This is a genomic window from Carnobacterium divergens (assembly GCF_900258435.1).
GTDB classification, from domain to species: Bacteria; Bacillota; Bacilli; order Lactobacillales; family Carnobacteriaceae; genus Carnobacterium; species Carnobacterium divergens_A.
Genome location: NZ_LT992558.1, coordinates 129,706 through 177,580 on the forward strand (window position 1 = coordinate 129,706; position 47,875 = coordinate 177,580).

43 protein-coding genes and 1 pseudogene (1 of these 44 cut by a window edge) are annotated in these 47,875 nt (G+C 35.1%); 22 read left to right on the top strand and 22 right to left on the bottom strand.

Annotation, left to right across the window (positions count from 1 at the left end):
- Positions 1-75, bottom strand: the start of a protein-coding gene (locus CDIMF43_RS01165) for a MepB family protein (protein WP_109840963.1). It extends 432 nt beyond the left edge of the window; 75 of the gene's 507 nt are visible here — the first part of the coding sequence; its start codon is at positions 73-75; its stop codon lies off the left edge, out of view.
- 115 nt (positions 76-190) lie between these two features.
- On the opposite strand from CDIMF43_RS01165, the gene CDIMF43_RS01170 reads away from it, so the two are divergent.
- The gene (locus CDIMF43_RS01170) at positions 191-721 is read left to right on the top strand and encodes a ClbS/DfsB family four-helix bundle protein (RefSeq protein ID WP_074403517.1); all 531 of its coding nucleotides are present in this window, start codon (positions 191-193) and stop codon (positions 719-721) included.
- A 21-nt stretch (positions 722-742) separates the two neighbouring features.
- Here CDIMF43_RS01170 and CDIMF43_RS01175 read toward each other — a convergent pair whose 3' ends face one another.
- From CDIMF43_RS01175 to CDIMF43_RS01195, 5 genes are all read right to left on the bottom strand, one after another.
- Positions 743-1,501, bottom strand: a complete 759-nt coding sequence (locus CDIMF43_RS01175; RefSeq protein WP_109840964.1) for a zinc ribbon domain-containing protein — start codon at positions 1,499-1,501, stop codon at positions 743-745.
- Between the two features lie 124 nt (positions 1,502-1,625).
- Positions 1,626-2,651, bottom strand: a complete 1,026-nt coding sequence (locus CDIMF43_RS01180) for a LacI family DNA-binding transcriptional regulator (RefSeq protein ID WP_109840965.1) — start codon at positions 2,649-2,651, stop codon at positions 1,626-1,628.
- An 18-nt stretch (positions 2,652-2,669) separates the two neighbouring features.
- Positions 2,670-3,692, bottom strand: coding sequence for an aldose epimerase family protein (locus CDIMF43_RS01185; RefSeq protein WP_109840966.1), 1,023 nt, complete (start codon positions 3,690-3,692; stop codon positions 2,670-2,672).
- A complete protein-coding gene (gene pgmB, locus CDIMF43_RS01190) occupies positions 3,682-4,353 on the bottom strand; it encodes a beta-phosphoglucomutase (RefSeq protein WP_109840967.1) in 672 nt (223 codons plus the stop codon). Before pgmB ends, CDIMF43_RS01185 begins: the two co-directional genes overlap by 11 nt.
- Positions 4,354-4,400: 47 nt before the next feature.
- A complete protein-coding gene (locus tag CDIMF43_RS01195; RefSeq protein ID WP_109840968.1) occupies positions 4,401-6,677 on the bottom strand; it encodes a glycoside hydrolase family 65 protein in 2,277 nt (758 codons plus the stop codon).
- A gap of 234 nt (positions 6,678-6,911) precedes the next feature.
- On the opposite strand from CDIMF43_RS01195, the pseudogene CDIMF43_RS01200 reads away from it, so the two are divergent.
- The 3 genes and pseudogenes from CDIMF43_RS01200 to CDIMF43_RS01210 all read left to right on the top strand — a co-directional run.
- A pseudogene (locus tag CDIMF43_RS01200) lies at positions 6,912-8,549 on the top strand (PTS transporter subunit IIBC); the annotation flags it as partial.
- A gap of 8 nt (positions 8,550-8,557) precedes the next feature.
- Positions 8,558-9,385: an endonuclease/exonuclease/phosphatase family protein gene (locus CDIMF43_RS01205; protein ID WP_109840970.1), complete on the top strand. Its 828-nt coding sequence runs from the start codon at positions 8,558-8,560 to the stop codon at positions 9,383-9,385.
- Positions 9,386-9,490: 105 nt separating this feature from the next.
- On the top strand, positions 9,491-9,985 hold the full coding sequence (locus CDIMF43_RS01210; protein WP_162532893.1) for a YusW family protein: 495 nt from the start codon (positions 9,491-9,493) through the stop codon (positions 9,983-9,985).
- 71 nt (positions 9,986-10,056) lie between these two features.
- On the opposite strand, the gene CDIMF43_RS01215 is transcribed toward CDIMF43_RS01210, so the two are convergent.
- The 3 genes from CDIMF43_RS01215 to CDIMF43_RS01225 all read right to left on the bottom strand — a co-directional run bounded on the left by CDIMF43_RS01215 (position 10,057) and on the right by CDIMF43_RS01225 (position 13,830).
- Complete coding sequence (locus CDIMF43_RS01215; RefSeq protein ID WP_109840972.1) at positions 10,057-11,289, bottom strand: peptidase U32 family protein; 1,233 nt, start codon at positions 11,287-11,289, stop codon at positions 10,057-10,059.
- A 16-nt stretch (positions 11,290-11,305) separates the two neighbouring features.
- Positions 11,306-12,226: a peptidase U32 family protein gene (locus CDIMF43_RS01220; RefSeq protein WP_109840973.1), complete on the bottom strand. Its 921-nt coding sequence runs from the start codon at positions 12,224-12,226 to the stop codon at positions 11,306-11,308.
- A 293-nt stretch (positions 12,227-12,519) separates the two neighbouring features.
- Positions 12,520-13,830, bottom strand: coding sequence for a hemolysin family protein (locus tag CDIMF43_RS01225; protein ID WP_109840974.1), 1,311 nt, complete (start codon positions 13,828-13,830; stop codon positions 12,520-12,522).
- A 221-nt stretch (positions 13,831-14,051) separates the two neighbouring features.
- Between CDIMF43_RS01225 and CDIMF43_RS01230 the strand changes: the two genes are divergently transcribed.
- A complete protein-coding gene (locus tag CDIMF43_RS01230) occupies positions 14,052-15,197 on the top strand; it encodes a GGDEF domain-containing protein (protein ID WP_074403528.1) in 1,146 nt (381 codons plus the stop codon).
- Between the two features lie 56 nt (positions 15,198-15,253).
- Here the strand turns inward: CDIMF43_RS01230 and CDIMF43_RS01235 are convergent, their stop codons facing one another.
- Complete coding sequence (locus tag CDIMF43_RS01235) at positions 15,254-15,910, bottom strand: 3D domain-containing protein (protein WP_109840975.1); 657 nt, start codon at positions 15,908-15,910, stop codon at positions 15,254-15,256.
- Between the two features lie 569 nt (positions 15,911-16,479).
- Here CDIMF43_RS01235 and CDIMF43_RS01240 point away from each other — a divergent pair.
- The 3 genes from CDIMF43_RS01240 (at position 16,480) to CDIMF43_RS01250 (ending at position 18,480) form a co-directional block, all read left to right on the top strand.
- Positions 16,480-16,932 carry a YaiI/YqxD family protein gene (locus CDIMF43_RS01240; protein ID WP_074403530.1) on the top strand — a complete coding sequence of 151 codons (453 nt, stop codon included), beginning with the start codon at positions 16,480-16,482 and terminating at the stop codon, positions 16,930-16,932.
- 97 nt (positions 16,933-17,029) lie between these two features.
- Positions 17,030-18,106, top strand: a complete 1,077-nt coding sequence (locus tag CDIMF43_RS01245; protein WP_109840976.1) for a GGDEF domain-containing protein — start codon at positions 17,030-17,032, stop codon at positions 18,104-18,106.
- A complete protein-coding gene (locus tag CDIMF43_RS01250; RefSeq protein WP_109840977.1) occupies positions 18,103-18,480 on the top strand; it encodes a VOC family protein in 378 nt (125 codons plus the stop codon). The genes CDIMF43_RS01245 and CDIMF43_RS01250 overlap by 4 nt, the downstream gene beginning before the upstream one ends.
- Before the next feature lie 90 nt (positions 18,481-18,570).
- Here CDIMF43_RS01250 and CDIMF43_RS01255 read toward each other — a convergent pair whose 3' ends face one another.
- The 3 genes from CDIMF43_RS01255 to CDIMF43_RS01265 form a co-directional block, all read right to left on the bottom strand.
- Positions 18,571-19,836 carry a pectate lyase-like adhesive domain-containing protein gene (locus CDIMF43_RS01255; RefSeq protein ID WP_109840978.1) on the bottom strand — a complete coding sequence of 422 codons (1,266 nt, stop codon included), beginning with the start codon at positions 19,834-19,836 and terminating at the stop codon, positions 18,571-18,573.
- Positions 19,837-20,028: 192 nt separating this feature from the next.
- Entirely contained in the window at positions 20,029-20,271 is a 243-nt protein-coding gene (locus CDIMF43_RS01260; RefSeq protein WP_109840979.1) for a hypothetical protein, read from the bottom strand.
- 162 nt (positions 20,272-20,433) lie between these two features.
- A complete protein-coding gene (locus CDIMF43_RS01265) occupies positions 20,434-21,831 on the bottom strand; it encodes a deoxyguanosinetriphosphate triphosphohydrolase (RefSeq protein WP_074403563.1) in 1,398 nt (465 codons plus the stop codon).
- A gap of 313 nt (positions 21,832-22,144) precedes the next feature.
- On the opposite strand from CDIMF43_RS01265, the gene pgaC reads away from it, so the two are divergent.
- The 9 genes from pgaC to CDIMF43_RS01315 all read left to right on the top strand — a co-directional run bounded on the left by pgaC (position 22,145) and on the right by CDIMF43_RS01315 (position 31,755).
- Positions 22,145-23,362 carry a poly-beta-1,6-N-acetyl-D-glucosamine synthase gene (gene pgaC / locus CDIMF43_RS01270; protein WP_074403535.1) on the top strand — a complete coding sequence of 406 codons (1,218 nt, stop codon included), beginning with the start codon at positions 22,145-22,147 and terminating at the stop codon, positions 23,360-23,362.
- Complete coding sequence (locus CDIMF43_RS01275) at positions 23,359-23,811, top strand: hypothetical protein (protein ID WP_109840980.1); 453 nt, start codon at positions 23,359-23,361, stop codon at positions 23,809-23,811. The genes pgaC and CDIMF43_RS01275 overlap by 4 nt, the downstream gene beginning before the upstream one ends.
- 24 nt (positions 23,812-23,835) lie before the next feature.
- Positions 23,836-24,795 carry a collagen binding domain-containing protein gene (locus CDIMF43_RS01280; protein ID WP_109840981.1) on the top strand — a complete coding sequence of 320 codons (960 nt, stop codon included), beginning with the start codon at positions 23,836-23,838 and terminating at the stop codon, positions 24,793-24,795.
- 549 nt (positions 24,796-25,344) lie between these two features.
- On the top strand, positions 25,345-26,364 hold the full coding sequence (locus CDIMF43_RS01290) for an acyltransferase family protein (protein WP_074403539.1): 1,020 nt from the start codon (positions 25,345-25,347) through the stop codon (positions 26,362-26,364).
- Positions 26,365-26,608: 244 nt separating this feature from the next.
- Positions 26,609-27,226 carry a WxL domain-containing protein gene (locus CDIMF43_RS01295; RefSeq protein WP_074403540.1) on the top strand — a complete coding sequence of 206 codons (618 nt, stop codon included), beginning with the start codon at positions 26,609-26,611 and terminating at the stop codon, positions 27,224-27,226.
- Between the two features lie 74 nt (positions 27,227-27,300).
- Positions 27,301-28,410, top strand: a complete 1,110-nt coding sequence (locus tag CDIMF43_RS01300; RefSeq protein WP_074403541.1) for a DUF916 and DUF3324 domain-containing protein — start codon at positions 27,301-27,303, stop codon at positions 28,408-28,410.
- Between the two features lie 112 nt (positions 28,411-28,522).
- Positions 28,523-31,117, top strand: coding sequence for a SpaA isopeptide-forming pilin-related protein (locus CDIMF43_RS01305; protein WP_109840983.1), 2,595 nt, complete (start codon positions 28,523-28,525; stop codon positions 31,115-31,117).
- A gap of 17 nt (positions 31,118-31,134) precedes the next feature.
- On the top strand, positions 31,135-31,497 hold the full coding sequence (locus CDIMF43_RS01310; RefSeq protein WP_109840984.1) for an LPXTG cell wall anchor domain-containing protein: 363 nt from the start codon (positions 31,135-31,137) through the stop codon (positions 31,495-31,497).
- A 51-nt stretch (positions 31,498-31,548) separates the two neighbouring features.
- Positions 31,549-31,755 (top strand): hypothetical protein, encoded by a 207-nt coding sequence (locus CDIMF43_RS01315; RefSeq protein ID WP_074403544.1) that lies wholly within the window; start codon positions 31,549-31,551, stop codon positions 31,753-31,755.
- Positions 31,756-31,811: 56 nt separating this feature from the next.
- On the opposite strand, the gene hpt is transcribed toward CDIMF43_RS01315, so the two are convergent.
- The 8 genes from hpt to add form a co-directional block, all read right to left on the bottom strand.
- A complete protein-coding gene (gene hpt, locus CDIMF43_RS01320; RefSeq protein WP_034572978.1) occupies positions 31,812-32,348 on the bottom strand; it encodes a hypoxanthine phosphoribosyltransferase in 537 nt (178 codons plus the stop codon).
- An 84-nt stretch (positions 32,349-32,432) separates the two neighbouring features.
- Positions 32,433-33,551 carry an o-succinylbenzoate synthase gene (menC, locus tag CDIMF43_RS01325; protein ID WP_109840985.1) on the bottom strand — a complete coding sequence of 373 codons (1,119 nt, stop codon included), beginning with the start codon at positions 33,549-33,551 and terminating at the stop codon, positions 32,433-32,435.
- Positions 33,552-33,556: 5 nt separating this feature from the next.
- On the bottom strand, positions 33,557-34,369 hold the full coding sequence (gene menH / locus CDIMF43_RS01330) for a 2-succinyl-6-hydroxy-2,4-cyclohexadiene-1-carboxylate synthase (RefSeq protein ID WP_162532894.1): 813 nt from the start codon (positions 34,367-34,369) through the stop codon (positions 33,557-33,559).
- Entirely contained in the window at positions 34,359-36,104 is a 1,746-nt protein-coding gene (gene menD, locus CDIMF43_RS01335) for a 2-succinyl-5-enolpyruvyl-6-hydroxy-3-cyclohexene-1-carboxylic-acid synthase (protein ID WP_109840987.1), read from the bottom strand. The genes menH and menD overlap by 11 nt, the downstream gene beginning before the upstream one ends.
- Positions 36,097-37,488 (bottom strand): isochorismate synthase, encoded by a 1,392-nt coding sequence (locus CDIMF43_RS01340; RefSeq protein ID WP_109840988.1) that lies wholly within the window; start codon positions 37,486-37,488, stop codon positions 36,097-36,099. The genes menD and CDIMF43_RS01340 overlap by 8 nt, the downstream gene beginning before the upstream one ends.
- Before the next feature lie 175 nt (positions 37,489-37,663).
- Positions 37,664-39,349 (bottom strand): FAD-dependent oxidoreductase, encoded by a 1,686-nt coding sequence (locus tag CDIMF43_RS01345; protein WP_074403549.1) that lies wholly within the window; start codon positions 39,347-39,349, stop codon positions 37,664-37,666.
- An 82-nt stretch (positions 39,350-39,431) separates the two neighbouring features.
- Positions 39,432-39,995 (bottom strand): alkyl hydroperoxide reductase subunit C, encoded by a 564-nt coding sequence (gene ahpC / locus CDIMF43_RS01350; protein WP_034572964.1) that lies wholly within the window; start codon positions 39,993-39,995, stop codon positions 39,432-39,434.
- Between the two features lie 171 nt (positions 39,996-40,166).
- Positions 40,167-41,186, bottom strand: coding sequence for an adenosine deaminase (add, locus tag CDIMF43_RS01355; protein ID WP_233218273.1), 1,020 nt, complete (start codon positions 41,184-41,186; stop codon positions 40,167-40,169).
- A gap of 263 nt (positions 41,187-41,449) precedes the next feature.
- Between add and CDIMF43_RS01360 the strand changes: the two genes are divergently transcribed.
- Positions 41,450-42,202: a threonine/serine exporter family protein gene (locus tag CDIMF43_RS01360; RefSeq protein WP_074403551.1), complete on the top strand. Its 753-nt coding sequence runs from the start codon at positions 41,450-41,452 to the stop codon at positions 42,200-42,202.
- Positions 42,203-42,223: 21 nt separating this feature from the next.
- A complete protein-coding gene (locus CDIMF43_RS01365) occupies positions 42,224-42,673 on the top strand; it encodes a threonine/serine exporter family protein (RefSeq protein ID WP_074403552.1) in 450 nt (149 codons plus the stop codon).
- Between the two features lie 58 nt (positions 42,674-42,731).
- Here the strand turns inward: CDIMF43_RS01365 and CDIMF43_RS01370 are convergent, their stop codons facing one another.
- Positions 42,732-42,959: a hypothetical protein gene (locus CDIMF43_RS01370; RefSeq protein WP_109840990.1), complete on the bottom strand. Its 228-nt coding sequence runs from the start codon at positions 42,957-42,959 to the stop codon at positions 42,732-42,734.
- Positions 42,960-43,205: 246 nt separating this feature from the next.
- Here CDIMF43_RS01370 and CDIMF43_RS01375 point away from each other — a divergent pair, with 246 nt between their 5' ends.
- The 3 genes from CDIMF43_RS01375 to CDIMF43_RS13695 form a co-directional block, all read left to right on the top strand.
- Positions 43,206-44,309 carry an ABC transporter ATP-binding protein gene (locus CDIMF43_RS01375; protein WP_074403554.1) on the top strand — a complete coding sequence of 368 codons (1,104 nt, stop codon included), beginning with the start codon at positions 43,206-43,208 and terminating at the stop codon, positions 44,307-44,309.
- A 483-nt stretch (positions 44,310-44,792) separates the two neighbouring features.
- Entirely contained in the window at positions 44,793-45,938 is a 1,146-nt protein-coding gene (locus tag CDIMF43_RS01380; RefSeq protein ID WP_074403555.1) for a ParM/StbA family protein, read from the top strand.
- 114 nt (positions 45,939-46,052) lie between these two features.
- A partial coding sequence (locus CDIMF43_RS13695; RefSeq protein ID WP_199198134.1) for a hypothetical protein occupies positions 46,053-47,875 on the top strand: 1,823 nt, incomplete at its 3' end.

A 47,875-nucleotide genomic window follows, 5' to 3' on the forward strand; every position in this document is an offset into this window, starting at 1 on the left:
GTTTTTCACCATAAATTGATTTGGACGATAGAAAATCGAATCGATTTGCAACATACACTCTTTAAAGTAATCCAATTCCGCACTTCCTTTTTTTATCTATTATAACATTTTTTGATAAAATAAGAGTTGACTCTTACACAATGAGACGGTTTACAATAAACTTATAACCATTCTATATAGGAGGTACACCATGAAAAACTATGAAACGAAACAAGACTTACTTGATGAAATCAAAAAAAAACACGAAAAATACGATTCCGAATTCGACGCTATTCCCGAAGCTTTAAAAAACACCCGAATTGAAGAAGTTGACCGCACCCCTTCCGAAAATTTATCTTATCAAATTGGTTGGATTCAACTCCTTCTTAGCTGGGAAACAGCAGAGCAAAAAGGTCTCCACGTAACCACTCCGACTCCTGATTACAAATGGAATAATTTAGGCGGACTTTATCAATCTTTTTATGATAAATATGGGAACCTGCCCTTGACTGCGCAAAGAAAATTATTACAAGATTCATTAACCGAACTTTACACACTTATAGAATCCTTTTCTGATGATGAACTATTCTTACCTAATCAGCGTTCTTGGGCAACGACTAAAGCGATGTGGCCTGTTTGGAAATGGATTCATATCAACACAGTAGCTCCTTTTACAAACTTTAGAACAAAAATTCGTAAGTGGAAAAAAAGCGTTTTAATTGAAAAAACATTAGACAACTAACGGTCTAATGTTTTTCTGTTTTTAAAAGAATGATCCTAATAAGCTAGCAAAAATAATTCGAACAAAGAATAATAGAACCGCACCTGCTACTGCACCACTCGCTAAGGCTAGGTAAAAGGTATCCAAACGACTTTTATTTTCATTGAAAACAATCGTTACTAAAAAAGCAACAAAATAAATCATTAAATTAAAGATCGCTAAGTAGGTAATCATATCTAAAACGGAATAACCAATAATACTTAAAATAGCCATGATTGCTGTTACAATAATTGAACCATTCAATAAACTAAAGAAATACAATGAAAATGATTTCCACTCCATCTCATTTTTCATCACTAAATGATTAAACCCATAGGACACACCTGCTAATAACGCTAGTTGAATACCTGTTGCAATAAAGATTTTAAAGAACATTCCTAGCGTTTCCATCATGTTACTATCAGAAAAAAGCCCACTGTATGGAGAAGCTGAAACTAATCGTGCCATACAAAATGCGGTAAATAATGAAATCAATCCAACTGAAACTAGACCATACCACCATTGACCTGCATGGTCTTTTTTTAATGGTGTTTTCAAGGTTTGACGTAAATACGACCAGTAATGATGAGCATGTTCTTTAATCACTGCTGAATCAACATTTCCTGTATTAGACTCATCTGCTCCTTTTTCTGAAACGACCTCTTCTTGTAACAAATCTGTCCTCTCTTTGTCTTCACCACAATTTGGACAAACATTCTGCTCCTCAGCTAATTCGGTTTGACATTTTTCACATTGTTTCATCGATAAAAATCCCCCTTTTTTATTAGGCATAATTGCCCTTTTAATAGTTTGGCATAGATATTTATAAATATCAATAACAATAATTATCTATAATTCCAAAAAAAACACTCTTATTAAAAAAGTGTTATTTCGAAGCTACTGTTTCCCGTTCAATAATTTCATGAGGAATAATCATTTTTACAAACGGTGCTTCTTTTTCTTCAATTTTGTCAATTAATTTCAATGCAACCTGTTGTCCAAGTTGTGGTACATTGATATCAATCGAAGTTAATTTAGGGTACGCCATTTTGGCAAAAATCGAATTATTGAAACTAATAATTGAAACATCTGTTGGTACTTGATACCCTAGCATTAATAACCGTTGCATCACCGTTACGGCTAGCATATCGTCGCTCACTACTAAAGCCGTCGGTGCCGTTTTTTGCTGTTGGAATAAGTTTTCTAAGGGCTGTGTAACAGCCTCGTTATCTGAATCGGTCATTAAAATAGATTGTTGTGGATTAATGGCAATTCCCGCTTCTTGCAACGCATCCCGAAAACCAGCCATTCGTTCAATCGTAACTACTTGATCCAAATCATCCCCCACATACCCAATTTGAGTATGCCCTTTTTGAAGTAAATAATTTGTCGCATCTTTCCCAGACAGACGGTTGTCATTATCCACGTACAGTGTTTCATTTTCAAAGAGATACGGGCGACCAACCATTGCATAAATTAAATTTGCTTCATGTAAATATTCAATAATTTGATCTTCCCAAGTAGAATACAAAACAATAAAACCATCTACCGTTCCACGACGAGCCATCATTTGAATACTCTCTAATAATTCGCCAGTATCCTTTCCCGAAGCAAGAGACACCATGTAGTGTTTTTCGTTACACACTTTGCTAATTTCACGAATTACTTCTAAAAAGAATGGATTTTGAAATGCAACGCCGTCTGAAACCGGCATAATTACTCCAATCGTTTTAGTCGTCTTACTAGCTAAACTTTGAGCTGAAAAATTTGGCACATACCCCAAATCCGCCATTGCCTGACGAACTTTTATTTTTGTTTTTTCACTAATACTACTATGATCCTGAATTGTTCTAGATACAGTAGATGTAGCGACGCCAGCTTTTTTTGCAACGTCTTTGATTGTAACTGCCATTTTTTTAACTCCTTTTTCTTAGTCTTCCATTAAACCAAATCGATAAATCGTCAGGTGTTTTTTAGGAAAGCCTGGTTTCAACAAAATCGATTGAAAATTTGAATGATGAACAGCATCAGGCAACCCTTGTGGTTCAATTGCGATCCCTAAATGACTCGACATCCTTTGGTTGAAAACGGTGTAGTTCTCGTTCATGTTTGTGGTTGTAAATACCACAACACATTCTTCACTAGTGGTCATTTCCAGTTTTCGTTTGCTCATTGGATCAACCAGATATACATGAGGCTGATCTGTTTTTTGTTTTAGCTTAAACGCATCGTCATAGCCTTGAGGTTGTTTAAAAAATTGCCTAGCTAACTGTTTTGGAGATTGAAAATCAAAATTCGTCCCTTCAACGTTCATAAAACGGCCTGTTGGAATTTTTTCGTAATCCAACTCCGCTACTTGATCGCTCGCTATTTGCAACATATGAGTGGAAATTTTCTCTTTTCCATTTCCACTTAAATTAAAATAAGCGTGGTTAGTTGGATTAAATAAGGTTTCTTGATTGCTACTTCCTACAATCTCTACCTTTAATTCTTGTTTTTTTGTAATCGTATACGTAGCACGTAACTCCAGCTCTCCTGGGTAACCATCCGTTCCATCAGGTAACAGCAAACTTAACTGAACACCACATTCTTCTTCCGTTACAAAAGGAACGCTATGCCAAATTTGTTGGTGAAAACCTTCTATCCCACCATGAATATGGTGCGGAAATTGATTTTGTGTAAGCTGGTGTGCCTTCCATTTTCCATTTCGGATGCGCCCAGCAACCGGGCCAACAAGTGCACCAAAATAAGCTTGATCCGCGAGATAACCGTCAATATTTTCTAAATTCAACACAACATTTTCACTGAATCCATCTCGGTCTGGAACATTGATGGCCGTTAGACGACCACCGTAGTTCAACAACGTTACAGAAAAACCAGCTTCATTATCAAGCGTATACGATTCAATTTTACCTTTTGGATGAAGCAAAATGGTTTCTGTATTAACCTTCATTTCGGTAGTCCTGCCATGCTTGTTCTAATAAAGGATATGTCAACCAGTCTGTTCTAGGAACAACCTTCGTGGCTTCTTTTAATTGCACCGCATCTCCTACACCAATTGCCGCCATATTTGCTGCACAAATCGCCGTTACTCCTGCAATCGCATCCTCCACTCCTACACAGTCAGTCGGATCAACCGCTAGTTGTTTTGCACCTTGAATAAAAATGTCTGGAGCAGGTTTCCCTGCTTTTAAAGTTGTTGGATCAACGATTGTATCAAATAAATCGGCAATATTTAATTTAGCTAAAATAAACGGACCATTTTGACTTGCTGAAGCTAAACCTATTTTCAATTGCTTTTCTTTTAAATCAAGCAACAACTCTTGGATACCTGGTAAAAGATCATTTGGCGTCATTTCTTCAATCATTTTTTGGTAGACATCATTTTTTTTAGTAGCCAATTCATTTTTTTCAGCTTGAGTATATTTAGTTGTCAAATTCCCTTTTTCAAGAATTTTTTCAAGCGATTCTGTACGGCTAATTCCTTTTAACTCTTCATTAAAAGCTTCATCTACCACCACACCAATTTCTTCACCTAACCAGCGCCATGCTTTGTAATGATAATGGGCGGTATCTGTAATAACGCCATCTAAATCAAATAATACTGCTTTCATACTAGTTCATCCTATTCTATCATTTATTTTCCACAAATAAAATGCTTTTAGACTTGATAAGTTGGAACGGTTAACTTAGTCGCTAATTCAACCACTTTGTCGTATAAGTTTAATGTCAACGGCTCGCCGGATAGCAATGTCAAACTGGTTTCAGTTTGGTTCACTTCAATAAAGATTAAACGGCCACGATAATTGATATGGAAACGATAATAATCCCAATCCGCTGGAACAAACGGTTTAAAAGAAAGTGTGTCCGCAAATGTTCGCATGCCTGCAAAGCCTTCAACAATCGTTAACCAGCTTCCTGTCATCGAGGTAATGTGTAGACCATCTTCCGTATCATTATTGTAGTTATCTAGATCTAGGCGTGCAGTTCGCGCGTATAGTTCAACTGCCTTTTCAGACATTTCTAATTCTGCTGCTAAAATAGCATGAACAGATGGTGACAAGCTGGACTCATGAACCGTCATTGGCTCGTAAAAATCAAAATTCCGTTGTTTTTCAGCTTTAGTAAATTGGTTATTAAAGAAATAAATTCCTTGTAAAACATCTGCTTGCTTAATAAAACATGAACGTAAAATTTTATCCCACGACCAGTTTTGATTGATTGGCAAATCTGTTTTTGCTAATTGACTAACTGGCATTAATTCCTTATCTAAAAACGTATCGTGTTGAACAAAAACATCTCTTTCAGCATCATAAGGGTAGTACATTTTCTCAATGATATCTTGCCATTTTTGTTTTTCTTCTTTTGTTACATTCGTACGATTTACTGCTTCTTCATCTGCAGTTTGTAATTTTTCTAGTGTGTAAGCTAACGTCCAAGTGGCTAACTTATTTGTGTACCAATTGTTATTGATATTGTTTTCATATTCATTTGGCCCCGTCACACCATGAATCATATACTGTTTTTTAGTTGCTGAAAAATGAACGCGATCTGCCCAAAAACGACTGATTCCAACTAAAACATCCATGCCTTCATTCGCTACATAGCTATGGTCTCCTGTGTAATTAGTATAGTTATAAATGGCATAAGCAATCGCACCGTTACGATGAATTTCTTCGAATGTAATTTCCCATTCATTGTGGCATTCGATTCCTGTAAAAGTAACCATTGGATACAACGCACCTGCTAAGCCTTGTTGTTTTGCATTATGGTACGCACCAGGTAACTGTTCATGGCGGTATTTCAAGAGATTTTTACTAACGGATGGGTCTGCTAATGCTAAATACAACGGTACAGCATACGCTTCAGTATCCCAGTAAGTAGCACCGCCATATTTTTCACCAGTAAAGCCTTTAGGTCCAATATTTAAACGCATGTCTTCACCATAATAGGTAGAAAACAGTTGGAATAAGTTAAAACGAATCCCCTGTTGCTGTGCATCATCGCCGCCAATTTCAACGTCACTTAATTTCCATCTATCTCCCCAGATTTTTTCATGCGCTGTTTTTAGCTCTTCAAATGAGTGAGGGACGATATTCTCTTCCATTAACGTTTCCCCTGCTTTTAAAACAGCCTCTTGATCGTAGTCTCTTGATGTAGTGACAATAATGTTCTTTGTCAAACTAGCTTTTTGATTCGTTTCTAATTTTCCCGAAAAACATTCAGAAACCGTTAATTCTTCAATTTTTTCAGTCGTTTTTACTAAACCTTCAACCGTATTGCTCATTGTAGCAGCAACGGTAAATTGCTCAATTCCAAAATCATTTGGCTTTGTTTCTACTACTAAACGATTCGAAGCTGCTTCAACAGGTAACCAAAACATTTCATCGTAGTTGCTATCTTGATTTCGGACATCCCCATTTAATTGTGACTGAATCTCAACCTTAGCTGGTTCACCTAAATTTGTTACGATAACTTGAATGCTACATAACTCTTTAACTGCTAAGCTTAAAAAACGTTGAAATTCAAATTTAATACGTTTTCCATTTTTACTCACGATAAAACTTCGGCGTAACACACCTTTTTCCATATCTAATTCTAATAAAAAGTCTTCTATTTGATCGGTAAACAAATCCATTGCATTGCCGTCAATCAAAATATCCATTGCAATAATGTTAATTGAATTAATTACTTTCCCAAAATACTCTGGGTAGCCATTTTTCCACCAACCTACACGTGTTTTATCTGGATACCAAACGCCTGCAATGTAATTCCCTTCATGATGATCTCCTGAATAACGTTCTTCAAAGTTCCCACGCATCCCCATGTATCCGTTTCCTAAACTTGTCAAACTTTCTTGTAAACGACGGTTCTCTTTATCTAGTGTATTCGTTTTCACCTTCCAAGCATCAATATCAAATAAGCGTTCAATTGTCATGTTGATTCCTCCGTTGTCTTTGTATTTATTCTTTTGGTCTTACAACACCCTTATCATAAACGCAACCGGTTGCGTTTGTCAATTCCTTTTATTTTATTTATTAATCATTAAATAAATTTATCACTTGCTTTTTAATAACAATTCAGTTTATAATCAAAGCAACCGGTTGCACAAAAAACAAAAAAAGTTACTTATAAAAAATTTTCCATCTAAAAAGAAGGAGCGAACACTAAAATGAAAAAAATGTTCTCGTTTGAATTTTGGCAAAAATTTGGCAAAGCTTTAATGGTTGTTATTGCGGTTATGCCAGCCGCTGGTTTAATGATTAGTATTGGTAAGATTATTGCATTGGCAGGTGGCGATATTCATCTCGTACTCACAATTGGAAGCGTTGTAGAAAATTTAGGTTGGGCAGTCATTACAAACCTACACATTCTTTTTGCCGCAGCCATCGGAGGTTCCTGGGCAAAAGAAAAAGCAGGTGGTGCATTTGCAGCACTATTAGCATTTATTCTAATTAATATTACAACCGGTTCCATTTTTGGTGTAACAAGCGATATGTTGCTTGATCCAGATGCAACCACGCACACTCTTTTTGGCACTAAGATTTTAGTAAACGGATACTTTACTTCTGTACTAGGCTCTCCCGCTTTAAATATGGGGGTCTTTATCGGAATCATTTCAGGATTTGTCGGAGCGATTGTTTACAATAAGTATTACAACTATCGCAAATTACCAGATGCTCTAGCATTCTTTAATGGAAAGCGCTTCGTTCCTTTTGTCGTAATCATGTGGTCAGTAATCATCGCTATTATTTTAGCCATCGTTTGGCCAGTTATCCAAACAGGAATCAACCAGTTTGGGTTATGGATTGCAACTAGTAGTGAAACCGCTCCCGTGTTAGCGCCCTTCATCTATGGAACTCTTGAACGTTTATTACTTCCATTCGGACTACACCATATGTTAACAATTCCAATCAATTACACCGCACTTGGTGGAACTTATACCATTATGTCAGGCGTAAATGCAGGGAAAGAAGTTTTTGGTCAAGACCCTCTATGGCTTGCATGGGCAAGTGATTTAGTGAATTTTAAAAATGCTGGCGATAATTCTGCTTATCAACAGTTGTTAACAACTGTTACTCCTGCTCGTTTTAAAGTCGGACAAATGATTGGTTCTTCTGGAACCTTGATGGGTATTGCCTTTGCAATGTACCGTCGCGTTGATTTAGACAAACGTGCAAAATACAAAACTATTTTCTTATCTGCAGCAATCGCTGTCTTTTTAACTGGCGTTACCGAACCTTTAGAATTTATGTTTATGTTTGCAGCACCTGCATTATATGGTGTTTATGCAGTTATTCAAGGAGCTTCATTCGCTTTAGCCGACTTAATTCACTTACGTGTGCATTCTTTTGGTAATCTAGAATTCATCACTCGCTTGCCACTTTCAGTAAAAGCAGGGTTAACGGGGGATGTTATCAATTATGTGATTAGTTGTTTAGTATTCTTTGCCATTTCATATTTTGTTGCTTACTATTTAATTGGACGTTTCAAAATGGCAACTCCTGGACGTAATGGAAATTACATTGACGATAGCAACGAATCTACGGATGGTGAATCTCAACCAACTGTCTCTGAGGACCAACAAGTTCAAGGAATTATCAGTGCTTTGGGTGGGGTAGAAAATATTGTCGATGTAGATGCTTGTATGACGCGGCTTCGTGTCACTGTCAAAGATCCAACTTTAGTTGGGACAGAAGCAGAATGGACGATGTTAGGCGCATTGGGTTTAATTAAAAAAGACACTGGAATTCAAGCAGTGTACGGACCAAAAGCAGATGTTTTAAAATCAGACATTAATGATGTGCTAGGTAAATAATGATGAAATTGTTAACACTGAATACACACAGCTGGTTAGAAGAATGTACTCTTGAAAAATTAGAGCTACTTGTTGAAACGTTAATTCAGAAAAAATATGACATTATTGCCTTGCAGGAAGTAAACCAATCAATTAACGCTCTTCCCCTTGAAAAAAAGAGTCGTTTTCATCAAGTCGATAACCAAAAAACACTCCGTCAGGACAATTTTGCTGCCGTACTACAAGAACAATTAGCTAAAAAAGGGCTCCAATATGATTGGACTTGGGTAGCCAATCATATTGGGTATGATCGATTTGATGAAGGGGTTGCCTTACTAAGCTTAACACCAATTGAAGACACTACTTCTTTTACTATTTCTAACGAAACGGATTATACAAACTATCAAACTAGAAAAGTTATTGGCATCAAAACAACTTTAAACAATCAAACGGCTTGGTTTTATAGCGTTCACTTTGGCTGGTGGAGTGACAACGAAAATCCTTTCAAAGAACAATGGGCTACTTTGTTAACAGCCATGCCCGAGCCTAACACACGAACTTTCTTAATGGGAGATTTTAATAGTCCTGCTACAGTCAAAAATGAAGGCTATGACTTAATTTTACGTGAAAATTGGCTTGACACTTTTCAACAAGCTAAGGAAAAAGATAGCGGAATAACGGTTCCAGCGGCAATTGATGGTTGGAAAAGTGCCACTGATGCCTTACGAATTGATTATATATTTACAAATCAACCTATCGAAATTAGCTCTTCCTTGGTTATTTTTAACGGAATCAACCAACCTGTAGTGTCTGACCACTTCGGCGTTGAAGTTCAATTTAATTTTTAAAACAAAAAAGTCCGTCTTTCTAATTAAATGGGAAAGACGGACTTTTCTTTTACAATAGTCTATGGTTTAATTAAAGAACAACCTATTTTTAAAGGAGTTTGCATGATGAGAAATAAATTATGGCCCGCTTGGATTCTCGTTTTAATAATCTATGGTCAACAAGAACTTTCTGTCTTTAAAGAAGAACGAGCACAACCTATTGAAATAACCTCGACCACCACCAATGAAGCTTCTATAGAATCAAACGATAGTAGCAACTATTCAGAAAAACTTGAGGACACCACACAAAAAGCGACACTTCTAGCCGTTCAAAAAATGAAAATCGACTACCGATCCCATCACCAAAAGTTAAAACTGAGGTATCAAGTTCAAAACAATGAAGTGAAAGCTAAAATACAGCAAAATCATGAAAAAGCTAAAGGGATAAGAGCTCAAAATAAAATCGAAGATCTTTTCCAATCAACTGACTTTTCTACCGCAACAGCAGACTCGCTTCTTAAGACGATTCAAACTGCCTATCAATTACCTGACTACACCAACTATCAAATTGAGCTTACTTTACAAGATGGCACTCAGCTTGAATTTGAAAATGACGATTAATCGCAAAAAAAAGCATTCATTTAAAAAATGAATGCTTTTTTTATTAAATTAACGCTTAAATAACATTTTGTTTAGCGTTGTTTGCGAATCATATCATATCTTTTAACAGGCGTTGTCACTTTCGTTTTCACAATCATCATCGCATTCGGTGCGCGATCAATCGCTTCATCGTCTTCATTCCATAAAACCTCAATTTTTTGATGACTATGAGTAAAACCAGGACCGTAGAATTCAACGTCGTCCCCAACCCCAAAGTTATTCCGTTGTTGAATGGTCGCAATTTTAGTTTCAGGATCATAGGCTAAGACTTGTCCAATAAACCCATAAGCTGGAATTTTACGACGTTTGCCAAATAGTTGCTCCTCTTCGGTTGGAACACCGTAATAAAAACCAGTCGATAATTCTCTTTGCGCGACTTTCCATAATTCATCTTCCCACTCTTGCTTGAAGACATAGTTATCTGGGTCCGCGCAATACGTATCAATCGCTTGACGGTAAACATTAGAGACGGTCGAAACATAGTGAATTGATTTCATCCGTCCTTCAATTTTCAAACTATCTACGCCATTTTCTACTAATTCAGGAATATGATGAATCATTGACATATCCACTGCACTCATTGAAAACTCTTCTAAAGGTTGTCCACCTACCAACGATTCACGCTCACCTGAAATCGGCATATCAAATAAATCATATTTCCAGCGACAAGATTGCGAACATCCTCCGCGATTGGCATCTCGTTGTGACATGTGATTTGATAACACGCATCGTCCAGAATACGAAATACACATCGCACCGTGGATAAACGCTTCAATCTCAACCTTCGTTTTTGAACGAATTTCTTTTACTTCCTCCATACCAACTTCACGAGCTAAAACTACACGTTCTAGACCTTCTTCACGCCAAAATTCTAACGTTTGGTAGTTCGTTGCAGAAGCTTGAGTAGATAAATGAATCGGCAAACCAGGCGCTTCTGTCGCACAAATTTCAATCAACGCTGGATCTGAAACAATCACTGCACTAATGCCAATGTCTCGTAACGTTCTAAAAAACTCTCCAGCACCTTTCTCATCGCCTTCATGTGTCACCATATTCGCTGCAACATATACTTTTGCCTTGTATTTTTTGGCAAATTCAACCCCTTCACGCATCTCATCAAAGGTAAAATTACCTGCTCGACTTCTCAATCCATAAGCATCTCCACCAATATAAACGGCATCTGCTCCATAATAAATCGCTGTTTTTAACTTTTCAAGTGTACCCGCGGGGGCAAGAACTTCAGGTTTCTTTTCAATTATTCTCATTTTCATTAACTCCTTATTATTTCACTTCATTAGGATCTTTTACAAAAAATCCTTCATCTAATTCTCGGTCTACTGGATGGTGTGCAAGAAGTTGCTGATTTAATTCTTCCATTAATTCAGGTGTCCACTGCCCTTTTTCAAAAGCCTCTTTTGCCTTCACAAAAATTTTAGCAATTTCAACAAAAGCTTCACCTTTAGTAAAAATACCGTCAAGCTTCCATTGAGTCATCCCGATATCAACTAGTTTATCCAATTCAGGCAGTAAATTAATATCATTTGTAGCAAAAATATGGGTTCCATTTATATCTTCATAAATAGAATAGTGGGTATCTGTTTTTTTAGGTTCTGAAATAAACAAACCACGTTCTTTTGACGTATCTTCGTCTTTTTTTATAAAATTAAAGTAGTTTTCTACTAATGGTCGTTTAGATTGATGAATACACGTCGCGCCATAAACAAGCATCTCAGTCGGTACCGTTACTTGTGGAGCAATTATTTTCAATTCCTCATAGGTAACTTCTCTTGCCAAAACTGCGCCAACCGCGCCCCGTTTCACCCAAAAATTAATTTGTTTGGCACTCGTTACTAAGATTTGGGCATCATACACATATGGCAACTTAATGTCTTTTGTTTTTAAAATATGAATAATCCCAGGATCGCCTACTGCAATACGGTCTACCCCGATATCCGCTAAAAAGCTTAAATAATCTGGCACAAAATCAATGCGATCATTGTGCATAATCGCGTTCACTGCTACACAAACTTCCGTATTTCCCTTGTGAGCTAACTGAACTATCTCGCTTAACTCTTCTTTTTTAAATGAGGTCGGCAAACGTAATCCGTAAAAATCCTCTCCTACATATAACGTGTTGATTCCTGCCGCTATTAATCCCCTTGCTTGCTGGATTGATTCCACTGTTGCAATCAGTTCGATCATTTTTCTTCCTCCTTCAATTTAACTCTTTCTTCCTGAGAAGCCTTATTAAATTGTTTATTTCACGAATTTAAAAACCTTTATCAAGAACTGATATACTCGCTATTTATTGAGCAAACACCTTGTCTAAACATTCTTAAAAATTCACAAAGTTTTCTTATCCTCTAAAAGCCTACCACAGGATTCATTTTCTGCCAACTCTTCTAATTAAAAACTGCCTATTTTTTGTCGGTTCTGTGACAATTAAAATAAGTAGAACTCCTAATGAAGGAATCCTACTCATTTAAAACTACTACTTATTTCTCAAGTTCATCAAATTGTAACTCAATGGTTTTAACGGTATGATTTTCTAATTCCACTACTTTAAAATGCAATCCTTGATAAGTAAATTCATCACCTATCTCAACATCGTACTTTTGACTTAAAATCCAGCCTCCAATTGTGTTAACGGAACTTTCATCATCTATTTTTACTTTTGTGATTTTTTCAATCGTTTCAAGCAACACTTTTCCAGCCACAATATAATGAGAAGCAGTTATTTTTTGAATATCTGGAATTTCATCAATATCAAATTCATCTCGAATTTCGCCAACTAATTCTTCTAAAATATCCTCGGCAGTCACAAGACCTTCTGTTCCACCGTATTCATCAAGTAAAATCGCTAAGTGACGATGTTCTTTTTTCATTTTTTCAAGCAAATCACTGATTGGAACAGTCTCCATCACTTGAATAATCGGTTGAATCAGACTTTCAATCGTATCAGTAGGTTTGAGATTTTGTTTTACATACGCATGGAATAAATCTCTTGTATTTAAGACACCTACAATATCATCTTTTGAATCCTTAATTACAGGGTAACGCGTATACTGCTCTTTTAATGAAAATTCTGCCGCTTCTTCAATCGTCATTTCACAATTCATTACAACCATTTCTTGTCTAGTAATCATGACCTCATTAGCTAAACGATTGTCAAAATCAAAAACACGGTTTAAATAGTTCAGTTCAGATTGATTAATATCGCCATGTTTGTAACTTTCTGATGCGATTAAGCGTAATTCTTCCTCACTGTGAGATTCATCGCCTTCACCAGTAAATTCAAACCCTAACATTCTTGATACGGCTCCCGCTGAATGATTTAATCCCCAAATAAATGGATACATCAATTTATAGAAAAAATGCAACGGACGAACAACGAACAAGACGACTTGCTCGGTTTTTGAAATAGCAAATGATTTTGGCACTAATTCTCCTACCACTACATGTAAAAATGTAATAATTGAAAATGAGATAGCAAAAGCTACGACTTTCGTAACCGCACCTGGAACATTTAAGTATACGAAAATGGGATGAATCGCAGCTTCAACCGTTGACTCCCCAATCCAACCTAATGCCAAAGAAGTTAATGTGATTCCTAATTGACAAGCAGACAAATACGCATCTAAATGACTGTGTACTTTTTTTGCTAACGGGGCATTTTTAACACCATCCGTTACCATTTGATCCAAACGACTAGCTCTCATCTTTACCAAAGCAAACTCTGCTGCCACAAAAATTGCAGTTGCTGCAATCAACAGCACAATACCTAAAAATCGAATTGTTAATATCATATTGGGTATAAAACCCCACACCTCCATAAAATTATCTGTAGCTCTATTGTACTATATAAGTTCCTGTAAATAAAATTTAAATTCATTCTTAGTTTAAGTCCGTTTTTCCTTTTTTATTTTATTTTTACATTTCCAATTAAGTTTTACCCCTCTATCTATGGTATACTCAAATCCTTAGAGTGTATTTTTAATTAAATTAATTATTTAGAGGTGGAACTGTTATGTTGCTCATCGGCAATCAAATTATTATTAATTTGGCACTAATTGTCAGCACCGTTTTAACTTGTTATTTCGTAGCATTAAAGTTTTCTGGAAATAGTCGCATCTTCAATCAAATTGACCTCACCAATACGCCTTTCTGGGTTATTTTTTTATTTGGCTTTTTTATTGGGCTATCCAGTTTAATTCTATCAAATAATGAGATTGTGATTTTTAATAGCTTTAAAGTGGATATGCGTTATGTATTTATTTTTTTCTCTGTTATGTATGGTAGTATTCAGCTGGGAGAAATCACAACCTGTGTGGTTGTCTTTGGAAAAACCCTACAGTACCTTTTAAGTGGTACCGGTGGTTTATCTTTCTATCTAAATAACATTTTACTAACGTTTTTATTGCTCGCCGTTTGTATTTTAGCTAAAAAGCAGCATTATTCCTGGAAAAAATCACTTATTGTCTTTTTAAGTTTTTTCATTATTTTACGAATCTTCATTTTTTCTTTTGTCTATGCCCCTCTCTTGCAACCTCAAAAACTACTTAACCTCTTTTTCTATTTCCTAATTTTCAGTAGCATTTTCCTTATCACTTATGTCATTATCAATATGGCTGTTTCCGTTACTAATACTATGAATCATTATAAAGCACGAGCTTCGACAGATCATTTAACTGGCCTTTACAATCGTCGTATTTTTAGTGCAGATTTAAGCGATACTTATATTTTAAGTAAAAAGTCAAAGCAAGCTTTTGCACTTGGCATTCTCGATATTGATAACTTTAAAATGATCAATGATACCTATGGACATCAAACTGGTGATTCAGTACTGAAGTATTTAGCAAATCAGATGCATGAATTCACTGAAAGAAAAGATATTTACATTTATCGCATCGGGGGCGAAGAATTTGCGATTTTAACGAGCCTTTCAAAAAAAGAAACCACTCAAATCTTAGCAGAATTTCGTCAGCAATTAATTTCTCATCCTTTCGTTGAAAATGGACACCCACTTCCGATTACAGTTTCAATTGGCATGACAGAATTTAATCATCTGTCTGATATTGATTCCTATGAAAACAGTGATATTCTTTACGTTCGTGCAGACAAGGCTCTTTATGAAGCTAAACGAACTGGGAAAGACAAATTGATATGGTTTTAATTTATCAAAAAAAAGCCTGTTAGAATTTATAATTCTAACAGGCTTTTTCAATTGAATTATTTTACGATTGAAATCGTTGCTACTGAACGTCCTAAGCTTAACGCTTCAGATGGTGAGCCAACTAAAATATCAATTTTATTTCCTTTGATAGCGCCACCTGTATCACATACTTTAGCCATAAAGCTTTCGCCATTGCTTGTTGTAATTGATACGATTGTGTTTAACGGTAATACGCTTGGGTCAGCTGCGATAATACGGTAACCATCAGCAGTTGTTGTTTGTCCACCGCGTACATCCGTACCATTCGCCGTAACGCCTGATTGTGAACCATCAAATGCAGTATAATAACTTGCATTAAATGTTCCTGCCGCTACGCCAGTTGTTACTGGTGCTTGTGCTACAGTTGCCGCTGGAGCTGCCGCTTCTACTGAAGGAGTTGCAACTACAGGTGCTGAAGTAAGGCTTCCACCGTTTATGATTAATTCAGAACCAATTTGTAAGGTTAATGGGTTAATGTTGTTGTTATTAGTGATTAAAGTTTGAACAGATACTCCTGTTTTTTCGCTAACATGAGATAAAGTATCATTCTTTTCGATTTGCCAGTTGCCATTAGGAAGTTCTGCTGCGTCCGCTTGATCTGCCGTTACATATAAACCTGTTACTGCTAAGCTTAATGCTGCTACCGTCGTTACTACTGTTTTCTTGAAATTCATTGAATAAATTCCTCCATCTATTATCTAGTTTCTAGTGTTGTTATTTTTTCGAGAAACATTTGCGTTGCTCGACTCCAATAAGATTAACGTATTCCTTGGGGCTTAAGGTTAACAATCTATTACAACTCTATGACGACAGTTGATGAAAAGAGGAATTTCCAAACATAATCGTTATTAAACTGAATATTCTGATAATTTATATATTCATATTTTTTGCATACAAACCGACTTAAACCCCTTTATTAAAGCAATCTCTCTTTTAGTTTTATTTTATAACATTTCATTCGTTTTTTAACTAAACCTTTTTTTTCATGTAATATTTTGATGAAAAAAAGAGACTTATTTAAAAATAAAAATGAGAATCTCGTTTTACTTATGAAAATACTATCTAATATTACGTTTATGTTACACAAATTTCGTTTAAAAAAGCGTTTTCTACTGTTCGATTAACGTTTAGGATGAAAAATCCAACAAATTTGTCAGATATTTTTGTGTAACTTAGAATAAATAGCCCCTCTCTTTTTTTTCAGTTATAATAGAAGGAAACGAAATGGAAGGAGGGATTCACTGTGACTATTTTTATCGATGCTGATGCTTGCCCTGTTAAATCAATTATTATTGATGAAGGAACGAAGCAACAGTTTAAAATTACAATCGTCACGAGTATCTCACATTTTTCAACCCTTCAACATCCACCTAATGTTCATACAATTTATGTAGATAACGGAGCCGAAGCGGCGGATTACCGAATTATGCAACTAGCTAAAAAAGGCGATTTACTCATTACGCAAGACTATGGCTTAGCTTCATTAGCGTTGGCCAAAGGATGTATCGTGCTCCACCATACGGGTTTTCAATATACTATGGAAAACATCGATCAATTATTGCAATCTCGTTATCTCAGCGCGATGGTTCGTAAAAGTGGTAAACGAACAAAAGGTCCGAAACCTTTTACAAAAGAAGATGCAGCCAATTTCAAGGAACAGTTTTTAATTGCTTTAGCAACACTCTCAGCTAACTAACTAGTCCCATGATTCACTAAAATACTAGGCAACCCACTTTAAAATGAAGCAGTTTTATTGTATGATTAGTTTAATTATTATATGAGGAGTCAATTAAATGTTTACTATTTTTAAAGTTATCATCTCAGACTTTTCAATCTTAATAACTGCTTCTTATCTTTTTTCAAAGTTAACTAAAAAAAGCGTTAATTCTGAACTCAATTTTTTCAAGAAATTTAGATTTGGAATCTATAGCGGTATTACCGGAATTCTATTGTTAATTTTTTCAATCTTCTATAATAATGAATTTATGATTGACTTACGTTTAGTTCCAATTGTAATATCTAGCTTTTGGGTAGGAGGAGTTTCTCCTTTTGTAGCGAGTGTCATTATTGGATCAGGTCGTTATTTTTATGATTTTTCTGATAAGGGGCTTCGTTTTTTTATTTTGTATCTCTTCATTGGCATTAGTCAGATTTTTATTAGCAAGCTCTTTAAAGAGTATCCTCCAGCGAAACGACTCTTCTTAATTTTTGCTACTATTCAAGTTCCTGTTATTTTAAATTTTCTTTCTTACTCAGGAAATTCTTTACCTAATTGGTTGCTTATTTTTGCTTCGGTTAGCTATAACACCGTCGGAGTTATTCTAAACAATCAATTTTTAAAAGATATGGAGGATCGAAAAGTATCCTATCAAAAGTTAGAAAAAGCTTCTACTATGGACTATCTAACTAAAATTCCAAATCGATTTTCTTTTGATAATCAATTAAAAAAAGATTTAGCTGACCAAGAATCAATCCTTTTATTTCTTTTAGATATTAACAACTTTAAAAAAATCAACGATTTTTATGGACATGCGATTGGGGATGCGGTTTTAATCCATTTTTCAGCAATTTTAAACGAGCATCCACAAATCCATGGTCGAATTTACCGACTAGGTGGCGATGAGTTTGCAATTTTGCTTCCTAAACGTGACCTTCATGCTTCAATTGAAGATTTTCGTTCCCTCATCAAGTCTTTAATCAGGGAAAATCCCTATATTGAAGAAGCTTACGAATTAATTCCCCTATCTACTTCTGTTGGAATCGGGATATCTGATGTTGAAAGCAATAGCGGTCTGTTGTATATTTCCGCAGATAAAGACTTGTATCAAGACAAAGCGCAACAAAAAAAAGACTTAGGAGGTTCACTATGATTACAACTCTCGGACAAATCATGCTTTACGTTGAAGATCAAAAAGCCGTTGCCCAATTTTGGATAGAAAAAATTGGATTTGTTATCTTGGCCGAAGAACAAGTAGATAATGGCTTTTATTGGATTGAAATTGCACCTACAAAAGAAGCTACCACAAGCATAGTGCTACACAATAAGGCTATGATTGCAAAAATGCAACCTGAACTAAACTTAGCTACTCCCTCTCTATTATTTGATTCAGCTAATCTTGATGAAACCTATCGGATTTTTAAAGAAAAGGGTGTTACGGTGGGCGATTTGGTTACGATGCCTGGTCGTCGCGTGTTTAATTTTTCTGATAACGAAGGAAACTATTTTGCGATTCAAGAAAAGTGAAAAAAGCTATTAAACATAAGAAAAAGGAATTTTTCTTTGTTTAATAGCTTTTTCGTTAGCTTCTCAGCATTCATTCTATTCCTGTTTTAATTAGTTTGTTGCTGATAATAATTCAAATTTACTGTAATCTTGCATTTTTAAGTTTGCAACAAAATCAGCATTGTTTGAATCTACAGAAGCCGTTGCGCCTTTATTAACAACAATAGATGAACCTTTGATATTCCAAGTCGTTTGCACGGCACCTTGACGGTCATAAACACGTACTCTACTTGGTTTTTCAATTGCTACAGTTGTTTTCAATGATGTTTTTGTAAACAACGGCGCTGCAAGATTGGTATTTTCAATCACAACTGATTTAGAACGATCTATGTTGAACGCTGTATCCGCTGCACTTGAAATGACACCTGTTTTCGCTGCACCTACAACATTAAATGTTGCACCTCGAGAAAGATTCACTTGTGATCCACCTTTTGGTAACGTCAACGTTTGTTTTGTAGCACTTGTTGATTGGAAATCGACAACTGCTTTTGAACCTGCATTAATTTCTGCTACTTCGCCTTTAAGAGATTTTGTCATTGTTGCTACAGGACCTTCTGCTACAATTTTAACTGAAGCATTGTCTTCAACCATTATTTTATTGATGTAACCGCCAAATACAGGGTGAAGTTTATTTTTTACTTCTAAATCAACAACTGCACCATTTTTTACAATTGCTTGTCCATCTGCGACTTTAAATTTGAAGGCAGCACGATCATGAACACTGTTTGATGCTACGCCTGTTACTTTAGAGTTTTCAGCAAAAACTACATTTTTTACCCAACCAATTTCATCTTCTGTATCAAATGTATTTTCCCCTTCAAATGTCAAGGTTCCTTTGTCTAATTGAACAAATGTTTCTCCATTAAAAACATTGTCTTTTGACACGAAATCCCAACCAAGACACCCTTTAAAGAATGTTCCTAGTGAGCGTTTTGTTACACTAACATCTGCTCCTGTTAACGTAAATGTTGCTGAATTTTTTGAAGAAATTGCTGCTGAAATGTAATACTTGTTTAAGTTGATAGTCACCCCTGGATTTGAGTACATATGAACATCACGCATTGGAACACCCGTAATCGCTCCTGTAAATTCAATATTATCGGCAACTTCAATTGCTGTAACTGAAGCGTCTTTTAAAGCTGCTTTTAGTTCAGCAAAATTGGTTACCACTGTTGCGCCTTCAACTTTAACCACTTCTTCAGTTGCTACACCCTCTGCTTGTGCTCCTTGTTGTGCTAATACTGCACTTGCAGTTGTTGCTAGCATTGCAATCAATGCTAGTTTTGTAAATCCTTTTCTCAAACGAATCTTTTTCAATTGTATTCTCCCCTTTTTTATATATTAAAGTACTTTGAAACCATAATATAACACGTATTGCCTAACTTGAATTTTAAATATTTGGTGATTTTTGACAAAAAAAATAAAGCTCCTTTTTACCGATTCACAGTACTTCGGCACTAAGACTTTATAGACACACTTGCTATTCACTTTAGTCACTCTAGATCAGTTCTATTCAATCATTAAATATACAATGAAACTACACAACGCAACTAGAGCAAAGACAATCACGATTAGGTGTTGATAAAATTTCCTTGTTTCCACTTGATAGGATTCATATGTATATTGTGCTACCACTTGTTGCTTGTCACTCATTTCTTCGATTTCAGATTTACTTGGAAGGGTTGCAGAAAACGCCGTTTCAGATACTGCAAAAAAAAGAATACTTGCAAATACAATCAGCCATTTTTTCATTTTTTATCATTCCCATCCATCAGTTTTTTTACTTTCTTTTATTAAAACATTCTAATTTTGTTGTTTCAATAAAAAAGGAAAATTTTTCTTTTTCTGATAATCCTTCTTACTTAGGAAAAATAAAAAAACTTCAATCAACACAAGTTGATTGAAGCGCTTAAACTAGTTTAAGCCATGCAATTTTTGATACAAATCTTTTGCATAGCTATCGGTCATTCCGCAAATAAAATCAGTAATCAATAACAGACGCAAATACAGTTTCGTCGTATCGTCTTGTCCCTCTGCATTTTTATAGTAGCAACCAATATAGTTGTCTGAAACCAATGCCATTAAACGTTTGCTTTTCATCGTTTCAAGATGACTATTTTGACTATCGTAATATATGGCTGCTGGAACGAACATATCTAATAATGAGCTAATAATTTCACTTCCAGCTAATTCTGTTTCTAGTACACCTTTATCTTGATAAAGATATTTTCTTGATAACTGTTGTAAAATTTGAACAAGTTGTTTCGCTTCAGACGCATCAATCAACGAATCATTAAACGTTCCTTCCATAATTTCAAAATAATGGTCGTAGAAAACTTCCAACGAACGGTTAATCAATTGACCTCTTAAACTTGATGCAATCCATTGTTGCCCAGTAAAACTATCATCGTGATCTTTATAGCGTTCGCTTCGTTTGATTAGTTCTTGGTGAACCGTCGCTGTTACACGATTAGGTTCTTCAACAGCTTCAAATTCTTCTAACATTTGAGCAACGGTTACAATCCCTTTTTTCATACCATCCTCTAAATCTGCATTTAAATACGCAATATCATCTGCTACTTCTAACAAATAAGTCAATGGATGTCTTTTATTTCTTGCTCCTGTTGATTTCGTCACATCTTCAAACAGTTCTTGATCTGCATAAAAATAACCCATTTTTTTACTTCGTATTTCATTTTTAGAAATTTCTAATGATGAAACCGGATATTTCATAATACTATTTAAAGTTGCATAGGTTAAATTCATCCCATAATCATCGAATTGATAGTGCAATTTAGAAACCACACGTAAAACTTGCGCATTCCCTTCAAAATTGAAAAAATCCTGCTGCATTTGAGGTTCTAAAATATCTGAAATAAAATGGTCGCCGTAAGCGAGTTGGTCCATATTTAATTGAAACCACTCACGAATGGATTCTTCACCAAAATGACCAAACGGTGGATTCCCCATATCATGTAGTAAACCCGCACAAGATAAGACTTCTGGTATCTTTTCAGCATGCTCTTTGGTAAGTTCTGGGTCTAACCCTGTTTCTAGCAAATGGTACGCCACCATGCTTCCCATCGATTTAGCAATTGTTGACACTTCAATTGAATGAGTCAATCGAGTCCGAATAAAATCACTTTTTTCTAACGGAAAAACTTGTGTTTTATCTTGCAAACGTCTAAAGGACGCACTCATGACAATACGTTGATAATCATTTTCAAACGCACTACGCACATCTTTTGATTTTGCATAATTAACGGTTGTTTTTCTGCGACGTTCATCATCTAATAGTTGATCCCAATTCATTTTCACTTGATTCACTCCTTTTTTCATTCTCTTGAATTATATCATAATTTTCGCAAAAAAAAGAATGCTTCTATAATATGGGACTATATACAAGCTGAATTTTTTATTCCCTCACGCTAAAAAGCGATTTTATTCAATCTTAATTTTCCAGATAACTGGAAAAATTAGATAACAAACATTTTTATAAATCGTGTTATACTAATTTTCTAGAAGTTTCAAAACTATTAATACTTATAGGTGTTTCAAAAAAAAGTACTTGTCTTTATTGTCAATTAGACAGTTTTGCTTAGTGCTATTATCGAAAGGTGATTTGATGATTTACCTATTATTTTTTTATCCTATTTTTATGAGTTTAATTTGGATTGTTTTTTCGCTTCTTTTTTCAATCAAAAAAGAACTTATCTTTAAAAAAAGTCCTAGTATACAACCATTTATTTCAATTTTGATTCCTTGTTACAACGAAGAGCAACATATTGATCAAACAATCAAGCAGTTATTAAGTACGATCGATTACCCCAATTACGAAATTATTACAATTAATGACGGTTCGTCAGATAACACATTAAAACATTTAATAAATTTGACGAATCAGTACCAAAAAGTACGCGTTTGTAACGTTGAAACCAATTTAGGCAAAGCCCACGCGTTGATTCAAGGAGCTATTTTCAGTAAAGCTGAATTTCTTCTTTGTTTAGATGCAGATGCAACAGTTGATAAAAAGGCACTTCATGCAATGATTCGCAATTTTTTAGGGAAATCCAACCAAGATGTTGGTGCTGTTACTGGAAATCCCATTGTAAAAAATAGAAAAACATTTATTGCAAAAATTCAAACAGTGGAATTTCTTTCGATTATTGGGCTAATCAAACGAGCACAATCCATTTTTGGGACTTTGAATACGGTTTCTGGTGTCTGTGTAATGTATAGAAAAGGTGCACTCCTAGATGTTGGATGGTGGGATCAAGAATGTATCACCGAGGATATTTCAGTTACTTGGCGTTTACAGCGAAATCATTGGCGCATTCTATTTGAACCAGATGCAGTTTGTTGGATGCTCGTCCCTGAAAAATTAAACAGTTTATTTAAGCAACGACTTCGCTGGTCTCAAGGTGGGATTGAAGTGCTACTAAAAAATTCCGATATTTTTCTAGGGCATCAATTTAATTTTGGCTTAGTTGTATTATATCTCGAGCAACTGTCAAGTATCGTTTGGTCCGTTTTATGGTACAGTCTTTTACCTATTATTATAGCAAAAGGTTTGATCTTTCGAGATATTCAAATGATTACTCTTATTTTGACAGTAATTATTACAGCATTCTCAATTTTTCAATATCTCTTGTCTATTTTTATTAATCTAAAGTATGATTTTAAACTGTTAGGAACCTCTTTTTTTGCTATTTGGTACATTTTATTTTATTGGGTTATCAATCCATTGACATTATTGATTGCGATTCCTTATGGGATTCGGACACATTTAAAAGGCGGTCAAGCTGTTTGGGAAAGTCCCGATCGAGGAGGAGAAAAAGAATGAAATTGCGCAGAATAACTAGTTTTTCAGTTCAAGTAGTGAGTTCCATTACACTTTATTGGCTTATTTTTAAACTTTGTCAGACTCCCTTTGCCGTTTTTAATTACTATTTCATTGGGAAAAATAACTATCTAACACAAGTGCCAATGATTAAACTGGAAGATCTATTGTTTTCAGTTTCTATTTTACACCTTATTTTCACCATTATAAAATTCATTTTCTTTCTTGGATGTTATTTCCCATTAATGAATTTTATAAAACGAACATTTCTTAATCCAACAAAAAAAACGGTGGTATCTACAACAAGTAACGCAGATATGGGGGCATTCTTTGCGCGATCACAAGCTTATTTTAATACCATGAAACAACAAAAACGTTATACAGTTCCTCAAAAGGATGAATTTCCTAATGAGAAAATGCAATTATTGACTGAGAAAAAACGAGTGGCTTGATAACTACTTAGGGGGAGTTTTATTATGAAAAAAAAGAGTTTTATTCTATTGATGTTAAGTGTTTGTTTTATCCTATCCTTTGCGATTATTCAACATTATGTAAAGGCAATTGATCGTGATGCAGTTGAAAAAAATTATCAGAACTACCAATTTTCTAAATTTATTGACGATATCAGCTTTAAAGATAGTGAAATTAGTAAAGATTATCGTTTGTCAGACATGGTTCAATTACAATATACCTGGAGTCTGACAGATCAGAAAAAAGGGGAAGACTTAGTTTATACGATTCCAAAAGAAATGTACATTGTCAACGACCTGAATTTCAGCTTGCTTACAAGGGACGGAGCAAAAATTGGCGAAATTTATCTCTTTAGTGAAACAAATCAGTTAAAAATTAAATTTACCGATCCTGACAACGTGATAAAAACCAAAAATAAAATGAATGGCGTTTTCTATTTTACCGTTAAGCTATCTCCTGAATCTTGGAATAAAGCCAGTGAAAAATCCGTTGAATTTCCAATGGGAGAACACGCAAAAAAATTAACAATCAAAATCAAAAAAGAAGACACCCCTCTTAAAAATGAATTAATAAACGGTTGGGGAATGTACAATAAACAGGAAAAAGTAGTCGATTGGAATCTTCGCATCAATTATGCTGAAAAAGTAATGCCGGATGCATCTATTGCGATTCACATTGGTACTAAAAATGAAATTGATGCGGATAGTTTTCAATTATTTGAAATTAAAGACAATGATTTGGTTGTTACATCCAAAGAAATCAAACAATCTGTTGTAGATGATACACTTATTTTATCCATTAAAGATGTAACGAAACCTTATCTGATTGCTTTTAAAGCCAACAATCGACACAATCAAGCCACACTATCTGCAACACTTTCAAATTATGCTAATACGCTTGCTGCAACTGGTGAATTAACGGCTTTTTATACGACTGGTGCTAGCATTTTAAAGGATGCTCCATGAGTACATCTAACATTATCAAACATTTTTTACTGTACGATGTTTATATTTTTATTTCCTATGTCTTAACAAAAATAGTTTTCAAGGAATTTTATACGGAGTTCCCAAAAAATAACATCTTTTTTTCGTTGTTTTTTGGGATGCTTTTTACGAGTATTTTTTGTATTGCTACTAATAAATTGAATCCCATTCGGGTAAAATTAACTCCAGTTTTATTACTAGTTTATTTTTCTTTTCTACTATATAACAGTTTCTTTAGAGCGGATGAATTTCTTAATAAACCTCTTCAGCTCACTGAATGGATAATTGAAGCTCTTTTTTTTATTCCACTTGGCAGTTTTTTTTATCGTGGTAAATTTGTGCCAACTTTTGTTAAGATGCTTTTTTTAACTGTCATTATGCTGGTTGGTTGGGTTCTTCAATTTAAATTTTCAACGTTGCAATCTTTTTTCTTGATTCTCCTTGCACGTTTGCTCGGCATGGTAATTGGATTTATTAGTACTAAATTAATTTCTTTCATAACGAAACCTACTATTTGATTGGAGCTTACTGATGATACCTTCTATTCGACAACATCGCAACCGTAATCTCGATTTATTACGTATCCTTTCAATGTTTATGATTGTCTTGTTGCACTCACAAACTTTCGGCATCTTCCACTATGGTTTGCCATCAGGGATTCATTTATTCACACTGTATTTATTCCGAAATTTAGCCATTGTTGCTTCAAACTGTTACGTCTTAATCAGTGGCTATTTTCTAATAAAAAAAGGGTTTAATCGTAAAAAAGTAGCCTACTTTGCATTTGAAGTGAGTCTCTATTCTGCTATTATTTATTTAATTATGGTTATTTTTACCCCACTTACTTTCTCAATCCTTGATTTTCTTCATTGGGTATTCGTTTTATTTTGGGGAAATTATTGGTTTGCAACCTTGTACCTTGTATTGTATCTACTCTCACCTTTTTTAAATTTATTTTTAAAACAACTGTCACAAAGACAATTTCAACAAGTATTAATTGGATATTTTGTCATTTTTTCAATTTGGGCTACTTTTTCCCAGCTACCTATTTTAGGCATGAATGAAGGCTATAGCATTTTAACTTTTATCTTACTTTATTTGATAGGTGCTTACTTTCAACTTTATCCATTGCCTTTTAAATGGCAATCCGGCTGGTATTTATTTTATTATTTTAATAGTGCATTAGGCTTAACTCTGTATTTCTTTTTAGTGAACTACGAAGATTGGATGATTTATTACCATTCCCCTTTTGTATTACTTGCCACCATATCCCTGTTCCTTTTCTTTAAAGAAACACACTTTAAGAAAACCTGGGGAAGCGCCTTAATCCCTTTTATCTTTGGGATTTACTTAATTCATGAGCATCCCTTAATCAGGACTCTTTTATGGGAAGAATGGATTCCTGTCTATCAGATTAGTCAATATCCGTTAATGAATCTTATTTTATTAGGTGTTAGTGGACTTATTTTTATCAGCTGCTTACTACTATCATTGCCTCTTCATAAACTTAGTACATTCCTCTTTGACAACTTAAAACGCAAGTTAAACTAGCCCAAAAACTCAGTGCTGAATGCATTGAGTTTTTTTGTCCTCTTCTTTTGTGCATCCTCGATTCCAATTCTGCTTATAATCTCAAAATAAAATTAAATAGAAATTGTTTTTTTTTATTCACATTTAGGCTCTTTGTCTTTCTTAAAGATAAATAATATCGGTTTTTCTATGATAATCTTATTATTGTAATACTATTATCATACTTATGAGATAGAATACAAAAAAATATTAGGGGGATTTAAAGATGAAAAAATTAGTAATTGCAAGTCTATCATTAGGAGTTTTAGGATTAGTAGGTGCACCATTTGCATCAGCTGCAGATTTAGAAACAAAAGGAACAACTGGTCAAGTTGAATTTACTGAAGGTAAACTTACAATCGATGATGGCAAAGGCTCTTTTGGTGGTGGCTTACCATCGAATTTAGATTTTGGTAAACATGCAATCCAAAATGAAGTAAATGAAGAATGGACTGCTACAACAGATGGAACAACTGTTACTACTGGTTCATTAAATGTTTCAGATAAACGTGGTTCTTCAGCAGGTTGGACTGTTAAAGCTAAACAAAATGCACAATTTAGCATTAATTCTGTAGAATTAAAAGCTGCTGCTTTAACCATTAAAACTGGCGAAGCTACTAACGTAGGTGGTGTTTTACCAACCGTTGGTGCTATTAGTATGGATAAAGAATTACCTATCAATGCCGATGTGGACTTCTTTGGAGCTAAAGTAAACACTGGTGCTGGAGATTCGCACTTAGCATTAAATGAATTTAGATTAGCTGTACCTGCTGCTTCTGAAAAAAGAATGGGTGTTTACACAACTTCTATCACTTGGACTTTATCAGATACACCAGCAATCTAATTAAAAATTAAGCAATATAGATAGTCAGTTATTTTGGCTATCTATATTCGCTTTTGAAAGGATGCCCTATAAAAATGAAAAAAAGGTTACTTATTTTTTTTGCTTGTTTTCTAGGATCGCTATTCCCTATCTTGAATGTACAAGCGGATGAAACTAGCGACCCAAATAAATTAGCAAATTTCACAACTGAAGCTACCTTACCAGAAAATCAGTTCAATAAAGAAGTGACTTACTATGATTTAATGGTTGAACCAGGTTCTAAACAAGACTTAACTGTCCTCATTAAAAATACATCTAATGAGAAAATGACAATCAGTCCTTCTATTAATCGTGCACATACCAATCTTGTTGGCGTTGTTACTTATTCAGCTAAGAGCAAAGAGAAGGCTCCAAATTTAAAATACAATATTGAAGACATTGTAACAATTGATCAAACTACAATTGAAATTGAACCGAATGAAAGCTACAGCCTTCCTATCCATATCAACACACCAAATGAAAAATTTGATGGCGTATTGGCAGGAGGTTTATATTTATTTAAAGAAGATAAAACCAAAAATAAAGGTAATGTTAAAAATTACTTTGCTAGAGAAATTGCGATTTTACTGAGATCTGATCCTAGTAGTACTGAGCTATCAGGTAATTTAAAAGTAATTAAAGCAAGTGCTGGACAAGAAAATTATCGGAATGTAACTCAAGTGCTATTCGAAAATGATCAGCCTGCTTTTCTAAGCAACTTCTCAATTAATGCGAAAGTTTCTAAAAAAGGAACTTCTGAAACTTTATATGAAGTTAGCACTAACGGTTTATCGATGGCACCTAATAGTTCCTTTAATTTTCAAATACCCTTAAACGGGGCTTCCTATGAAGCAGGAAATTACACTGTTAAAGGAACATATAGCCATAATGATCAAAAAGAAAATTTTGAAAAAGAGTTTACTGTCTCTAAAGAAGAAGAAAAAAAATACAACAAAAATGATGTAACCATTGATCGTAGTAGCATTTTTGATAGTAAACTTGTCATTGCGCTATTTGTTTTATTGGTTGGTCTTATGATTGTTATTCTATTAATTCTTTTTATCTATCTAAAAAATAAAAAGAAAAGAAAACGAGAAGCACAACGTAGACGAATCGCTCAGCAAAGACGAAAAAGAAAGAAAAAAAAACCATCTGATATTGTGTAATCGTTTCTAAATGATGAATACACTTAAGGAACCCTACTTTGTTCATTTCAAGTAGTGATTCTCTAGTAATACACTATTATAGATACTACACTTTCAGAAAGGAGATTTTATTTTGAAAAAAATATTTTTAAATATCTTATTGTACATGACTTTACTTTCGACAGCTGCTCCTCTGAGTACTATTGTACAAGCTGAGTCACCAAGTCCTACAGAACCTGTGACTGCACAAGAGCCCCTTGTCAAAAATCCACTTACAGAGTTAGACACACCCACTGAAAATACAGAGAATCCAATCGAACAAAAAGAAAGCTCAATTGTGTCTGAACAACGACTAGAAGAAACACATTCTACACCCAATAAACTGCCTTTGGAAAATAAGTTAGATACCATTATTCCTTCACTAAATGTCGGAAATTCTAATTTATTAAATCCATCAGCTAAATTGGAAAATTATGCTATAAATCAGTATTATGATTCAGTTACTATGGAACGTATTGATGGAGATACAACTACTCCTATAAAAAATGGCGATAAAATTGATTATTATGATCAATTTAACATTTCATTTAATTGGTCTGTTCCAAATTCAGCTAATTTAGTGGATGGTGATGTCATAACATCAGCTCTACCTCCTGAGCTAAACCCGCTCAGAACAGGTCCACTAAATGTTACAAATGACAAAGGTATTGTTGTTGGTTCGTGGAAAATAATAGTCGCTCCAACGGGAGAAAAAACATTAGAATTCACAGTTAACCCAGCATTTGTATCCTTAACAAATCGATCTGGTACTATTAACTTTACAGCTCAGTTAGATTTTAGCCAAGTGCAAAATAAAAATCAGTGGATTCAATTAGCTTTTGATACAAAAGCTCAAGAAGTAATTAATTTAGATGTAAAAAAAGCGGCTTCCATTGACCCTAACGAACGTTTATATAAATTTGGGCAAGTAGATACTTCTAATCCTGAAATCGTTATTTGGAGTATTCGAGTAAATTATTCAGGTGTCAAAAGTAACCGCACAACAATAGTGGATTTACCCGTTGATCAAGAGTATATGCCGGATCGTATTTGGGCAAGTTGGGGAGAATACAATAAAGACACTGGAGAATATACTCAAATTGAACCTGTTCCAAATTCTTCAATTTATGGACGTGTCGGCGGAGGTTTCGAGATTGAATTTGGAGATATCGGAGAGGGAACAAATAGACCTTCAGGTATTATTAATGTTGCTATGAAAGCTAATGATGGCGGAACTGCAGGGAGGTACTTCAACCGTATTCTTTCCTATTCTTCAGGTATGCAAATCCGAGATTTAACTGTCTCCACACCAAAGTCTGGTGGTGGCGGTGATGGTGATGGAAATTCAGTTCTTACGGTACGTTTGGTTGACTCTACAGATCCTTCCATCAACCTTGATGGCGGAAAGTTTTCCGTATTCGAGGATGGTAAAAGTTTAGGTGTCCACAATGCTGTTGCTGGAGCCTTTAAAATAACTGCAAAACCTGGAAGTAAATATTCTATTCTACAATCGCAGGCCGGTACAAGAAGTGGTTATGTAGTTTATGACCTAGACGAATCTCTTAAAGCTGTTACAATAACAGGAGATACCGAAGTGGTTTTTTCTAATACACCTCTCAAAGGTAGCATTAAGCTAACAAAAGTTGATGCCGATGATTCATCTATTGTATTGCCTGGAGCCAAATTCGAGATAATTGACCCTATGACTAACGAAGTACTAATAGAAAACTTGGTTACCGATGAAAACGGGGAAATTATTGTTAGTAATTTAGATCCTAGGAATTATTTATTTTCTGAAACAGAACCGCCTCCTGGTTATGAATTGAATCCTTTATATCTACCTCTATCTCTTACAAATCAACACGTTAGCAGACCTGGTACTGAACAATTTTTTAATTTTATGAATTCTGGAAATTTTTCCAATAAAAAAGCTGCTAAAGAGATTTCCTTAATCAAAAAAGACAAAGAAAATCCAAGTACCCTCCTTCCAGATGCACATTTTGATCTTTATAAGGAAGGTGAATCTGCACCTATTAAGACAGATTTAATTACAGATGCTAGCGGTATAATTAACGTTGCTCTAGATTATGGTGACTACTATTTCCAAGAAACAATCCCGCCTACTGGGTACGTTTTAGATGAAACGAAACAGCGCTTTACAGTGAGTTCTGCTGAGCAAACACCACTTGTTGTTTTTAATGAAAAACAACGAGTAACCATGATTGATAGTCAATTCCCAAGTGACCTAAACTTCGGAACACATTCAATTCAAAATAGTTCAGATGAAAAATGGCTTGCTACAGTAGATGGAAACCAAACCAGTAAAACCACTACTGGAACTTTAAAAGTTGACGATAACCGTACAACAACAAGTGGATGGAAATTGAAAGCCAAACAATTGGAACAGTTCAAAAATGGCGTCGCTGAATTAACAGGTGCCCACTTACTAGTAACAGCAGGTACTGTGAATAGTACTGCAAAAGTTATTCCATCTAATGGAATTCAAGGAACTACTGCAACTTTAATTCCAAATGAAGAAAAAACCATTTTTGGTGCAAAAGCAAATGAAGGAACAGGAATTTCGACGTTAGAACTATCTAAATTTGAATTAAGTGTCCCTAAAACTGCCACTAAAAAAGTTGCGAAATACTCTAGTTCAATTGTTTGGACATTATCAGATACACCTTAGTGAGAAAGGAGAACTAAATGAAAAATAAGAAACTAATCTTCATTGTGTCGCTACTTTCAATTTGTATAGGTCTTAGTATTCCAACACAAGTTCTGGCAGATGATACAGTTCATGAAACAAGTGGAACCGTTGAGTTCTACTATTCAGATTCATCCTCCGTAGTACCGCCAATCAAAGAAAAACCTCAAGATCCTATTGAGAAACCAGTACCACCAATCAAAGAACCGAACCTTAACAAACTTCCTCAAACAGGTGAGGAAAAATTAGCTCTTTACTTTAAGATTGGTGTACTAAGTGCTATTGTTGGTCTACTTGTTTTATATAAAACAAAAAAAAAATTAAATGTAGTGATTTTCAATAGATACTATCCTAAACCTTAGTAAAGTAGCCAATCATTTTTAGCTACGTTAAAAGAATGTAGGAGGTAGCTGATGACTATTGAACAGTATTGGAACGATGTTACCATTTATTATGTTGTATTTCAAACTCATAGCGACTTTGAAATCAGTAAAACGTTAGTTTTTCCAACAGAATGGTCACACGAAAAAGTCAAAGTTAGCATTTCGAATTGCTTCAATAATGTAAAAAAAATTTTAGTTATTGAAGAAGATGCAGAAGGGCTGGCTTTGAAACTATAGTTATTTCAAAAAAAGGGAATGTTGACTGACAGTCAACATTCCCTTTTTCAATTTAATTATTCGTAAACTTCGCGTTTTACAATTCCGATATAAGGTAAATTACGATATTTTTCAGCATAATCAATCCCGTACCCTACAACAAATTCATTCGGTACTGGAAATCCGACATAATCTGCAGTAATATCCACAACTCGACCTTCTGGTTTATCAAGTAATGTCACTAATTTTACAGAATTTGCTTTGCGGTACTTAAATAGATTAACTAAATATTCAAGCGTACGCCCGCTATCAATAATGTCTTCCACTATTAAAATATCGCGTCCTTCAGCATTCGTGCTTAAATCTTTTATAATCTTTACCTCGCCTGTAGAAACAGTTGCATTTCCATAGCTGGAAACATCCATAAAATCTAATTCCACATCAATATCCATTTCCTTCACTAAATCAGTAATAAAGAAAATTGCACCTTTTAAAATTCCAACGACCAAAGGATTTTTCCCTTCATAGTCTTTTGATAATTGTTTTCCTAATTCAGCGGCTTTTGCTCGTAGTTCTTGCTCCGAGTAAAGAATCTCTTGAATATCTTTATGCATTTGATTGGTAAACTCCTTTAAGTTTTCTCAATTTGGTTAAAACAGTACGTCTTGCATTTTAGCAGTTTCCACGGAAAGAAACAATCACTTATCACTTAAAAATAATGTTTCTTTTTGAATTAAAAACTTATCTACTTGTTCAAAATTGATAGCCACACCTATTCCAAATCCCTGTGGTACTGACATTGTTCCTTCCTTAAATGAAAAATCAGTCGTAACAATATCTGATTCAAAATAACGACTCGTCTGTGAAATATCTCCCGGAAAACGAAATTCTGTACGAGATGCCAAAGCTAAGTTATGCGCTCTTCCGACACCTGCCTCTAACATCCCCCCGCACCAGACTAATACATCTTCTTGTTCACAATACGAAATAATCTCTAATGCTTCCGTTAAACCACCGACTCTTGAAAATTTCAAATTAATCGCCCTACAACTGCCTAAATTTACTGCCAATTGTACATCAGACAATGAGCGAATATTTTCATCAAGACAAATCCTCGTTTGAACTTGATTCTGCAACCAAGCGTGATCTAAGAAATCTCGGACGCCAAAAGGTTGTTCAATCATGGCTAACTGATAGCGGTCCAATTCCTTTATCAATTTAATATCGGACCTCGTATATGCTGAATTGGCATCTGCCATTAATGTTAAATTTGGGTATCTTTCGCGAATAGCTTGAATGGGTTCTTTATCGAATCCTGGTTTAATTTTCAATTTCACTCGCGTATAGCCTGCATCTACATATTTTGAAACAAGTTCTAACAGTGTGTCTGTATTTTCTTGAATTCCAATACTTACGCCGACATCAATTATTTGACGACTTCCTCCAAGTAAACTTGCTAAAGAACGGTGTTTACATTTTCCATATAAATCCCAAATAGCTGATTCAATGGCTGCCTTTGCCATTTCATTTCCTCTAATGCTTGAAAACCGTTCTTTTATTTCACATGGATGTTGAATGTCCTCACCTTTTAACAACGGAAGCAAATGATGTTTTAAAATCAGATAAGCGGTCTCACTCGTTTCTTCTGTATAATCAGGTACTGCAAAAGCTTCCAGCTCTCCGTAACCTTTTTGACCATTCTCCTCAACTACTTCCACCAAATAAAGTGGCTTTTCCTTCATCACTCCATAACTCGTAACAAATGGTGTCACTAAAGGCATAGCTAACTGATACAGGTTTACTTGGCTAAGTTTCATAGGTCTCACCTTCTATTGTCTAAGTTTTTTAATGCTCCAGAAAATTCTGCTGGCGCTTCTAGATGAATGGCATGACCTACTTCAGAAAAGGTAATAATGGATCCCTTTTTTAAGTGGGGGTTTATTTGAGCTGCAAGTTGACAAAATTTAGTATCTAGTGCTCCTACAAAAAGAAAAACAGGACAACTGATAGTAGATAATTGATTCCAATAACTAGGCTGACTTCCTGTTCCCATACCAAGCAAACTTTTTTGCAGCCCTTCTTCATCTTGACTAAGGCGTTCTTTGCGAATCGCTTCTTGTGTAGCAATAGGCAATTTTTTTTGAGATGAAAATAAGGCGAGATTTTCCCAATCATTTACAAATGAGACAAGACCTTTTCCCATGACTTTATCGGCTAATGCTTGATCTTGAAGTTGACGTAGTTGTTGCTCTTCTTGCGTTTTCAATCCCGGTGAACTACTTTCTAAAACCAATTTCTCTACTCTTTCTGGATAATATACCGTAAAGGCTAATGCCAATCGTCCTCCCATTGAATAACCGAGTAGTGCTACTTTTGGAATCCCTAGTTGATCTAATAAGTCTGCTAAATCCTTACATTGCTCCTCAATTGCATAGCGAGAAAGGTCCGCTTGACTCGTTGTATTGCCATGACCCAATAAATCAAGCGTCAAAACCGAGTCTTCTTCTAAGACTGGCAGGATTTGACGAAAAGTGTTCTTCGTCCCTGTAAATCCATGTAGCAACAACCAGGTTGTCTTTGACTGTCCTTGGGAAAGAACATAGTCATAGCTCAGCCCTCTTAGCTTAATTTTCATAACCATGATCCTTTAAGGCTTTTGCCACTGCTTGATAAAGCTCACGATGGCTTGCTACATTTTCATAACGATTGGTTTTGATTTCAATAATATCTAATCCTTTATGAAAACTAGCTAAATCCATTGCTTCATGAAATTCTTCTTGTGTTTTAGGCGCTTGGTAATGACCTTGGTACAATTCTGCAATCGTTTCAAAATTCAAAGCTAGTTCCGTTCCAAAAAGTGTCTCAAAATGTTTTGGTAACGTTGCTTGCGGTAAAAATGAAAAAATGCCGCCACCGCTATTATTGACTAGAATAATCGTTACATTTAAGCCATATTTTTGAGCCATTGCCAAACCATTCATATCATGATAAAAAGATAAGTCTCCAATTACCAAATACATAGGCTGAATCACGGTTCCACTACCTAAGGCACTCGAGATGACTCCGTCAATTCCATTAGCTCCACGATTAGCTAATAATTTGATTGATTTATTTGTTTTGTTAAAGAAGGTATCCACATCTCGAATTGGCATACTGTTTCCAATAAACAATCCTGATTTTGTTGGTAAATATTCTCTAACCCAGCGAATCAATTGTCCCTCATTTGCTTCTGTTAAGGTGGTCAAATACTCGTTCACAACCGTTTCTGTTGCCTTATTAACATGTTGCCAACTTTGCAACCAATCTGAACTAGTTGCTTTTTTAAAGTCTTTTGCTAAAGCATCTACTAAAAAGCGTTCATCACAGTGAATGATATCCGTTGCTTGCTTCGTTGGATCTTTCCACTCATTACCAGAATCCACCAAGTAATACAAACTATCTTCAAATTGTTCAATCCATTTCATTAAAGATTTAGAAACGGGCATTGCTCCAAAGCGAATAATGACTTCTGGAATCAACTCCGTCACTAAATCTTGCTCTCTTAAAAAGGTGTCGTATTGGTCAATAACCGTGTTGTCAGTATCGCCATATGTTCTTAATCCTGACAACGGATCTGCTAAAATGGGCCATTTGATTTGCTTGGCAAACGCCGCAAGTGGTTCGGCAAATTCTTTCTTACTATTTGGTCCTACAATAATCATTCCCTTTTTACCTTCACAACTAGCAATAATTTGTTGAATAAGTTCTGGTTGAATCACTTGATGCGCGTAATAAATATGGGTATGACGAATTGCCTTTTCTTGTGTGAATGGAGAAGGGTCTAAAATTGGAACAAGTGGTTCTCTTAATGGAAAGTTCAAATGAACGGGACCACGTGGCGCTGTCATCGCAATATCAACTGCTTTGCTCCCTTGCCATTTTGCATAGCGTAGCATTTCGACTGAGTTTTCTGGGAGTGCCATATCCGTAAAATATTTCACATGAGTACTGTATAAGTGAACCTGATCCATTGCTTGAGGAGCGCCGACATTTCGTAGTTCGTGAGGTCGGTCCGCAGTTAATACTAATAAAGGAATCCCTGACAATTTTGCTTCTGCTACTGCTGGCATATAATTAGCTGCTGCTGTCCCTGATGTACACAATAAAACGACGGGGCGTTTCCCTGCTTTAGCAATCCCTAACGCAAAAAAACCTGCTGAACGTTCATCGACGTCAACATAAATTTTTAAAGCTGGATGCTCTGCCATCAAAATAGCCAACGGAGTAGAACGTGAACCGGGGCTAATTATGGCTTCTTTGACGCCTGCTTGAATCAATTCTTCAATAAATGTCGCTAAATAATCGGTCATTGCTACTTGGTAGTTACTCATGATCTAATCCTCCTAAAGCTCTTAACATCGGTTGAAATTTTATTCTTGTTTCAATTAATTCTTCTGCTGATTTTGAACCGGCTACTAAGCCACAACCTGCAAATAATATACTTTGCTTTTCCATTAGTAAGGCTGAACGAATCGCTACAGCAAATTCTCCCTCGTCATCTTGGTTTAGCCAACCAATTGGTGCTCCATAAAACCCACGATGATAAGGCTCCTTTTCACGAATAACTGCTAACGCCTCGTTTCTTGGCAAACCACCTAATGCTGGTGTTGGATGCATGGCCTTAACTGCCATTAGAAATGGAACAGTCGCCTGTCTTTTTCCTTCAACTGTCACAAATAAATGCTGAATATCTCGATTTTTTAAAAGTGTTGGATTTCCAGAAACATTCAAATCCATCGTCAATGTTCGTAGCGTTTCAGAAATCATTTCAACAACTAAATGGTGTTCATGTGTATTTTTATGATCCTTCAATAATGCCTCTCCAATGACTTGATCTTCTGCTTTCGTTTTCCCTCTTGGGGCAGATCCAGCTACACATGCTGAATAATAATGCTGATTCTCTGCTGCAAGTAATTGTTCTGGCGTTGCACCAATAAAAGCTTTCTCTTTATTTTCTAAAACAAAAAAATAACTATTTTGTTGCGTCATCATCAGCCGCTCTAAAACATCTTCAACGTCTACAACTGAATCGTGTTCAACCAATAATTGCCTTGATAATACCACTTTTTGTAACGTCGTGGATTGTTTAATCAATTTAACTGTTTCGTCAACGGCTTGTATCCATTCTGTTGTTGCTAATTCAGTTTTGTTAGTAACAACTGCTTTGGCTGCTTTAGGTACTATTTGTTCTTCAAGAAGTTCTTCCCATTTCCCAAAAAATTCGTTAGCCTTCTGATGTAAGTCTGTTTGAGAATCTACGTAAAAATTAATAGTTAAGAAGGTTTCTTCTGAAAGTACAGTTACTAAATACGTTGGCAAATAAAAAAATGCCGATTGAAAATCTTGCCATTCTTTAGATTCTCCACGTTCAGGGTCGAAGTCAAAGCCACCAAATAAAAGGGCACCCGTTGCGCGCCTTTTTTGATTCGTTGCCGTTTGTTTTTTTAATTGCTGATTAAATTCGTGGACATCTTGATAACTCGTTATTCCTTTATTTGAGCAAAATTGATTTGTACTTCCTAATCCCACTAGCGTTACCTTTTTTGAAGGATTTTGCCAAAAAAAGCGTTTTGTTGAATATACTCCTTTTCCTTGTTTAAAAATCATCAATGGGTTCAACGACTCTATTTTTGTTACCCAGCTGACTAAAACTTTTTCTTGTTTGGTTAATAATTCTTCTACTTGCGCTACTAGACCCACTGGTAATTCTACCATTTTGATTCGCTCCTTAATTCTCTTAATCACTTCTTAGTATAACAAAAACCAAACAAAAATACAGATTCATTGATTGAATAATAGGGAAATTTAATCGTTTTATTGGCTGCTTCTGCTTATTAAAAACGAAACCCCAAATTCAATGAAAATGAACTTGGGGTTTTGATTGTTTATTCTATTGAGCTGATTCTAATGCCGTTACGATTTCTTCTAAGGTTTTAGCTCCGAAAATCACTTGCTGATGATCCATAATCATCGCTGGAACGCTCATAATTTTCTTCTCTTTTTTCAAATCAGGGAATAATGCTGTATCAATCATTTCTGCTTCTACCTTATGATTAAGAGAGGCAATGCGTTGACAAGCTGCTACTACATCTGGGCAATAATGACAGGTTAAAGAGACACAAATTTCAATTTTTGAAGCAGGTAATTTTTGAATCCGTTGAACTAATGCATCTTCAATCGGTTGGCCTGCACTTCCCACATTGTATATGGCTAAGACTAATGAATTTAATTCATGTCCACTTGGAACGCCACTGAATTTAATTCCTGTGTATTCTCCTTGATCATTCAATAAGACAGCTGTAGGCGTTCTTGTTAAATTGATTTTCTTTTCAAACGCATCGTCTTGGCCCAACATGCGGTTTTCAAATTGAATGTGTTCACTTAACGGCTCAATTTGCTGTAAAAAGGCTTGCAATTCAATTGATTTTGCATCATTTTGGTCAAATAGATTCACTAAGGTTACATTCGTTGTCAGTTTACTAAAAATACCCTTTAACTGCTCTTTCATCGTTTCTGGGAACCACTCATTTGAAGCAGTAGTTTTTGGCTTTTCAGCTTTTTTAACAGACCCTTCTTTATGTTCTTTCACTTCTTTTTTCAACATTTTCTCACTAACGGCTGGCAATCCAAGACGTTCTTTTTCATTTGTAACGTATTTTTCAGCAACTGTTGCTGCAATTCCACCATCTGCTACAGCTGTAACGATTTGTCTCAATTCTTTAACACGTAAATCACCTGCTGCATAAACACCCGTCACACTCGTCTCCATTAGCTCATTCGTAGGAATAAACCCTTGCGGCGTTAACTCAATTTTGCCTTCAAAGATTTCGGTACTTGGCTGATTCCCAGCGAATACAAACATCCCAAATGCGCCATCTTCTGCAGAAGCTTCATAAGTAAACGTTTCCCCCGTTTCATTGTTTAAGAAAACAGCTTTTTTCATGAAGTCATCACCTGTTACTTCTTTGACTTCGGTATTATAAATAATTTTAATATTTGGATTGTTTTTTGCTTGATCTGCAGTCATTTTAGCACAGGTGAAATCTGGCTCTCGGATGATCATTGTCACACTTTTTCCATAACGTGTTAAAAAGACCGCTTCTTCTGCCGCAGCATAACCTCCACCAATCACAAAAATATCTAAGCCACTGAAAAATTCCCCATCACAAGTTGAACAGTACGCAATTCCTCGGCCTGTAAATTCTGTTTCACCAGGAAAGCCAATTTTACGTGCTGATGCGCCTGTTGCGATAATAACTGCTCTGGTTTTATAAGTTGTCGTAGCTGTTTTGATAATCTTAACTTCTTGTTCCAATTCAACTTCACTAATTTCACCCGTCGCAAATTCCACGCCAAAATCTTGTGCTTGTAAGTACATTTCTTCCGTCAATCCTGCACCAGTTGATTTTCGAACCCCTGGATAATTCACAATTTCAGAAGTCGTTGTCACTTGTCCACCAATTTTTTCCTTTTCAATAATTAGGGTATCCAACATTGCTCGACCTGCATAAATGCCCGCTGACAAACCTGCGGGGCCACCACCAATAATAATCAAATCATATATCTGTTCTGTCATCGTTTCAAAACTCCTTTTTATTTGTCTTCTAAAAAAAGCTCCATTCCATCCATTATGGAACAGAGCTTTTATTTATTTCATGTTAAATTTTACCAACTAAGTCTAGGCTTGGTGCAATTGTATCTGCTCCTGGCTTCCAGTTTGCAGGACAAACTTGATCGCCATGTTCTTCCACGAATTGAGCAGCTTCTAGTTTTCTAACTAGCTCATCGGCATTACGACCAATTCCCATATCATGGATTTCGTAAGCTTTGATTTCGCCTCTTGGATTTACGACGAATGAACCACGGTATGCTTGACCAGCTTCTTCATCCATCACGCCAAAGAAACGTGAGATTTTTCCAGTTGGATCAGCAATCATTGGGTATTGAATTTTTCCAATTGTATCCGTCGCATCCGCCCATGCTTTATGTACAAAGTGGCTGTCGGTTGAAACTGAATAAACTTCGCAATCAATCGCTTGTAATGCTGCATAGTGATCTTGAACGTCTCCTAATTCAGTTGGACAAACAAATGAGAAATCTGCTGGGTAAAAGAAGAAAATACTCCATTTTCCTAAAACATCATCGGTTGTTACTTTAATAAATTCACCATTTTGGTACGCATCTGCTTCAAATTCCATTAATTTAGTATTGATTAAATTCATTATTTCCACTCCTTTTTAGTAGTTCGTTTTACTAGTTTAATTGTAACAAACGATAATTATTCCGTCAAACGAATTATTACAATCTGGCACTTATATTCTCATTATCCATACAAAAAAGACCAAAAATAGCTTCATTTTTGATCTTTTGAATAGTAGACTCAATCCTTATTCTTAATGGACTAACTGGTAAGACTCTAAAACTTGTTTTTTTAATATTTTTTTCGTTGTTTCATCTGCAAAACTAGCTTGAATGCCATTAAGTGTTAATTCTTCCATTCCTCTATAGCCAATTTGATACAAACGGTCTAATGTCATAAATTCTTTTGTTAAATTAGTATTAGAAACAGATCGATTGTCTGTACTAACAGCCAATTTCAATCCAGCTTTTTGAAATTCTTCAAAGGGGTAGTTTTCCCATTTGCCTACCGTTTTTGTTTGCAAGTTACTGTTTGGACAAATTTCAACGGTAATCCCTTTTGAAATACAATAAGTTAAAATCTCTGGATCATCTTTTAGAGCAATCCCATGGCCAATTCGAGTAGCTCCTAAATCGACTGAATCTTGCACATTTGTTGCACAACCACATTCACCTGCATGAAGGGTTATGGGCAAATCATACTCTACTGCTAACTTAATTATTTTTTTATACTCTTTTGGCGGATAATTGGCTTCATCACCTGCTAAATCAATCCCTACAATTCCTTGACCTAAAAATTCTTTCGTCAATTCAACAATCTCTAGGTTGTCTTTTTCCTGATGACCTCGCATCATACATAGAATTCCGTTACTTTTAACACCAAAATCTCGTTCGCCTTTTTTTAATCCTTCTACTACCGATTGGATGACGCGCTCTGCGGATAACCCTTTACGCGTTGAAAGCATGGGTGCAAAGCGAACTTCTATATAGGTCACATTTTCTTTTGCAACGTCCCCAATCAGTTCATACGCAACTTCTTCAAGAGCTGACTCAACTTGTAAACAATCTAAAACCGTCTCAAATTTCCCAATATATTCCAATAAACTTTGACAATCTTCACCCGCTTCTACTAAGGTGCGTAACGCTTCTTCATTTTCAGGAAGTTCATAGCCCTGCTCATTAGCAATGTTGCGAAGTGTTTTTTTACTTACAGATCCATCTAAGTGACAATGTAATTCTACTTTTGGCAAATTTTCAACTGTTTTTTGTTCCAATCGTGTCATCTCCTTTTTAAAGTAACGAAATAGTTAATTGATGATAACGGATTTTCATAAGAAAAGAAAGCTTTTTTGTCAAAAATGAACGTTTTTTCATAAAAAAACTAAACTGAAATCCCTTACCACAAAAAAACGTTCGTATTTAAATCAAATGCCACCGTTAATTTGGACTGTAAAAAAGCTAGCCATCCTGCACTTTTTAAGATACTATTAGTGAGTACAAATGCTTAAGAATTGATTTATTTAAAGGAGGTTGTCCCTTGTCAAAAGCCTATACAGACTTATTATTAGATACTTGTCTTCTAGCAGGTAAAATTATGATGGAGAGTGGCGCTGAGATGTATCGGGTAGAAGATACGATGAATCGAATCGCGACTGTTGAAAGTGGTAAAAAAGGGATTAGTTTTGTAACTCCAACGGGCATTTTTATGGCAATAGAAGGGGGAAGCTCTGTTAAACTACAACAAATTCCCAGCCGTTCAATCAATCTCGAACGTGTATCCAAAGTAAATGATTTGTCTCGGGAATTTTCCGCGCAAAAAATTGACCTCACAACGCTTTCTACACGTCTTAAAAAAGTAGAATCTGAAAATGACTTTTTTCCTATTTGGTTGCAAATTATCGCAGCGGCTGTAGTTAGCGGAACCTTAATGATTCTTTTTGGTGGTGCTTGGCCTGATTTTATTCAGTCCTGTGTTATTGGAGCGATTGGATTTGCTGTTTATTTCTACAGCAATGAATTTTTAAAAATTAAGTTTCTAGCTGAATTTTTTGCCTCCTTTATAATTGGCTTGCTTGCAATTATCACGGTTTCCATTGGATGGGGCGTCAGTGTCGATGGCATGATTATCGGAAGCGTTATGCCTTTAGTTCCGGGAGTTCCAATTACCAATTCCGTTCGAGATTTATTAGCAGGACACTTATTGTCTGGTATGGCACGTGGCACGGAGGCTTTAATTACTGCTTGTATGATTGGCATCGGAATTGCCGTTGTTTTCCAAATGTTCTATTAGATAGAAAGGAGCACTATCAATATGTTTGACTTAGCCATTCAGTTAACTTTTAGTTTCTTAACAACAGCGGCATTTGCCATTATTACAAATGTTCCAAAACGATCTCTAGTAAGTTGTGGTTTAACAGGTATGCTAGGCTGGATTGTTTATTGGGGAACTGGTCAGTTTGGTGTTAGTAACGTGTTAGCAACCTTTTTAGGTGCCTTTACAGTAGCTATTTTTAGCCATTTCTTCTCTAGAATTAAAAAAATGCCTGTGACAATTTTTAATATTCCAGGAATTGTTCCACTTGTACCTGGGGCCTTGGCTTATCAAGCCGTCCGCAATCTTGTATTAGGCGATTATGTAGTTGCTGTATCTATTAGCGTGAAAGTCTTATTAGTTGCTGGTGCTATTGCATCTGGTTTAGTTATTTCTGAAGTATTTAACCATAATATTCGTAATTTCCGTGAAAAGAAAGAACACTTTTAATTTTCAAAACACAGTCTAAGAAGATTTCTCTTAGACTGTGTTTTATTAGTCCTATAGTTTATTTTTTCAAAATCAAAGCGGAGTATAATTCGTCTACATAGGTCACATCTATACTATGATCAAATTTCCTCAAGATAAGGCTTTTTATTTCTGATTCTGATAATGCTATTGGCAACACTACTGTTTGATGAATTTCTTTTTGCATGATTTCTCCGTTCTTCAAATGAATACGCGCCATAAATCCGATATTATAAATTACACCATCATCCCAATTTTTTTCGATCATCTTATTATTCCGCTCCTTTTCGAATGTGGGCTTATCCTTATTAATAGTAGCATATTAAAATGAAACTTTTAGTGAATTTTTTTCTTGAAAAAAAGAAATTTTTAATCTCACCTCAAATAGCACACTTCGTTTGTGCAGCTTTTACGAAACTTTTAGTGAATTTTTGTGCATTACGCCATATCAAATGAAACCGTTTTCTAATATACTGAACCTATCAACAAAATAAATAGAATGCGGGATGATATCATGGTAGAAATCGCTTTAAATAACATTTATAAAAAATATGACAATGCTGAAAATTTTTCAGTTACAGATTTTAATTTATCTATTCAAGATCGCGAATTTATTGTCTTCGTTGGTCCTTCTGGTTGTGGAAAATCAACGACATTAAGAATGATCGCTGGGTTAGAAGATATTAGTGAAGGTGAACTTTTCATTGGCGATACTTTAATGAATGATGTAGCGCCTAAAGATCGTGACATCGCAATGGTTTTCCAAAACTATGCTCTTTATCCACACATGACTGTCTATGATAATATGGCATTTGGTTTGAAATTACGTAAATACGATAAAGCTGAAATTAAAAAAAGAGTAGAAGAAGCAGGAGAAATTCTTGGTTTAACAGAATACTTACAACGAAAACCAGCGGCTTTGTCTGGTGGACAACGTCAACGTGTGGCGTTAGGGCGCGCAATTGTTCGTGATGCTAAAGTTTTCTTAATGGATGAACCTTTATCCAACTTAGATGCCAAGCTAAGGGTGGCCATGCGTGCTGAAATTGCAAAATTACACCGTCGTTTGGAAACAACTACTATCTACGTAACCCATGACCAAACAGAAGCAATGACTATGGCTGATCGAATTGTCATCATGAAAGATGGTTTTGTTCAACAAATCGGTTCTCCTAAAGAAGTCTACGATACACCGAAAAATGTCTTTGTAGCTGGCTTTATTGGTTCTCCTGCCATGAATTTCTTTGATGTCACTTTAACAGGAAATGTGATTTCTAATGGATTAGGACTAAAATTAGTCATTCCAGAAGGAAAACGCAAATTACTAGAAGGAAAAGGATATGAAGGCAAAAAATTAATCTTTGGTATTCGTCCAGAAGACATTCACAGTGAACAAATCACACTAGATTCAAATCCAGAAAGTGTTGTTCATGCTGAAGTTGTCGTTTCAGAATTATTAGGTGCTGAAACAATGCTCTATACTCGTATTGATAACACCGAATTTATTTCTAAAGTAGACGCAAGAGATTTCCATAATCCTGGCGAATTCGTTGACCTAGCCTTTAATTTAAATAAAGGTCATTTCTTTGATCCTGAAACAGAAGATGTGATTCGTTAATCAAAAACAATCATTCCATTATGAAAATAATGTTTTTGATAAATAAATAAACCCCTTTTTCGACATCCTTAATTTATTTTAAGGATGTTTTTTTGTACTCTTCTTCTTTTAGCAAGTCTAGCTTTTGAATGTTTCGCAATAATTCACATTTCTGTAAAATTATAGGCCTCGCATCTAACTATCACCAACCTTAAATCTTGTTCTTTTATTTAGATAGAACAATAATGAAACCCTTGTATAATTAAGGAAAACTAACAAATATTAAGGCGATATATTTTATTTCAAGTTATTTTTTATTTTTTTCCATTTCCAAGGCGAAAATACACAAAAAAAAACGCCTGAAATTTTCCATAAACCGGTTGACTTAACTCCTTTAAAATGGGACTATTATAGGTAGTGAAGTTTTATATTACAAGTGATTTAATGCAACTAATCGATAGTATAAACTAGCCTGATAAATTTGAAAAAATAAAGGAGATCAATATGAAAATTATTGTAGTAGATCCAGGTAAAAATGAAGTAAAAAGCTTTTGTTTTTCAAACAATGGCACTCTAGAATATGTAAATTCATTTCCTTCAAAATCTAATGAAATTATCGAAGAACGTTTCTTAGAAGAAGACAGTTCTTTACGTCAATACCGTATGGAACTAAACGGCCATAGCTATATGGTTGGTGAGGGTGTTGATACCACTTATAACACTGAATTAACAAAAAATTCGTTACATCACAAACTATGCATTTATGCAACCGTAGCTGACTTTTTAACTGAGGAAGATCACGATGAAGAAGTTTTACTTGTTTTAGGCTATCCTTCAACAGATTTCCAAAACAACTTCCGTCGCGAAGATTATCAACGTCTGATTTATGGCGATAAAGACGGTCATATTGAATTTGTACAAAACGGGAAAGAGGTTTCTTTCCAATTAACAAATGTCATCGTCTTACCAGAAGGACAAGCTATGTTACCAAGAATGACTGAAGTGGAAGATTATTATTCTCTCTACGTATTAGATATTGGTGGACAAAATGTCAACTTCCGTGAATTCGACAACAAAGGTAACGCAAAAACAGCTTTCTCAATCGATGCAGCTGGAGTGAATTATTTAGAAACCACTCTTGAAGCCGAATTAAGAAGAGCCATCGAAAATCCAAACGTGAACTTCCGTGGTATTGATTACAATGAAGCGATCTTAACTGGTAAAATTTTCGACATCGGTGCCATTGAAGGATTCTCTGATTCTACTGCGTTCATTAACAGTGTTGTGCAAAACTTCATTAAAAAAGAAATCGTTAGTGAATTAGCATCTCGCGGATACAACATCAATGTTCATGGACAACATATCATCTTTACTGGTGGTGGAAGCTTACTGTTACAACCCTATTTAGAAAACTTATTACAAGGAAACAAGTCAAACTTGATTTTCTCTAAGTCTGCAAAATGGGATAATTGTTTATCTTACACAATTAAAGCCTTCCAAGAACAATTCACAACAAATGAACAATTCACAAGTTTCATCAAACCTTTATACACTGAATTAATGAAAAACGGCTATGCAAACTTCTATAAAGGTCTAACACCATCTGCAACACCAGACGATGACACAATGGACTTCAATCGCGTTCTATAAACGATAACGATTAAACCAAGTTAGAGATACAGCCGGTTTGGTTGTATCTTTAATTTTAGTCTAAACACTTAGGGAAAAATAAAAAAGATAAAACTACAAAAAAGGAGTACACCTATGAAACTTCATGATTTTTTAGATAAAAAAAATGCGTTGATGGATGCTTTATCTTCAGATGAAGTCAGTTCTAACCCAACAACTGATTCTAAAAATGATGATCCGTTTAAAAGCGAATTAGTTTTTAATCAAATCAAATCAGAAGAATTATCTACTGATACGATTGATCAACGTAACGCTACCGTTTTACCAAACAAAGCTGTTTTTCAAAAAAACACTCGCTCAACTAACCCCATTCCATTTAAAACTATCGACAACAGCCGTACGGCTGAAAAAAATACTGAGCTTGAAGCCAATTACCAAAAACGTTTGGCTGAATTAGAAGCTGATTTTGAAAAAAAACAAACGAACTTAGAGGCTGACTATCAAGAAAAAGCAAACCGTCTTGAAACAAAACAACAATTAGTTGCTAGTGAATTAGAAAACAATTTTACTCAACAGCTTGAACAATTAAAAGAACAGCAGTTAGCTGAACAAAAAGCAATTGAAGCACAATACAACCAAAAAGTGGCTGAAATCGAACGTCTTTCAGAAGAAAAACAAAAAGACATTGAAACAAAGTATCATGAGAAAATGCAAATGCTTGAAGGTATTTATACAGATCAACAGGAATTAAACGAACAAAAATATCTAGCAAAAGAAATCGCTATTGAAAAAGCTCGCAAAGAAGAAGAAGAAACATTCAATAAAAAATATAAAACCAAACTAGCTGAACTCGAAAAACAAGCACAAGCTAAAAAAGAGCTTGATGAACAAAAATATCAAGAACAGCTGACACAATTAACTAAAAAACATGAAGACCAAGAACAAGAGTATGAACGTAAATACTTAGAAAAAATTGAAAAGCTTGATTTATTCTATCAAGAAAGACAAAACACATTAGAGTTTGATCTTAAAGCACGTGAAAAAGAAATTATTCAACAAGCTGAAAAAATTGCTGAAGAAAAAATTGATTTAGCTGGTCGCGAAGCGCAACAATTACTAAACGACATCAAAGAAAAAGCTGAAAATCAAACTAAACAAATTGAACTTCAAAATCAAGAACTTGAATTACAAAATAAAAAGCTGATTGAAGATGCCAAAAAAATGGCTAGCAATATTATCAACAGTGCAAATGGAGAAGCTAAGAAGAAAACTGAAAAAGCTGCTGAACAAGCTGAAACAGCTTTAAAAAGTGCTCGTAGCGATGCTCAAATCTTAATTGAAAACACCGAAAATGAAGCTGCAAACATGTTAAAACTGGCTAAAGCAAACGCCTTTGCTTTGAAGGAAGAGACTGAAAAAACAATTGTATTAGAAAAAGCACAACATGAAAATGCAATTGCTGATGAACGTTACCAACTTAAAGCGGAACGGGAATCATTCCTAGCTTATAAGGAAGAATTCCAGGAGCATAAAGCAGCAATTGAGAAGAGCTTAGCTCATAAAGAACATATTTTAGCGACAAAAACACAAGAAGATATTGCTTATTTAGAAGATAAAGCAATTGAATTAGATAACAAGTTAGATGCTCGTATACACCATGACGAAAAACAATACAAATTAATCCATTACGCAACCATGTTACTAAGCCTTGTTACCTTAATTTTCTTTATTCTTTCCGTTTACTCTCAAACTTCATATCCACAAATTGGATTATCTTTTATCTCAGTAGTAATCAGTATGTACCTGTTCTGTACTGCATATTTGAACCATAAACATATTGATGAAATTTCTGATGAAGATGATGACGATGATGATGACGAATTTGACGACGACGATGATTTCGATGATGATGACGAATTTGACGACGACGATGACTTCGATGATGATGACGAATTTGA

Coding starts and splice junctions, on each gene's coding strand:
- CDIMF43_RS01245 (WP_109840976.1), top strand. CDS start 17,030: ATGTTTACTATTTTTAAAGTTATCATCTCAGACTTTTCAATCTTAATA.
- CDIMF43_RS01340 (WP_109840988.1), bottom strand. CDS start 37,488: ATGGTAGAATTACCAGTGGGTCTAGTAGCGCAAGTAGAAGAATTATTA.
- CDIMF43_RS01180 (WP_109840965.1), bottom strand. CDS start 2,651: ATGGCAGTTACAATCAAAGACGTTGCAAAAAAAGCTGGCGTCGCTACA.
- CDIMF43_RS01210 (WP_162532893.1), top strand. CDS start 9,491: ATGAGAAATAAATTATGGCCCGCTTGGATTCTCGTTTTAATAATCTAT.
- pgmB (WP_109840967.1), bottom strand. CDS start 4,353: ATGAAAGCAGTATTATTTGATTTAGATGGCGTTATTACAGATACCGCC.
- CDIMF43_RS01300 (WP_074403541.1), top strand. CDS start 27,301: ATGAAAAAAAGGTTACTTATTTTTTTTGCTTGTTTTCTAGGATCGCTA.
- menH (WP_162532894.1), bottom strand. CDS start 34,369: ATGAAAATTAAGCTAAGAGGGCTGAGCTATGACTATGTTCTTTCCCAA.
- CDIMF43_RS01315 (WP_074403544.1), top strand. CDS start 31,549: ATGACTATTGAACAGTATTGGAACGATGTTACCATTTATTATGTTGTA.
- CDIMF43_RS01250 (WP_109840977.1), top strand. CDS start 18,103: ATGATTACAACTCTCGGACAAATCATGCTTTACGTTGAAGATCAAAAA.
- CDIMF43_RS01230 (WP_074403528.1), top strand. CDS start 14,052: ATGTTGCTCATCGGCAATCAAATTATTATTAATTTGGCACTAATTGTC.
- CDIMF43_RS01380 (WP_074403555.1), top strand. CDS start 44,793: ATGAAAATTATTGTAGTAGATCCAGGTAAAAATGAAGTAAAAAGCTTT.
- CDIMF43_RS01275 (WP_109840980.1), top strand. CDS start 23,359: ATGAAATTGCGCAGAATAACTAGTTTTTCAGTTCAAGTAGTGAGTTCC.
- CDIMF43_RS01365 (WP_074403552.1), top strand. CDS start 42,224: ATGTTTGACTTAGCCATTCAGTTAACTTTTAGTTTCTTAACAACAGCG.
- CDIMF43_RS01375 (WP_074403554.1), top strand. CDS start 43,206: ATGGTAGAAATCGCTTTAAATAACATTTATAAAAAATATGACAATGCT.
- CDIMF43_RS01175 (WP_109840964.1), bottom strand. CDS start 1,501: ATGAAACAATGTGAAAAATGTCAAACCGAATTAGCTGAGGAGCAGAAT.
- ahpC (WP_034572964.1), bottom strand. CDS start 39,995: ATGAATTTAATCAATACTAAATTAATGGAATTTGAAGCAGATGCGTAC.
- CDIMF43_RS01215 (WP_109840972.1), bottom strand. CDS start 11,289: ATGAGAATAATTGAAAAGAAACCTGAAGTTCTTGCCCCCGCGGGTACA.
- CDIMF43_RS01225 (WP_109840974.1), bottom strand. CDS start 13,830: ATGATATTAACAATTCGATTTTTAGGTATTGTGCTGTTGATTGCAGCA.
- CDIMF43_RS01370 (WP_109840990.1), bottom strand. CDS start 42,959: ATGATCGAAAAAAATTGGGATGATGGTGTAATTTATAATATCGGATTT.
- CDIMF43_RS01195 (WP_109840968.1), bottom strand. CDS start 6,677: ATGACAATTGAACGCTTATTTGATATTGATGCTTGGAAGGTGAAAACG.
- menD (WP_109840987.1), bottom strand. CDS start 36,104: ATGAGTAACTACCAAGTAGCAATGACCGATTATTTAGCGACATTTATT.
- CDIMF43_RS01205 (WP_109840970.1), top strand. CDS start 8,558: ATGATGAAATTGTTAACACTGAATACACACAGCTGGTTAGAAGAATGT.
- CDIMF43_RS01345 (WP_074403549.1), bottom strand. CDS start 39,349: ATGACAGAACAGATATATGATTTGATTATTATTGGTGGTGGCCCCGCA.
- CDIMF43_RS01290 (WP_074403539.1), top strand. CDS start 25,345: ATGATACCTTCTATTCGACAACATCGCAACCGTAATCTCGATTTATTA.
- CDIMF43_RS01265 (WP_074403563.1), bottom strand. CDS start 21,831: ATGAATTGGGATCAACTATTAGATGATGAACGTCGCAGAAAAACAACC.
- CDIMF43_RS01295 (WP_074403540.1), top strand. CDS start 26,609: ATGAAAAAATTAGTAATTGCAAGTCTATCATTAGGAGTTTTAGGATTA.
- CDIMF43_RS01280 (WP_109840981.1), top strand. CDS start 23,836: ATGAAAAAAAAGAGTTTTATTCTATTGATGTTAAGTGTTTGTTTTATC.
- CDIMF43_RS01310 (WP_109840984.1), top strand. CDS start 31,135: ATGAAAAATAAGAAACTAATCTTCATTGTGTCGCTACTTTCAATTTGT.
- pgaC (WP_074403535.1), top strand. CDS start 22,145: ATGATTTACCTATTATTTTTTTATCCTATTTTTATGAGTTTAATTTGG.
- menC (WP_109840985.1), bottom strand. CDS start 33,551: ATGAAACTTAGCCAAGTAAACCTGTATCAGTTAGCTATGCCTTTAGTG.
- CDIMF43_RS01220 (WP_109840973.1), bottom strand. CDS start 12,226: ATGATCGAACTGATTGCAACAGTGGAATCAATCCAGCAAGCAAGGGGA.
- hpt (WP_034572978.1), bottom strand. CDS start 32,348: ATGCATAAAGATATTCAAGAGATTCTTTACTCGGAGCAAGAACTACGA.
- CDIMF43_RS01235 (WP_109840975.1), bottom strand. CDS start 15,910: ATGAATTTCAAGAAAACAGTAGTAACGACGGTAGCAGCATTAAGCTTA.
- CDIMF43_RS01185 (WP_109840966.1), bottom strand. CDS start 3,692: ATGAAGGTTAATACAGAAACCATTTTGCTTCATCCAAAAGGTAAAATT.
- CDIMF43_RS01170 (WP_074403517.1), top strand. CDS start 191: ATGAAAAACTATGAAACGAAACAAGACTTACTTGATGAAATCAAAAAA.
- CDIMF43_RS01260 (WP_109840979.1), bottom strand. CDS start 20,271: ATGAAAAAATGGCTGATTGTATTTGCAAGTATTCTTTTTTTTGCAGTA.